The sequence below is a fragment of the Puniceicoccus vermicola genome (assembly GCF_014230055.1).
In the GTDB taxonomy this organism is placed as follows: domain Bacteria; phylum Verrucomicrobiota; class Verrucomicrobiia; order Opitutales; family Puniceicoccaceae; genus Puniceicoccus; species Puniceicoccus vermicola.
Map to the genome: position 1 here is coordinate 1 of NZ_JACHVA010000046.1, position 57,671 is coordinate 57,671.

Annotated in this window: 52 protein-coding genes and 1 pseudogene (1 of these 53 running past the window's edge); 41 read left to right on the top strand and 12 right to left on the bottom strand. The window is 51.6% G+C overall.

The features are described from left to right. The 12 genes from H5P30_RS04650 to H5P30_RS04705 form a co-directional block, all read right to left on the bottom strand. Positions 1-364, bottom strand: a 364-nt coding sequence (locus tag H5P30_RS04650; protein WP_185691791.1) for a transposase, incomplete at its 3' end; no start/stop codon positions are given. 83 nt (positions 365-447) lie between these two features. Further along, positions 448-789: a DUF3147 family protein gene (locus tag H5P30_RS04655; RefSeq protein WP_185691905.1), complete on the bottom strand. Its 342-nt coding sequence runs from the start codon at positions 787-789 to the stop codon at positions 448-450. Between the two features lie 87 nt (positions 790-876). Then, positions 877-2,691, bottom strand: a complete 1,815-nt coding sequence (locus H5P30_RS04660) for a BCCT family transporter (protein WP_185691792.1) — start codon at positions 2,689-2,691, stop codon at positions 877-879. 190 nt (positions 2,692-2,881) lie between these two features. Next, positions 2,882-3,880, bottom strand: a complete 999-nt coding sequence (locus H5P30_RS04665) for a class I SAM-dependent methyltransferase (RefSeq protein WP_185691793.1) — start codon at positions 3,878-3,880, stop codon at positions 2,882-2,884. A gap of 4 nt (positions 3,881-3,884) precedes the next feature. Further along, positions 3,885-5,087, bottom strand: a complete 1,203-nt coding sequence (locus tag H5P30_RS04670) for an N-acetyl sugar amidotransferase (protein ID WP_185691794.1) — start codon at positions 5,085-5,087, stop codon at positions 3,885-3,887. Positions 5,088-5,098: 11 nt separating this feature from the next. Further along, the gene (gene hisF, locus H5P30_RS04675; protein ID WP_185691795.1) at positions 5,099-5,896 is read right to left on the bottom strand and encodes an imidazole glycerol phosphate synthase subunit HisF; all 798 of its coding nucleotides are present in this window, start codon (positions 5,894-5,896) and stop codon (positions 5,099-5,101) included. 2 nt (positions 5,897-5,898) lie between these two features. Further along, entirely contained in the window at positions 5,899-6,528 is a 630-nt protein-coding gene (hisH, locus tag H5P30_RS04680) for an imidazole glycerol phosphate synthase subunit HisH (protein ID WP_185691796.1), read from the bottom strand. Between the two features lie 17 nt (positions 6,529-6,545). Further along, positions 6,546-7,622, bottom strand: coding sequence for a putative sugar O-methyltransferase (locus tag H5P30_RS04685; RefSeq protein ID WP_185691797.1), 1,077 nt, complete (start codon positions 7,620-7,622; stop codon positions 6,546-6,548). 121 nt (positions 7,623-7,743) lie between these two features. Next, a complete protein-coding gene (locus tag H5P30_RS04690) occupies positions 7,744-8,691 on the bottom strand; it encodes a hypothetical protein (protein WP_185691798.1) in 948 nt (315 codons plus the stop codon). A gap of 76 nt (positions 8,692-8,767) precedes the next feature. Continuing rightward, positions 8,768-9,775 (bottom strand): N-acetylneuraminate synthase family protein, encoded by a 1,008-nt coding sequence (locus tag H5P30_RS04695; RefSeq protein ID WP_185691799.1) that lies wholly within the window; start codon positions 9,773-9,775, stop codon positions 8,768-8,770. Positions 9,776-9,794: 19 nt separating this feature from the next. Then, positions 9,795-10,877 carry a polysaccharide pyruvyl transferase family protein gene (locus H5P30_RS04700; RefSeq protein WP_185691800.1) on the bottom strand — a complete coding sequence of 361 codons (1,083 nt, stop codon included), beginning with the start codon at positions 10,875-10,877 and terminating at the stop codon, positions 9,795-9,797. Between the two features lie 51 nt (positions 10,878-10,928). Then, complete coding sequence (locus tag H5P30_RS04705) at positions 10,929-11,636, bottom strand: cytidylyltransferase domain-containing protein (protein ID WP_281387995.1); 708 nt, start codon at positions 11,634-11,636, stop codon at positions 10,929-10,931. A 172-nt stretch (positions 11,637-11,808) separates the two neighbouring features. On the opposite strand from H5P30_RS04705, the gene H5P30_RS04710 reads away from it, so the two are divergent. The 41 genes and pseudogenes from H5P30_RS04710 to H5P30_RS04900 form a co-directional block, all read left to right on the top strand. After that, positions 11,809-12,315 (top strand): GbsR/MarR family transcriptional regulator, encoded by a 507-nt coding sequence (locus tag H5P30_RS04710; RefSeq protein WP_185691802.1) that lies wholly within the window; start codon positions 11,809-11,811, stop codon positions 12,313-12,315. Positions 12,316-12,464: 149 nt separating this feature from the next. Continuing rightward, positions 12,465-13,307 carry an ABC transporter permease gene (locus H5P30_RS04715; protein ID WP_185691803.1) on the top strand — a complete coding sequence of 281 codons (843 nt, stop codon included), beginning with the start codon at positions 12,465-12,467 and terminating at the stop codon, positions 13,305-13,307. 13 nt (positions 13,308-13,320) lie between these two features. Then, positions 13,321-13,869 (top strand): annotated as a pseudogene (locus H5P30_RS22415) (ABC transporter ATP-binding protein); the annotation flags it as partial. 108 nt (positions 13,870-13,977) lie between these two features. Further along, a complete protein-coding gene (locus tag H5P30_RS21975) occupies positions 13,978-14,601 on the top strand; it encodes a hypothetical protein (protein ID WP_246459355.1) in 624 nt (207 codons plus the stop codon). Beyond that, on the top strand, positions 14,594-16,435 hold the full coding sequence (locus tag H5P30_RS04725) for an FkbM family methyltransferase (RefSeq protein WP_185691805.1): 1,842 nt from the start codon (positions 14,594-14,596) through the stop codon (positions 16,433-16,435). Before H5P30_RS21975 ends, H5P30_RS04725 begins: the two co-directional genes overlap by 8 nt. Then, positions 16,432-17,682 carry a glycosyltransferase gene (locus H5P30_RS04730; protein WP_185691806.1) on the top strand — a complete coding sequence of 417 codons (1,251 nt, stop codon included), beginning with the start codon at positions 16,432-16,434 and terminating at the stop codon, positions 17,680-17,682. Before H5P30_RS04725 ends, H5P30_RS04730 begins: the two co-directional genes overlap by 4 nt. A gap of 200 nt (positions 17,683-17,882) precedes the next feature. After that, complete coding sequence (locus H5P30_RS04735) at positions 17,883-18,899, top strand: GDP-mannose 4,6-dehydratase (protein WP_185691807.1); 1,017 nt, start codon at positions 17,883-17,885, stop codon at positions 18,897-18,899. Positions 18,900-18,940: 41 nt separating this feature from the next. After that, positions 18,941-19,876, top strand: coding sequence for a glycosyltransferase (locus tag H5P30_RS04740; RefSeq protein ID WP_185691808.1), 936 nt, complete (start codon positions 18,941-18,943; stop codon positions 19,874-19,876). Between the two features lie 38 nt (positions 19,877-19,914). Next, entirely contained in the window at positions 19,915-21,123 is a 1,209-nt protein-coding gene (locus tag H5P30_RS04745; RefSeq protein WP_185691809.1) for a glycosyltransferase, read from the top strand. A gap of 47 nt (positions 21,124-21,170) precedes the next feature. After that, positions 21,171-21,944: a sulfotransferase domain-containing protein gene (locus H5P30_RS04750; protein ID WP_281388003.1), complete on the top strand. Its 774-nt coding sequence runs from the start codon at positions 21,171-21,173 to the stop codon at positions 21,942-21,944. Next, on the top strand, positions 21,941-22,771 hold the full coding sequence (locus H5P30_RS04755; RefSeq protein ID WP_185691811.1) for a glycosyltransferase: 831 nt from the start codon (positions 21,941-21,943) through the stop codon (positions 22,769-22,771). The genes H5P30_RS04750 and H5P30_RS04755 overlap by 4 nt, the downstream gene beginning before the upstream one ends. 134 nt (positions 22,772-22,905) lie before the next feature. After that, complete coding sequence (locus H5P30_RS21980; protein WP_185691812.1) at positions 22,906-23,625, top strand: methyltransferase domain-containing protein; 720 nt, start codon at positions 22,906-22,908, stop codon at positions 23,623-23,625. A 17-nt stretch (positions 23,626-23,642) separates the two neighbouring features. Next, positions 23,643-24,788, top strand: coding sequence for a glycosyltransferase family 4 protein (locus H5P30_RS04765; protein ID WP_185691813.1), 1,146 nt, complete (start codon positions 23,643-23,645; stop codon positions 24,786-24,788). Beyond that, on the top strand, positions 24,788-25,843 hold the full coding sequence (locus tag H5P30_RS04770; protein WP_185691814.1) for a hypothetical protein: 1,056 nt from the start codon (positions 24,788-24,790) through the stop codon (positions 25,841-25,843). The genes H5P30_RS04765 and H5P30_RS04770 overlap by 1 nt, the downstream gene beginning before the upstream one ends. Continuing rightward, entirely contained in the window at positions 25,843-27,147 is a 1,305-nt protein-coding gene (locus H5P30_RS04775; protein WP_185691815.1) for a hypothetical protein, read from the top strand. The genes H5P30_RS04770 and H5P30_RS04775 overlap by 1 nt, the downstream gene beginning before the upstream one ends. A gap of 7 nt (positions 27,148-27,154) precedes the next feature. Beyond that, positions 27,155-27,853, top strand: coding sequence for an acylneuraminate cytidylyltransferase family protein (locus H5P30_RS04780; RefSeq protein WP_185691816.1), 699 nt, complete (start codon positions 27,155-27,157; stop codon positions 27,851-27,853). After that, entirely contained in the window at positions 27,850-28,890 is a 1,041-nt protein-coding gene (locus H5P30_RS04785) for an N-acetylneuraminate synthase family protein (protein ID WP_185691817.1), read from the top strand. Before H5P30_RS04780 ends, H5P30_RS04785 begins: the two co-directional genes overlap by 4 nt. Before the next feature lie 33 nt (positions 28,891-28,923). After that, the gene (gene neuC / locus H5P30_RS04790) at positions 28,924-30,087 is read left to right on the top strand and encodes a UDP-N-acetylglucosamine 2-epimerase (RefSeq protein ID WP_185691818.1); all 1,164 of its coding nucleotides are present in this window, start codon (positions 28,924-28,926) and stop codon (positions 30,085-30,087) included. A gap of 44 nt (positions 30,088-30,131) precedes the next feature. Continuing rightward, positions 30,132-31,085, top strand: coding sequence for an NAD(P)-dependent oxidoreductase (locus H5P30_RS04795; RefSeq protein ID WP_185691819.1), 954 nt, complete (start codon positions 30,132-30,134; stop codon positions 31,083-31,085). Between the two features lie 321 nt (positions 31,086-31,406). Next, positions 31,407-32,303, top strand: coding sequence for a glycosyltransferase family 61 protein (locus H5P30_RS04800; RefSeq protein WP_185691820.1), 897 nt, complete (start codon positions 31,407-31,409; stop codon positions 32,301-32,303). A 44-nt stretch (positions 32,304-32,347) separates the two neighbouring features. After that, positions 32,348-33,643, top strand: coding sequence for a nucleotide sugar dehydrogenase (locus H5P30_RS04805; protein ID WP_185691821.1), 1,296 nt, complete (start codon positions 32,348-32,350; stop codon positions 33,641-33,643). A gap of 99 nt (positions 33,644-33,742) precedes the next feature. After that, on the top strand, positions 33,743-35,524 hold the full coding sequence (locus H5P30_RS22620; RefSeq protein WP_425504930.1) for an LIC_10190 family membrane protein: 1,782 nt from the start codon (positions 33,743-33,745) through the stop codon (positions 35,522-35,524). Between the two features lie 57 nt (positions 35,525-35,581). After that, positions 35,582-36,637, top strand: a complete 1,056-nt coding sequence (locus H5P30_RS04810; protein ID WP_185691822.1) for a GDP-mannose 4,6-dehydratase — start codon at positions 35,582-35,584, stop codon at positions 36,635-36,637. After that, complete coding sequence (locus H5P30_RS04815) at positions 36,613-37,170, top strand: four helix bundle protein (RefSeq protein WP_246459364.1); 558 nt, start codon at positions 36,613-36,615, stop codon at positions 37,168-37,170. The genes H5P30_RS04810 and H5P30_RS04815 overlap by 25 nt, the downstream gene beginning before the upstream one ends. Before the next feature lie 92 nt (positions 37,171-37,262). Further along, a complete protein-coding gene (locus tag H5P30_RS04820; RefSeq protein WP_185691823.1) occupies positions 37,263-38,225 on the top strand; it encodes a class I SAM-dependent methyltransferase in 963 nt (320 codons plus the stop codon). Between the two features lie 60 nt (positions 38,226-38,285). Beyond that, complete coding sequence (locus tag H5P30_RS04825; RefSeq protein ID WP_185691824.1) at positions 38,286-39,269, top strand: glycosyltransferase family 4 protein; 984 nt, start codon at positions 38,286-38,288, stop codon at positions 39,267-39,269. Between the two features lie 136 nt (positions 39,270-39,405). Then, positions 39,406-40,488, top strand: a complete 1,083-nt coding sequence (locus H5P30_RS04830) for a glycosyltransferase (RefSeq protein WP_185691825.1) — start codon at positions 39,406-39,408, stop codon at positions 40,486-40,488. A 57-nt stretch (positions 40,489-40,545) separates the two neighbouring features. After that, the gene (locus H5P30_RS04835) at positions 40,546-41,682 is read left to right on the top strand and encodes a glycosyltransferase family 4 protein (RefSeq protein ID WP_185691826.1); all 1,137 of its coding nucleotides are present in this window, start codon (positions 40,546-40,548) and stop codon (positions 41,680-41,682) included. A gap of 163 nt (positions 41,683-41,845) precedes the next feature. After that, complete coding sequence (locus H5P30_RS04840) at positions 41,846-42,859, top strand: glycosyltransferase family 2 protein (protein WP_185691827.1); 1,014 nt, start codon at positions 41,846-41,848, stop codon at positions 42,857-42,859. A 127-nt stretch (positions 42,860-42,986) separates the two neighbouring features. Further along, complete coding sequence (locus H5P30_RS04845) at positions 42,987-44,210, top strand: glycosyltransferase (RefSeq protein ID WP_185691828.1); 1,224 nt, start codon at positions 42,987-42,989, stop codon at positions 44,208-44,210. Positions 44,211-44,432: 222 nt separating this feature from the next. Beyond that, positions 44,433-45,683 carry a glycosyltransferase gene (locus tag H5P30_RS04850; RefSeq protein ID WP_185691829.1) on the top strand — a complete coding sequence of 417 codons (1,251 nt, stop codon included), beginning with the start codon at positions 44,433-44,435 and terminating at the stop codon, positions 45,681-45,683. 7 nt (positions 45,684-45,690) lie between these two features. Beyond that, a complete protein-coding gene (locus H5P30_RS04855; protein ID WP_185691830.1) occupies positions 45,691-46,761 on the top strand; it encodes a glycosyltransferase family 4 protein in 1,071 nt (356 codons plus the stop codon). Then, a complete protein-coding gene (locus H5P30_RS04860) occupies positions 46,758-48,149 on the top strand; it encodes a hypothetical protein (protein WP_185691831.1) in 1,392 nt (463 codons plus the stop codon). The genes H5P30_RS04855 and H5P30_RS04860 overlap by 4 nt, the downstream gene beginning before the upstream one ends. Before the next feature lie 9 nt (positions 48,150-48,158). Then, positions 48,159-49,316 (top strand): glycosyltransferase family 4 protein, encoded by a 1,158-nt coding sequence (locus H5P30_RS04865; RefSeq protein ID WP_185691832.1) that lies wholly within the window; start codon positions 48,159-48,161, stop codon positions 49,314-49,316. A gap of 4 nt (positions 49,317-49,320) precedes the next feature. Next, positions 49,321-50,691: an exopolysaccharide biosynthesis polyprenyl glycosylphosphotransferase gene (locus H5P30_RS04870; protein ID WP_185691833.1), complete on the top strand. Its 1,371-nt coding sequence runs from the start codon at positions 49,321-49,323 to the stop codon at positions 50,689-50,691. 60 nt (positions 50,692-50,751) lie between these two features. Then, positions 50,752-52,566 carry a hypothetical protein gene (locus tag H5P30_RS04875; RefSeq protein WP_185691834.1) on the top strand — a complete coding sequence of 605 codons (1,815 nt, stop codon included), beginning with the start codon at positions 50,752-50,754 and terminating at the stop codon, positions 52,564-52,566. Next, positions 52,563-53,390, top strand: coding sequence for an ABC transporter permease (locus H5P30_RS04880; RefSeq protein ID WP_185691835.1), 828 nt, complete (start codon positions 52,563-52,565; stop codon positions 53,388-53,390). The genes H5P30_RS04875 and H5P30_RS04880 overlap by 4 nt, the downstream gene beginning before the upstream one ends. Beyond that, positions 53,380-54,951, top strand: coding sequence for a glucosyltransferase domain-containing protein (locus tag H5P30_RS04885; protein WP_185691836.1), 1,572 nt, complete (start codon positions 53,380-53,382; stop codon positions 54,949-54,951). The genes H5P30_RS04880 and H5P30_RS04885 overlap by 11 nt, the downstream gene beginning before the upstream one ends. Before the next feature lie 6 nt (positions 54,952-54,957). Then, positions 54,958-55,911: a glycosyltransferase family 2 protein gene (locus H5P30_RS04890; RefSeq protein WP_185691837.1), complete on the top strand. Its 954-nt coding sequence runs from the start codon at positions 54,958-54,960 to the stop codon at positions 55,909-55,911. Between the two features lie 94 nt (positions 55,912-56,005). Beyond that, entirely contained in the window at positions 56,006-56,602 is a 597-nt protein-coding gene (locus tag H5P30_RS04895) for a hypothetical protein (protein ID WP_185691838.1), read from the top strand. A gap of 38 nt (positions 56,603-56,640) precedes the next feature. Then, positions 56,641-57,671, top strand: partial view of an ABC transporter ATP-binding protein gene (locus H5P30_RS04900; protein ID WP_185691839.1) — the 5' portion only. The gene runs 415 nt beyond the window's last position; only the first 1,031 of its 1,446 coding nucleotides appear in the window; it begins with the start codon at positions 56,641-56,643; the stop codon falls past the right edge of the window.

Sequence of the window (57,671 nt, forward strand, 5' to 3'; positions counted from 1 at the left end):
CCACCAGCGACTCTTCCACGCTGGACTCGCGGCGTTTGTAACGCTCGATGATCTGAGTCTCGAAGCTCGCTCCACGAAGCTTTGGGACCTTCAAGGTCACTTTGCCCGCTCCAGTCTCCAATCCCCGTTCATAATGTCCGCTGCGATGGGCCGAACGCTCTTCGCTGCGCTCATAGCGACCGGCATTGCACAGATGCTCCGCCTCGGCGTTCAAAAGGCCGTTCAAGGCATCCTCTACCGTTCCACGGACGAATCCGCTTAGGTCCTTCTTCAGATGATCGAAGTTGATGCGAACAACTTCACTTGCTTCGGCCTCCCGGCCTGTTACTGTCTCTTCAGGTGTCTTTTCGTTGGTCTCTTCCATGGCTGTTAGTTGTCGTTAACCAACTGCCTACCGGATAACCGGCGGAAAGGCACTCTTTTCAATTTTGCGAAACTTTTGGGACGTTACCGGCGGCCGATCATCCAGGTGGTCGCCCCGTAGCCTGCGGCGGTCACCAGACAGGAGATTAAAAGCGATACCCAGAAATGGACTCCGTTGCGGAGGAGAATGGGCAGAGCGATGAAGAACAGGAGGGAGGGGATGAGCAGCCAGAGGATGTCGGAGGTCAGGTTGGAGACTTTTGCAGTGTCTCCGGTATCGAGGTAGAGCCAAACGATTGCCAGCAGAGAGGTGAGTGGGAGGGGCGCAATGAGCGCTCCGAAGACACTCAATCTTTTGGCGATCTCGCTAACCGCAACGATGACGATTGCGGTTAGCAGGACTTTGACGGCTGCATAGAGCCTGATTCTCGCCCGCTAGCCTCCTCCCGGAAAGTCGCGTTGTCGACGCGATCCTTCCGGAGAGGGCTTGGCTCAATGGGCGGATGTTGGCGCTCAGGTATTCTTTGTTTCGGAATTGACCGTTTCAATGATCTCTTCCTGCGCAGTGGAGATAGCCTCATCGAGACGATGGTCGGCACGGACTTCGGTCAGCCTCTTCTGAACGGCTTCCTCGACATAGACCTCTTGGGAGAGGCCGATGTAGAGGGTATAGATGATACAGAGCAGGATCAGAGTGAACGGTAGGCCAGTCGTAATCGAGGCGGTTTGCAGGGTTTGTAAACCACCGCCGAGGAGAAGCACCGCGGCTAGGACACCTTCCATAATTGCCCAGAATACGCGTTGAGGAACGGGCGAATCAAGCTTCCCTCCCGAGGTGAGGTGGTCGACGACCAACGATCCGGAGTCAGACGAAGTGACGAAGAAGACGGTCACGAGGAAGATACCAATGATGGAGAGGATCGTCGTCATCGGGAAGGATTCCAGCATGGCGAAGAGTGCCGTGGAGACATCGTTGGAGACGGCACCGTAGATATCGGATACTCCCCCGGCTTGCAGCCAAATAGCCGATCCGCCAAAAACAGACATCCAGATGAAAGACAGCAAAGTCGGAACGAGAATTACACCGAGGATAAACTCGCGGACGGTTCGCCCTTTGGAAATGCGGGCGATGAACATGCCGACGAAAGGGGACCAGGAAATCCACCACGCCCAATAGAAGACGGTCCAGCCACCCTGCCAGTCACTACCGCGATAGGTCTCCGTCCACAGACTCAATTCCGGAAGGATGGTTAGGTAACTGCCGAGGTTCTGGGTGAACCCACTGAGAATGTAGATCGTCGGCCCGGCGATGAGGACGAAGATCATGAAGATCCCCGCGAGGCCCATATTGATTTCACTCAATCGCTTCACCCCGCCATCGAGTCCCGCGACCACCGACATGGTGGCCATTCCGGTGATGACGGCGATGAGCATGATCTGGATCGGAATGCTGATGCCGATTCCAAAAAGGTAATCCAGGCCGGCGTTAACCTGGGCGACGCCGAGTCCGAGGGAAGTGGCGAGGCCCGCCAGCGTGGCGAGAACAGAAAGGACATCGATGACGTTGCCCCAAAAACCGTAGATGCGATCACCGAGGATCGGGTGAAAGATGGAACGGATGGTGAGCGGCAATCCTCGATTGTAAGCGAAGAAGGCCAGACCGAGACCAACGATGGCATAAATCGCCCAAGGGTGAAGGCCCCAGTGGTAGAAGGTCGTGACCATGGCCGCTTCGGCGGCTTCCGGCGTGTTGCCCTCGACTCCAGAGAACATTGGCGAGGGTGAATCGTAGTGGTAAATGGGCTCGCCGACGCTCCAGAACATCAGGCCGATCCCCATGCCCGCACTGAGAAGCATAGCGTACCAAGCGGGGGTTGAAAACTCGGGCCGTGCTTTCTTGCCCCCTATCCTGACCCGCCCCAAGCGGCTAAAAGCGAAGTAGGCTGCGGCGGCGATGAAAATATTGGCGGCAAATACGAAGAACCATCCAAAGGTTGTCGCAATCCACTCCTTCATGTTGTCGGCCACTACATCGGCACGTTCATCGAAGAAGAGAATCGCGGCGATGAGGACGACCAAGACAATGACCGAAGCCCCAGTGACGTGAGGATGGATGTCAAAACCAAGTCCGCTCCAATTACGGTCTCCAGGCTCCCGGTTTTTTTTGTCCCCATCCAGAAGAGTGGCCGTCGGGCGAATCTGAAGCCCTCGGAATTTTTCTCTCTCGCGGATCGCTTTCTCGCGGGCGGTTTTTTCGGCTTTGCGCAGCTTTTCCGCCAGACTGCGTTTCTCGATGGATTCTTTACTCGGTCTTGGGTCAATACTCATGGGCTCGGAACTAATTTTTTAATGAGAAAGTTCCCTGCGCCTGAACAGCGGGACCCCGGGGCAGGTCCTGATCAGGTAGGGAGGGGGCAATAGGTTTGTTGGGCTAACTTATGACATGCCAGTCGCTTAAGTGCGAAAACTAAATTATCATTGAGGTCAATTGGCTGTGGAATTTTGAAGGAATGCGTCATTAAGAGGGCTTTCTTGCGACAAACCACATATGAGAGGATAGTTTTGCGGCTTTTATAAATTCTTGAAGTTTCTCAATCACGTCGTCGTCTGGATCGGGGAGTATTTGTTGGATGATAGGACAATCGATTTCGCTGGGATCATCGACTTGGTTGATGAGAAGATCGACATCGAGCTCGCCGGGAGTGGTGACTTCCAAAGGTTCAAGACCGCAATTTTTGAGCATAATCGCCATTGATTCCGGATTGAAGAGTGTGGTGTGCTCGTGGTCGAAACTGCTAAACTTCTCTTTGAGAAGTAGGCCTCCCAAGCTAATTCCATTAGGACATGAGCCGATGAAAATTCCGCCCGGTTTCAAGTATTCTGAGGTTTTCTTTACGAAAAGTGAGGGCTCAGAGAGGTGCTCGATCACTTCAAATGCGGCGATGACATCTGCTTGTCCTGTTGGATGGCTCAGCTCTTCAATGGTCTCTTCGTAAGTCTCAAATCCTTTCCGGCGGCAGGTTTCTGCGTGACCGGGAGTTGGCTCGACAGCGATGATATGATCGAAGAAATTCTGATCACGGATCGCTTCGCAGTAAATCCCGTAAGCGGCTCCTACCTCAAGCATTGTCCCACCCGATGATCCGTAGTGCTTACACAAAGCAACCGTTTGTTTTGCACGGGGAGTGAATATCTTATCTTTTCGGGTCTTCTCCGTTGCGGGGAAAATTACGGAGTTCCACACTTCGTAATTCTTGGACTGGCGATAAAACTGACCCAATAGTTCGGTCGAAGGACGTGGGTTTGTGAAATGAGTTTTGCAGTCAGCGCACTGGTGATAGATGAAGCCGTCTTTCCTTCCCCACTCCCCACTGTTGGAAGATCCGCATGCCGGGCAATTCGACTGAACAAATTGATCCAAGTGATCTAGGAGAAATTGTTTATCCGCTTCAACTGCCCATTTTTTCTGGGCCATCAGATCGGATGGTCGAATGTCTTCGGTTTTGAAGTTTGACATGGTTTTACTCCTTAAAATAGATCTCGGTTTCGCTCTCGGAAAGGTTCACCTGACCGTAAGATTTGACGTCTCCGCGTGGCGTTTGTTTGTGCCATTGATTGTCTTTGATCCACCAAACTTTGGGGCTTCTGAAGGTGTCCGCGATGTGATCAAACTCCTCTTCGGACATGCCAACATATTCGAGCCATCGATTGAGGTCTTTGCGTGGTTTGACGTGATCGTACTTTTCGACCATTTCTAGCGCCTTTTCCCGATCGAAGTAACCGGATCTGACATCTTTGCTACTGTGATCTGTGGCTCTCCCGTATCCGAATTTGATAAACTTCATGTAGTCATGGATCCCATTCTCATGCATGTCATCCAGGTTCGACATTCTTCGGTAGGTGCGTTCAAACGGTTGCTCTGATAGTTCAAAATCATACTTTTCGATCATTTCCTCCGTGTGCTTGTTGGGGTTCCAATCAAAGAAATTCCCAACGTAGAGGCCTATGGTTTTGCTATCTGCAAATTCATGATCGGAAGGCATTCTGAGCCAAGCGAGATCTTTTTCGTTCACGCCAGGTGTCTTCTCGACGATGTCTTTGATGGTGTAACCTCTCAGATCGTGTTCGTAAACGGTTCGTTTATTGTATTGAACGTAGTCGTTCATGTCGAACATGCCCGCAACGCTCCAAGTGATCTCTCCCCACAGGACCAGTGGAATCTTGAATCTAACGGCTACTTGCATGGGGAAAATCTTGATTCCGGCGTGGCAGTGCCAGTTCATATCTCCCATTAAACGGAAGCAGCTTTCGTTTAGCTTTTTTAGAACCTCTATGCTGGGTCCCATTACGATATGATCCGCTCCAAATTTGGATCTCATTCGGTCCAGATTTCTCTGGCCTTCTGGGAGGTAGTTGTTGCCGTGGTAGGTGACCAGTAGGGGTTTTAATCCGTATTCGATGGCTTTATCTACCTGAAAGTAGCTATCTTTGCCACCGCTGACGGGAACTACGCAATCATAGTTGGATTCGGATGTCGCTTTTGCTTGGGTTACGAGTTCTTTCCACTTGGCTTCGCGTTGTTCCCAGAAGGCGGGCGTGAGGCTATTCATCTCCTCTTGTAGTAGGCATGCACTACAGACTCCTTCGCGATTGAACGAGAGGTTGACTGAAACCGCTGGGTAGAGGCACCTCTTGCAATAGTGAATATTTGGTTTCTTGATCATCGTGAATAAGATTAAAGAATATGGTTGTCGTTGGAGAGAGCCTGGTGCCTCCTCACTGGATACTCTTTTTCGAAAAGGTATTTCCTGCATTCATGGACGCTGTTCTCTGAATGTTGGAAAATATTCGCGGCGGCTACAGCGCAGGCATCGGTTTCAGAGAGGACTGCGGCGAAATCTTCCCACTTTCCTGCTCCACCCAGCGCGATGACTGGGACGCTAACTGCATTTACGACACGATTGATCAAGTCAATGTCGAATCCAGACCCGGTTCCATCTCTCTGGATCGAGTTTATTAGGATCTCCCCGGCACCCAGTTTCTCAACCGCTCTGGCATGTTCGACCGGAGAGACTCCAGTGTGTGCGTGTCCACCTTTGAACACCTCATATTGCCCGTTCTCGGTCGGTTTTGCATCGATCGAGACGACCACACATTGGCTTCCGAACTCGGTGGCAATTTCACGGATGAGCTGCGGGTTGTCGAATGCTGCCGTGTTGAGAGTTATCTTGTCCGCACCGAGGCGAAGAAGTTCTCTTGCGCTTCGGAGATCTCTAATTCCACCTCCAAATGTTAGGGGGACGGAGCATTTTTCTGCGACTTTTTGAACGAGAACTTCAAGGTCTGCAGCCTCTGCAAAATCATCCTCTGGATCGGTAATATCGATGTAGATCAGCTCGTCGCTCATCCAGTTGCTGATTCGTTCGACTGCAGGAGTTGGGTTGCCTAAGATGTTGTACCTGGAAAATCTTCGGCTTTGAACAATCTTTCCGTCTCGAAGCAGTATGACTGGAATAATTCGTTTCTTCAGCATGATTAAACCTGCAGGAAGTTTCTTAGCAACTGTTGTCCGTTTCTCTGGCTTTTCTCGGGGTGAAACTGAACACCAAAGGTATTTTCTTTCTCAAAAGCGGCGATGAATTTTCTCCCGTATTCGCAGTGGCTGAAGGACGCATCCTTGTCCTCGCTTATGAACTGATAACTGTGGTCAAAGTAGAAATTTGACTCTTCCGGATCGATACCTTGGAAGAGAGTGGAATTTTTTTCGAAGAGAACATCATTCCATCCGATGTGAGGGAGTCTGAGGTTGAGTTGAGGTTCGACCGAGAGGAAATGATCGACACGACCTTTGACTTTTCCGAAACCTCTTGTTGGGGTGAATTCAGAGCCCTCTTCTGCAAGTATTTGCATGCCGACGCAAATGCCGAGGAATGGCTTTTTCCCTTCATCAATAGACTCTTTGATCGGATGAAAGAGTTCCAGTTCCTGAAGTCTTTTCATCGCTGAGCTAAATGCGCCGACTCCGGGGAGGATGAGGTGGGTGCAGTCGGTCGTTTGTTCAAACATCTGAACATGAACCATTGGGCAGTCTAGTTTTCGAACTGCGTTCCATACGGAGGAGAAATTTCCCGAACCGTAGTCAATGATTCCTACTTTAATACTCATGTTTGCTCGAGTGGGAGTTAACCTATCTTCTGGTAGAGGAATTCCCGATAATCACCATCGCGACCACTATGCTTTTGCTGGAATAAGTCGTAGTGCTTGTACAGGAGTTTGAATTGGTTTTCTGGTAGAGGGTATTGGGAGGCGGGAGTCCGCTCATGCCCCTCGTTGACGACGCCTTCTCGATCCATGTTGTTGTGGAGGAAGTAGTGGCGGCAGGATGTCGTGATTTTTTCGAGATATTTTTGAATGACGGGGAAGCTCATTTCGGAGAGACTGAAAGTGTTGAGAAAAACATCTACGCTGTTTGCGGGTAGATTATCAATGGACCAATTGGGGCAAAGAATAACGTCGTATTCTTCTATGGTTTTCTCCCAGTTGATTGACCCGCCTTCGTGGAGATAAATCTTTCGGTCCGGGAGAGTCTTGCTCAAATAATAGGCTCCAACGACAAGTGTTTCGGGGAGGTCAAAGTCGATGTAGGTGAACCGATCGGTACGCTTCATGAGGAAGTGAGCCATACCGCAGTAGCCTGCACCGATTTCGGCCACGACTGGCTTCTCGATATCGGCGGTCATTCCTTCAATTTGAGTGGCCAAGGCATGGTAGCGGAGGACTTTGGAGCCGATCAGTGTGCCGTTCCAGAGATAGCCCCACGGGTGCCCCACCTTCGGGATTTCTAGTTGCGAAAAATCGGATCCATACAGGTTGGACCAAATCATTAGGTCGTGGGCGAAGGTTTTTGCGTAGGAAATGCGCGCTTCTTTATTCTCAATGAGCTGTTTGTGTCCAGCGTACTGCTTGACTAGGACTCCTAGCTCGTTGCGCCAAAAATTGCCGAGGAGTTCCCCAAGTCGATCAGTGCCATCATCATAAAAAGCATCGTAGTGGGGCATCCGTTGATTGACGTGTTTCCTCCACTCGCCAGCGGGTTGGTAAATTTCCGGTTGGTTTTCCTGATGATCCTTGATGTTGCGATACATCCCTTTGATCCGTTGAAGAAGATCGGTATCTTCTTCGGCGCACTGGTTTTTTAGAGGTTTTAGTCCCTCCTCGAGTTGAGAAAGGTTGTAGAAGGGTTCTGATTCTTGGCTCATGGGAAAATTTTGAATTTGATGGTTATAGAAGTGCCCATTTGAAAGGTGGAGGGCAAGGTCTCAGTTTTTGACTGTTGTAGCGGCGCGGTTTTTTCTGAGCAGACAAACTTTTTGGGGCAAATCAGATGAGATCCAGTATCGTCTCGGCGATGGCTTTAGCGCCATTTTTCGGAATCACGTTTTGGGTCGATTTGTGCATTTCCAGCAACTTGACTCGGTTTGATCGTAGATCTCCCACGATATCGACCGCATCGCGTAGGCTTTTCTCGCCCGGAGGAAGCGTGATACAGGCGTTTAGTTCGGTAAGTTCTTCGAAAAGGTAGTTCCAGTTCTTTTTCTGGAGAATGTTGAGTGCGGGGATGCCGATATGAGCCGCTTCGTATGTGGTAAGACCTCCCGCGCACAAGACTATGGATGCGTTCTTGAGGACTCGCCACATGGATTCGTTTGACTTGATTAGGATGATCTCATGGCGGTTTTTAGCGGCGGTATCAATGAGGTCGGTATAGGAGTGCCGATAGGCGTTTCCGAGGGCGACCCAGATGACCAGCTTTTTCACGTTCTTTCCGAGAAGGTTGAGAAGCTGTAAGGTTCGGTTTGGTGCGTCTGAGCCTCCCATGCTGATCGCTACGGAGAGGTGATCCTCGTTTAGATGCTCTTCGTAGAGGCGGGTCGAGATAGGTTTTAGCCATTGTGGCAAAACCGAATACTTGAGCCCTTTGTGAATCGTCGGGAATTTTTTGAAATTTTTCCACGAGGGGGGTTCGACCGTGGTTCGATGGAATAGGTGATCCATCTGCTCAAGTTGATCGAAAATCGACGAGAGTGATACCTTCAGGGCACCTGTTGGTAGGCTCTCCAAGGCGGTTTCACTAATCGTCAGCATGTCGAAAACGATGAGTGAGGGGGAGCGCTTACGGATCATCGGAATTGCTGAGAACTCACTCTCAACCAGGTCCCATCGGACGTCTGAGTTTTCTAAGAGGTGAGTGCCGGAGGAGTCGCCGATGACGATCAGGCTGCTATCCGATGCGTGCTTGATATGATCAAGGACGAGTAGTGATCGCACGAGATGTCCAAGCCCGTCAGATTCGGACGCGCGGACCCAAAATAGGATGCGTGGAAGAACCTGCTTCTTCACGGGGCTATTTTGATTGCCAGAAGTGGTGTGGCTCGATCGGATCGTTGGCCTTCACTGCAGCGGAAATCGGTTTGCCGACAATTTGGTCGATGCTCTCTGCGGGCATTTGGTTCTGAGGTCTGACGATGAGAATGTCTTCGTCGGTGATGGTCTGGCCGGCGGGGATATCCCGGGCTGCATACAGTCCTCGTCTTGCTCGTTGACGGGTGTAATTCTCGGCTTCCCCAATTTTTGTGGGTTGATATTGAAGGCTTGCTTCGATCGCACGGATGGACGCGACATACTCTTTCATGACCTTGGGCTCTGCTGCGTGTTTGTGATCGAAACCGGAGAGGGTTCTATCCGTTGTGAAATGTTTTTCGATCCACGTTGCTCCAAGAGTTACTGCCGCACATGCCGCTTCGGAGGAGAGGGTGTGGTCCGAGAATCCCACGGCGGTGCCGAAAGCATGTTTCAAGGTGTTGATGAACGACAGGTTCGTGTCTTGTAGAAGGGAGGGGTATGCGGATACGCAGTGCAATAGCACGAGTTTTTCGCCCTCGATTCCCTCTTTGCTGAGGACATTGACGCTATTCTCAATGTCGGAAAGGGATGACATCCCAGTCGATACGACCATGGTCTTTCCGTATGCGGCGGCCTCCCGCAGGAAACGGACATTGTTTAGGTCGGAGGATGCGATTTTGAGATAGGGGCAGTTTAAGGTTTCGAGTAATTGAAGACCTTTCGAATCGAAAGCGGAAGCGGAGCAGGGGATGCCCTTTTGTTTGGCATCGGCAAAAATCTCGGTCCATTCCTCGTCGCTCAAGACGCCCTCTTGTCGAATCCGCAAGACCTCGGAAATATCATAGTGCCCATAGTGATATTTCGCCTGTCGGTATAGGCCTTCGGGATATATGATCTGGTATTTAACCGAATCGGCTCCGGAGTCGAAGGCTACTGTGTTGAGGTCTTTTGCCAGTTCGACAGAGCCGTTATAATTGCTGCCAGCTTCGGCGATGATATGAACTCCCATAATATTGTCTTCTCTAGGTTTAGGCGATGCTGGCGTACTCGCGCGCTTGTTGGGCGAAGTTTTTCATCGCAGCATCCTGCGTCTGTTTGATGCGGTCCCAGTGGGATTTCTCGGCGGCGGCTCTGCGCTCTGGAAGCTCGGTGAGTCTATCCAGCCGATCTTTCACGTCACTGAGGATGTTCTTTGATTTTACAATGTCTACATTCCAATCCTGGAAGCCGACGGTGTCCATTAGGCTGAGAGCTCTCTCATCGTAGCTCAGTTTGATAAAAGGCGTGTTGAGGGCCATGCAGGGGAGGGCTGAATGCACGCGATAGGTTATGTTCAGGCGGCAATTTTTCAGCATAGCCAAGTAGGCGTGAGGATCCGAGATGTAGACGTAGGGAACTTCATTGATGGAAGCTGCAAACGAAATGTCCCGATGGTCGTGACAGAGAAGGCGGATATCTTCGTGGCCCCGCTCCTTCAGCAGGGCGATGATGTTCGCAATATCTCCATGAACCTGGGTTTGCCGCTGGAGAGAAATATTCATCAGGGAAGGATGTCGGACACTGATTAGGGTGCAGTCTCGATCTCGATCTGCAACCGTGGGGAGTTTTGTCGTGATGCGCTCGAGGAAAATGGTCGGGCATCCTCCCAGCATTGTTTGCGAGAGTCCGATGGATTGAAGGTACTCGTGGGTTGCGATGTCACGGGCGAGAGAGAAATCTGCTCGTTCGCCCAGAGCTTTGAGAAGTTTATCCGACATCACGTCGGTTCGGTTCACCAAATTATCCTGACGGTTGTAGATTCTTCCACGGGAAAGGCTGAAAAGCATGAGAGGGGGTTCGAGGCTTTTGAGTGCGTCGATATTGATGTCCAGCTCTCCGTTCTCGTAGAGATTTCCTCCTCCCACGATGACTCCGTCGCCGTATTGGTTGATTTCGTGGATGGTTTTGCTGGTGAGACCACTGCGAACGCCGGACTCATATTTGGAGGTGGCGGGGACGGTGATTAGGTTTACGAAGCAGCCAAACGCTTCGTCAAGAGCGGCTTTTAGGCCGAGGTAAATCACGTCGTTGCCGACATTGAATCCAATCGGGCGGATGCAAAAGATGTTCATATTAGTTCTGTATCAATCTAGTGATTTTTATCGTAAGTATTTCCGCCGGAATCATTTGTTTTCATTGCTAGAGGGGCGAATGAGGTCGAGGGTTTGCGCGTCAATGACGCTCGTATTAGCTTCTGCTAAAAGGCCTTCGATCCTGTCCATGTCGGAGGCAATATCGATTGTCAACTGAGTTTCAGGACTGGGGTTTTGCAACGGTGGGAGGGTTGCTAATCTAATTTTCTCTATGTTCTTGTAGAGAAATGAGGTGACGTGCTCGCGTTCTGCAGAGGGGATTTGTGGCAGCAGATCTGCGAGTTTTTCCAGTCTAATCCATTCGACTGCGATGCCGTAAGGAAAGGTTCTTGGGATTAGGTTGGTCACCAAGTCGGCACGAGTTTCGTTGGCAACGTTCCATCCCTCATCGATCAGGGCTGCGTCGGGGAAGGGTGAGTCTCCGTTTATTCTCGCGGCGTAAGTGAGTTGGTAGCTGTTTCCGGCCGATAGAAATCGTTGTGTCACGTTTTCTACCTCTTCTGGGGAGCCTCGATAGACCTGGCCGCCGATATTCTCAAAATGTTGAACGAGAGGGCTGTCGCAATCGCGGGATGTGGTGGCCAGGACTATCTCGTCCAATGAACGGCATTTTCTCAGTCGCAAGTAAATGGCTTCGACGAGCGGGATCCCGTCTATGGGCTTAAGAACCTTCCCAGGAAGGCGAGAGGAGTCCATCCGGGCTAAAATGATGGCACCTCGTGTCTTAGATTTCTCCATGTAATTGTTCTCGAATTGAGGATTCGGGTAGCTTGGCTTGCAACGTTAATTTGCGATTGGTCCGGTCACCGAAGGGCTTCAACCTCATGGACCTTGGCGAGAAAAATCGGATTGTTCAATTCTATCCTTTACTTATTTCAGAAAAAAATGAAACAATTGAAAAGTGTCGGAAATGGACTCGAGTACTCAAGGGAAGCTGACCTTCAATCCACTGCAGGGGGAGATGGTGGACTTTATGGTGCGTTTGTTCCGATTGATGGGTTTGCCAAAGACAATTGGCTCAATCTACGGGCTTGTGTACGCGAGTCCGCGACCGGTTTCGATGGACGACCTGACCCAGGCTTTGGGGATCAGCCTTGGCTCGGCGAGTCAGGGTTTGCGTACTCTGAAGGTGTTTCGGGCTATTCGTCCGGTATACACTCAGGGAGAGCGTCGAGAGCACTACGAAGCGGAGACAGATTTTCAGCAGTTTGTGGGAGCTTTTCTGAAGGGAGAGCTTGAGCAATATATCGAAAATACCGAAAAACGGACTGAGCGGATGATCGGCCACCTGAGGGCGCTCCCTGAGGATTCGGATAAAGATTTTTATGAAGATCGTGTAGGACGATTGTCATCAATGAACGAGCGTGCTCGGCAGATTTTGCCACTGCTCCATGAGGTCTTCAACTCGGGCGAATAGGAATAGGGCTGCGGCGTTTTGGCCGCGTACGACTGGATTCATTCCCCGTGTGGGTTTGATCGTCCAGGGGCGGTAGCGTGGCTATTTGCAGCAAATTTATTGGGGGATTGAGGTTCTGCGCTTCGATCAGTTTGTAGGAATTTGAATAGATGAAACCTGTTATATACACGCCGGATTCGCCATTACGGCGTCCAGTCAACATGATTGCTGAATTCTTCCGTGAGATTGTCTCTTTGCGGGAGTTGATTTGGGCTTTGTTTGTTCGAGATATTAAGGCGCAATATCGTCAAAGTTTTTTCGGATATTTGTGGATTATCGCCCCGGCTGTTGCGACCTCGGCGGCTTGGTTTTTCTTGAACTCCCAAGGAATTGTTCGGGTGGAGGAAACCAAGATGCCCTATGCCATTTTTGTGTTGGTCGGGCAGGTTCTTTGGGGCGCTTTCAGCACTTCCCTTCTTATGCCTCTTAGTGCTTTCCAAGCCTGTCGTCCAGTTGTCATGAAACTGAAGGTCGCCCCCGAGGCATTTCTTATCGCCTCCCTGGGGAAGATCTTTTTCGACCTTTTCGTTCGAGTCCTCTTCCTCATTTTGATCCTTCTGATATTCGGTATAGGTTTTTCTTGGGGAAGTCTTATTTTTCTCCCTATTTTATTGGCTTTGTGCTGGCTGGGGATGGCAATTGGGTTGTTCTTCGTTCCCGTTGGATCTCTGTTTCAAGATATTGGACAGGCGTTGACGATGTTAGTCCCTTTCGCAATGTTCTTGACCCCCGTAGTCTACCCAGCCCCGGAAGAAGGGTTTGCTGGGGCTCTGATGACATGGAATCCGGTTGCTCCTTTTGTTGAGGCGGGTAGGGATTGGCTCATATTTGGTCAAGCCGGATACTCGGAGCTTATAATCGGACTATTTATTTCTTCGATCTTTCTCTCAATTGCGGGCTTTTTGGTTCTGCGTGTCGTGCGCCCCCGTCTAATTGAGCGGATGGGAATGTAGCAGTAATTTATTCATGTCGGAAGAATCCCTCATATCCTGTGAAAATGTCAGCAAGCGGTTCTGCCGTGATTTTCGACGATCCCTGGTTTACGGCTGTGCTGATTCGGTAAGAGACTTGGTCGGAATTGGCTCTGAGATAAAATCAGATTCATGTCTGCGAAAGGACGAATTTCTTTCGGTCAAAGATGCCTCGTTTGAGCTTAAGCGTGGAGAGTCGTTGGGACTCATTGGAAGAAACGGTGCGGGAAAGACGACATTGCTGAAGATTTTGAATGGCTTGATCAAGCCGGATGCTGGGAAAGTAACGGTGCGGGGTCGAGTGGGGGCGCTGATAGCTCTTGGCGCGGGCTTTAATCCGTTGCTGACCGCTCGCGAAAACATCATGGTCAACGGAGCGATATTGGGTCTTTCTCGTAAGAGAATTCGAGAGGTTTTTGATGATATCATTTCGTTTGCGGAAATCGAGGAATTTGTGGATTCACCCGTTCGAACACTTAGCTCGGGAATGACGGTCAGGCTCGGATTTGCGATAGCAGCACACATGGAACCCGATGTCCTCCTGATTGACGAGGTTCTTGCTGTGGGGGATTTATCGTTTAGGAGAAAGTGTCTTCGCTTTGTGGAGGGATTTCGGGAAAATGGGGGAGCATTTATTTTGGTTACCCACAATTTGAACCAAATTCTCTCCAGTTGTAAGAATGCGATTCTGCTGGAAAAAGGGAGTGTAGTGGCCAGTGGTCCGTCGGTCGAGGTGGTCAATCGTGCGATCGGTCTCCAGTTTTCGGAAAAATCGGCTTCGCCTGGACAGAGGCTCAAGACTGTTGAAACAGAGAATAAATCGGTGGCGATCATTTCAGCAGGTCTTTTTTCTGGGGATGGAGATGATCCGGTGTGTGGAAGAGAGGCCGTTGCTCAAATTCGAGTGAGGAGTCGCTTGGATGCGGACGACGTTACGTGGGCCCTTTACATTTGGTCTGATGATTTTTCGAGAAGACTACTCTCGTTGCAAAGCAGTGATTTTGAAAAAGTAGATACAATTCGTGCAGGTAGTTCATATGAGTTTCGCTGCAGGCTTCCGGTTTTCCCTCTGGCGCCGGGTCGATATGGCCTCCGGTTTTCCATTCACGCACATGGAGAATTGCAGGATTCCGTGGGTTATGAAGATGATTGGATTTGGACCCACATTCGTCCTGCCAGTGTTTCTACTCAGGAAGTTCGTCGCGCGGCAGTTGGGGATTTGGTTTGGGCGGATTGCCTGTGGGAAGAAGCAAAGGCTATGGAGTTAGATGAATAGTAATAGCCGCAATCAAAGTTTTGCTCACTCCATCGCCTTTCAAAATGGCCCTGAGTTCGCGTTGCCATCGATTGAGCGTGTCGAAATCCGCAATCAATCGGACTACTATGGTGCGTCGAGTCAGTTTTTGAGTCATGCTGGGCGGAGCGCGAAAAGCTGGAAACTTGATTGGCTGTGGCAGCATGGGTGGATACCGAGGTTTTCTTTGGTAGATCCACTGGTCATCACTTCGACCATTAAAGGATTGGAGCAAGACAAACCCTGGTTCGTTTCCGTTGCTGAGGAGAAGGAATTCTTTTTGAAAAATGGGTTTGAGAAAGTCGAATCCGTCGGGCTTCCGATTTTGTATGCGAACACTCCTGAGGTTCCGCGAATTGGTGGTTCTCTGCTAGTCATGCCGATCCACTCGTCGCCTTGGGCGGAGTTGCCTCAGAGATTTAGGGAATTCGTTGGAATGGTTCACGAATTGAAGCCGTATTATTCCAAAATTGTTTTCTGTCTCCATGAGAGCTGTCTTGATAACGGTCTTTGGGTCAACGAGCTTCGTGAATTTGATATTCCGTTTGTTTTGGGAGCTTCCGTTTCCGATAGGAACTCTTTGGTGAGATCTTCTCTACTTTTTAAACAATTTGAAACGGTATTGACGAATGGTTTTGGATCCCATTTGCCCTATGCGTCCGCCTTTGGAGCAAAACTTTCCATTTTTGGTGATTATCCGAAGATTGATCCGAATAGCCTTCAAAATGAGCCATTCTACAAAAAATTTCCTCATTTGCTGAAAACCTATCTTCCACTTTGTTCGGAAGAGAATATTCGAGAAAAGTTGAACTTTCTTTTTTGCGAACCCCGCGACGCCAAAATGCATGTTGAATGGGGAAGGCAGCAAATCGGGTGGCAGAATAAGCTGAGCAAAAAATCGGCAAGACAGCTATTAACGCGAAGGAGAGAATTTGTCTTCGATCCTGCAGAACTCAAAAGGAAAACAAAAAGCTACACTTGGAAGGGAATTCAACTCCTTCCAGAACCGGTTGAGAATAAGGTCTCATCTTTTCTTTCGAAGGCTTACCGGGACGAACGGAAGAACCATGAACAGATGGAGGCCTTGAAGACATCAGAGCGCTTTGTTCCGGGAACTGTGAAGATCGATGGTCGTTCTTGGAACTATGCCGATGCTCAGTCCTTTTATCATGCATATCAGGCGATATATCGGCAGCGCTGCTTTGATTTGCGTTTGGATTTAGTCGATCCACGAATTATCGATGCGGGAGCTCATGTAGGAATGGCATCCCGTTTCTGGAAGGAGGAGTTTCCGAATGCGGATATCGTTGCGATTGAAGCAGACGGAGATCTTATCCCGCTAATTGAGAAAAACTTGGATGGTTTGCCAGAGCCGAAGCCCGCAGTTCTTCATGCTGCTCTTTGGACTGATTCGAAGGGTGTAGAGTTTGAGGTTCAGGGTGCCGATGCGGGTCATATTCTCGCAGGCAAACCTGCAAAGGGATTTCATTTGAGAGTGCCCTCGATTGCTCTGATTGAGGTGGTCGGTGATAAGAAAGTTGATTTCCTCAAAATGGATATTGAGGGGGCAGAGGGAGAAGTCCTTCGAGCAGGAAAAAGTGGACTTCGATGGGTGGACCGTATCTTCGTAGAATATCATTCGTGGCCCGATCAGCCTCAGAGTCTGGCTGAAATTTTATCGATTCTCCGGGATGCCGGTTTTCGAGTGTGGATGAACAGTGAATATTCTCCACGTCGTCCATTTGTGAGCAGACCTACTTCACATGGAATGGATCTTCAGCTGAATATTTCGGGGATCAAAGAGGATTTGCTTTGAGAATCCTGCATGTCGCGAACCAGGATGTCGGCGGCGCGGCGCGAGCCATGCTGCGACTTCACGAAGGTCTGCTGAGCCAAGGAGAGGACTCCCACGTCTTAGTGGCGAAGAAAAAGATGGCCTTGCCCAAAGTCGAGGAGTGGAAGGGCTCTATGAATCCCGTATCCAGAGTGCAACGCCGATCCCGAAGATGGTGGCTGGACTGTTGTGCACAGATGCGTGAGCGAAATCAACCCGTCGGCTTCGAATTGTTTACGGATGACCGAACCCGTTTCGGGGATCACATTGTTGACGATTTAAACGAGTTTGACCTCGTGAATTTTCATTGGATCTCTCAATTCGTTGACCATGCCAAGGTTTTTCCCCGATTGAAGGTCCCTGTGGTTTGGACCCTTCACGATCAGAACCCATTTACTGGCGGCTGTCATTACGATTTCGGATGTGAGAGATGGCGCCAAGGGTGTGGGTCTTGTCCTCAGCTAGGTTCAGATTCCGAACGAGATTTTTCGGCCAAGGCCTGGCTCCGGAAAAAGGAGGTCTATCAACGAGTTGGAGAGGGGATGCATATCGTGACCCCGTCAGAATGGCTGGGGAAACTGGCGCAGGAAAGTCCTTTGTTGGGATCCCATCCAGTCCGGGTCATCCCCTATGGAGTTCCAACAGATATCTTTCACCCCGGAGGACGAAGTGGGTTGCGATCAGCTTTCAAAATTGGAGACATGGATCGGGTCATCTTGTTTGTTTCGGATAATTTGAACAATCGGCGAAAAGGTTTTCAGGTACTTCGAGACGCTTTGAGGGCGCTGAGGCCTCGCACGGGAAGTCGAGTGGTCGTCTTGTCGGTCGGGGTCGGTTCTGAGAATGACCTGGGGGAGTTTGAGCATCACCACCTCGGAACGCTCAGAAAAGAAGAGCTTGTCTCGGCGGCTTTTTCGGCAGCCGACATTTTTGTGGCTCCTGCCTTGCAGGACAATTTACCGAACACATTGCTTGAATCTCTTGCATGCGGAACTCCAATTGTTGGATCGCGAAGCGGCGGTATTCCCGATGCCGTAAGACCGGGAAAGACTGGATGGCTTTTTGATTCGGGAAGTTCTCATTCTCTTCATGACGTGCTCGCAGAGGCTCTGAGCAGCGAAGAATTGCTCGACATGAGAAAGGAGTGCCGAGAAATGGCCCTGCAGCGGTACTCCCTAGAGGTTCAAGCCAGAAAGTATATTTCTCTATATAACGAGATTCTCCCTTGAGGAAGGTAAGGAGTTGAAAAACGGGCAACGGGACCATCTAAAAGCCGGATTACGGTCTAGTGCGAGTTCTCTCTCAAGGAATTCAGTGCTTTGTCTCATTGCCTCTGATTGATATCGAGATAGGTTGTAAATTGAAATCCGAAGACGCTGTGAATTTTCGAAGTGCAGACAAATCGGGAGAATTGTCACATGCTTGACCAATGAAAACTGCCCTAATCACTGGTATCACTGGACAAGACGGATCCTATCTTGCGGAGTTCCTTCTCGGCAAAGGATACGAGGTGCACGGAATCGTTCGGAGGGCGAGCATGTTCAATCGTTCCCGCATTGAGCATCTGCGTGCTGATCCTGAAATTTACGGAAAGCGTCTGTTCCTGCATTACGCAGATCTTCAGGATGCCACTCCTCTGCGGCGGATTCTCCAGAAGAGCGCTCCAGATGAGATCTACCACTTGGCGGGGCAGAGTCATGTGGGGCTGAGTTTTGATATTCCGGAATCGACGGTTCACGAGGTAGCGACTGCTACCTTGTCGATCCTCGAAATCTGTCGCGACCTTCCGAAACTCCCACGGTTCTATCATGCATCGTCGAGTGAAGTATTTGGATCACCCGACGACTCTCCCCAGACGGAAAGAACGCCATACAGACCCGAGAATCCTTATGGATGTTCAAAGGCCTTTGCGACGCAGATGGTCCGGGTTTACCGGAAAGCTCACGGGCTCTTTGCCGTTTCCGGTATCGCTTACAACCACGAGTCGAGTCGCCGGGGGGAGAATTTTGTAACGAAGAAGATTGTTCGCTCGGCGGCCGAGATTGCGAAAGGAGGATCGCAACCTCTGGTGCTCGGTAATCTGGATTCCGAACGCGATTGGGGATTTGCCCCAGAGTATGTTGAGGCAATGTGGTTGATGTTGCAGCATGAGGTTCCACAAGACCTGGTTCTGGCGACGGGTTCGCCTTGTTCGGTTCGTTCATTTACCAAGGATGCCTTCGCTGCCGCAGGAATTCAGGTGGCCTTCGAAGGGGAGGGTGAATCGGAGATCGGCAGAAATGAATTGACGGGAGAGACAATCGTGCGGGTCAGTCCGGAGTTTTTCCGTAAGATCGATACGACACGATTGGTAGGGGATCCTCAAGCAGCTTTGAATGCGATTGGATGGAGGGCGCGCACCATCGGTGGGGATGTCGCTCGCAAGATGCTTCTGGCCGAGATGTAGGATCACTTGAGATAGCCTTCGAAAACATCTATTCCACTCTCGTGAAACCCAGTATCTCTATTGTCACACCGACGTACCAATCGGGAGAGTATTTGGAAGCGTGCATTCTTTCGATCAAAGCGCAGAAGTATCCAAATCTTGAGTATATTATCGTCGATGGAGGGAGCACTGACCAGACTGCAGAGATCGTTGGACGCCATCGGGACGTGGTGACTCATTTTATTTCGGAGCCGGACAAAGGAATGTATGATGCCATCAACAAAGGATTTGCTTTAGCAACCGGAGAGGTTCGGTGCTGGTTGAATTCCGATGATAGCTATTTCTCGGGGGCACTTTCAATGGTGGGAGAGATTTTTCAGACGTTTCCGGATGTTTATTGGATTACCGGGTTTCCCGCGATTTCCACGAGAGGGGTGGTTACGAGTGTAGGGGGAGGGGTGTTTCCGAGGGAGTGGATCCGAATGGGACTCTGCAATGGGAAGGCGCTCCCTCACATTACCCAGGAGACCGTTTTCTGGCGGCGGGAATGCTGGGATACTTTTGGTCCAATTCCCTCTGATCTCAAACTTGCGGGTGATTTTTGGCTTTGGCAGCGATTTTCCGAGAAGTGGGATCTTGTTTTCGTGAAAGTGTTATTCGCGAGTTTTTGCCGCCGCAGTGGGCAGCTCTCGGATCGCGGGCGAGAAGAATACGAACGGGAAATGAACCAGATTGTAGAAGAAAGAGTAGTGGGGGCTCTTGATCGTAGGAGAATGCGTCTTCGTCTAATTGGAAGACTCTGGTGGATTCTCAGATGGATTCCCAAGGCGAAAGGGCTGATCCTCCGGGCGCTTGGCTCCGGGGCTACGTCTATGCCGATGTTAACTTACTCGCTGGAAAATGGTTGGCGTAGGCGCCGGATTTATCTGGGCGAGGAGCGGACCTTGGTAGATAAGATTTTTTCCCGAATAAAGAATGTCGAACTGGGTAAGTCCTGAAATGGCGATGCAATCGAACCGAAGAATACTAACCGTCGATGCCATCGTTTAATGAACGTGGCCAATCGGGGCGTGATCTGGTTATTATTGATTGGGGATGTGGAGGGCATTCCCGAATGTATCTGGAGAAAATCGTATCTGCATTGGTTCCGGTGTGTGACCGAATTGTGGTTCTCTCGGAGTACGAGCAGGAACTGAAGTGCTTTATCGATTCGCGGTTGAGCGATGAAAAAACGGTCCAGGTCGGCAGCATCTCTTTTGCGAATTGGAAGACCCGTTTCCTTCCTCCCCGCCTATGCTCTCGTGTGGGGGCTTTCGTTAGTGGTTTGCAAACGCGGAGAAAGATTCGGAAACAATTTGGTTCTTCTCGAAATGCCCGGATATTCTTTCCCCGGATTGCTGAGTGGGAATCGATCTATCATCGTTGGTTTTGTGCGGGATTAGGGATTCCTTGGTCGGGCCTGATCATAAACTTCAAGGGGCTGCGTGTTGAAGGCGCGGACATGAGTATTCTTCGTAACTTCAACGAGCGGAAATGTCTTGGTGTTCTAACCTTGGATGAGAATCGCACAGAATGGCTATCAGAGAGAGTTTCGGGAAAAATTGTCGGATTCCTGGCGGATGTTTCGGAGACCGATTGGGACCCGGCGAGTGCCTTGGCTTCGGAAATTCGAGAACGGGCTCGAGGGCGCAAGGTTATCCTTTTGATCGGACTGTTGAGTCCGAAAAAGGGAGTGATCAACTTTGTTAAAATGGCTCTTGAGACTGAGGACGAAAATCTATTTTTCGTCCTCGCCGGAGAATTAAATGCGGACTCTTTCAATCAAGAAGAACAGCGACTTCTCTTCGAGAAATTTGTGCGAAGAGATCATTGTTTTCTCCACGGAGATGCACTTGTGTCGGAAAATGAGTATAACGCCGTCTTTCGATTGGCTTCAGTTGTCTGTATCGCTTATCGGAATTTTAGCGCTAGCTCGAATACATTGACCAAGGCAGCCTTCTTTGAGATTCCGGTGGTTGTGGGGCGAGGATTCCTATTGGAGGAAAGAGTCACAGAATATGGCCTTGGTGAAGTCGTCGATGAGCACGACCCGCTTGCGATTCTTGCGGCTGTCAGAAGACTTGCAGAGGGAGGTCTCGAGAAAAAAACATCGGACTGGGAAAGATTTCAGAAAGAGTTTTCCAATGACGCCTTTACGCATCAATTGAGGAGTTTCATTACGAGTGTTTTTTCAAAGAATCGATGAAGACCGTTAAGAACAAACGCTGGAAACAGGTGACAGCGCCTTTCCGAATGTTGCCTACTTTTTTCATCCCAGGGGAGGCGAAGTGTGGAACGACTTCTTTGTTTCGATATCTTTCAATGCATCCGGAGGTTTTCCCTTCCGATGTCAAAGAGCCGAATAATTTCTGGCAGTATGGATCGAGTCCTCTCTGGTGTCGTCAGCACTATCCGTTTAGGACGACATCATTTCTTCGGAAATTATCAGGGAAGCGAACGGTTACGGGGGAAGCGTCGCCGGAGTATCTGTCGAAAGTCTCAGTCCCTGCGTCGATCGCGGAACTCTGCCCCGAACCGTTTCTCATTTTTCTTTTCAGGGATCCGGTCGAGCGCGCTTTCTCCGATCACCATATGCTGGTTAAGGCTGGTGTCGAGACTGTGCCTTTTGAGGAGCGAGTGGAGCAATCCCTCGCTTGGATTCGTGACCCTGGAATGGCGGAAGTACTTGAGCGATTGAACGAGCTGGAGCACCATCCGGCACGGTACCTCCTCCGGGGAGCCTATCTTAAGAATCTTGGCCCGTGGCTCCGTCGTTTTTCGCGGGAGAGGATGTTATTTATCGAGAGCGAGAGTTTCTTCGCTGATCCGGGAGTAGAGGTAAACCGTACGCTTAAATTTCTGGGACTCTCCCCCTTGGAGAATCAGGAATGGCCTGTTTTCAAAAAAGGACGGGACAAACAGCCGATCGATCCCGAGATTCGGAAAAGACTCGATGAGTATTTTGCCCCTTTGAATCGTGAGCTTTATAACTTCTTGGGGGAAGACTGGTCCTGGCCCGCCTCATGACTCCGGCTACGCAGAAAAGGTTTCGAGTGATCGGGATCGTTCTCGCTCGGAACGAGGATATTTTTATTCGGACCGCGATAGAGAACATTGTTCCGGCGTGTGACGAGATTCTCGTATTCGATCATGGTTCCTCGGATGGAACCGTCGCGATTATCAAGGATCTCGCTGCCAGGGAGTCCAAGATCGAGTTCCTATCCATTCGGAGTCCGGAGGAGTCTCATCGCGCGATTGAAAAATTTGCCGGAAGTGCAACCTGGATTTTTGCCGTAGATGGAGACGAGATCTACGACCCAGGACGCACGAAAGAATTTTGTGATCGTCTGAGAATGGGTGAATTTGCGGAGTACTTCCAGTTGAGAGGAAATGTTTTGCATGTAGATGAGAGGTCAGAGGGCGAATACCGCGGGTTTCTGGCACCTCCGAGCCGCCCGATGACGAAGATGTTTAACTTCTCGCTTCTTGAGAGCTGGACGGACGGGTTTGAGCGTTTGCACGGAGGAAAGCAGGTATTTAAGGCTCCGGATCAACCGGTGCGACGGCTGGCGATTTCAGACCAGTATGATTTTGCGGAATCGCCGTTTCGCTGTCTGCACATGGTATTTCTCAAACGGAGTTCCCGGGAGAAATCCGATCAGGGACCACGGCTGAATATTGCGGACGATGTCAGCGCTCGTTTTGGCGAAAGGTGGAAGCGAAAAATAAAGAAGTTTTTAGGCTTACGGTTGAGTTCCCCCGGTAAGTTGAAGAATTACCGTCTTGGTGATAAGGTGACGGTAGTAGATCCGGCGTTTGAGCTAGGATCGCCAAGCCGGAAAAAAGAGAATTGATGGATATAAAGAAGAAGAGTCTTCCTCAAAGGATAATTAGAAAATTCGGTCTCTACCCAGAGTTCTGGATTAAGACGGTGCTGTATCGCTGTACTCCGGGAGGTTGGGGATATTATAGGAAATTAAACTCCCATGTGAAAGAGGCCGGTCGCCGTGCGGAGAATGCGAAGGAGGTGCGGGAAAAGCACACCGGAGATTCCGGCTGGAGCGAGAAAACGGATCCCTCGGGAAATTTCACCTATCGTGATTATGCGACTTACCAAGAGTACCTCGATCATCAAAAAGTTAAATTTGATGAGATGATCGAAGCGGGCAAGGGGTTCGATCCTAAGTCGGTTGGTGCGATGAGAACCCGTTTCTTTCGTCGGTTTCGGAGTCTTCCTTATCATTTTGAAAATGACGCCGTGATTCTCTGTGCCGGAGCCCGCCAAGGGACAGAGGTCGAGGTCCTGCAGGACATGGGATTTTCGAATGCCTATGGGACGGATTTGAATCCCGGCCCAGAGAACCGCTGGGTGAGGAAAGGGGATTTCATGAAAATGGACGAGGAAGATTCCTCGGTAGATCTGGTCTTCTGCAATGCGATCGACCATGTCCTGGACATCGATCTTTTTCTTGCTGAGCAAACCCGCGTTATCCGACCGGGCGGGTATGCGATGTACGAGTTTATCAAGAATACCAAGGGTGGCGCATTTGAAGCGGTGGAATGGGAATCCGACGGGGCTCTTTTGCGAAAGCTACTTGAGTATTTCGAGGACGTGATTATCGCGGAAAAGGAAGCGCACTGGCGCTGGATCTTGTTGAAGAGCCCGATCAAGCAAGATCGGGCTGCTGAGGTGAGGAAGGTTGTTTAACGATTCCTCGGTTTGGAATGAGTCGTCCTACTCCTGCGATATTTATCTATAAACGAACGACGATCCGGGATCGCGCGTTGCAGGGAAGTTCATCCGACAGCTACACGCTGTATGGGCTTCCAGAGTTGCAGAGCGAAGGCTATCCGGTGGAGGTGGGGCGGTTCCAAAAGCCCGGAAAGTTTCTTGGGTGGGTGGCGGCATGTCTGCGTCGAGTCTGTGTGAAAATGACTGGGTACTGCGGGGATTTCCGTCAGTCGATCGCAGGACTAGGGAAGATTCGGCGAGCTTCGGCTCTGGTCCTTACTAGCAATAATTCCGCGTTCCCTGTTTTATTCCTCCGATGGATCGGTTTTCCGCTGCCGCCTATCTTCGTCATCTCAGTCGGCTTGGAATGGAATCCTCCCAACGAATCGGCCCGACGGCTGAGAGCAATATCCCGCCTCTTCAACCGCGCGGACCGTGTTCTGGTTTATTCCGAAGCCGAGCGCGATTTTCTTCAATCGAGAATCGGGCTCGCTCCAGATCGGATCGTGGCTGTTCCTTTCGGGATACCGGAGAAGTATCTTCCACCAATTCCGAAGAAAAATGATGCCCTCTCTGACTTCGCCGATTCGTATCGTTGGGATTTTATATCTGTCGGCTCTGATGCACAGCGGGATCTCCCGATGCTGTTGGATTGGGTAAAAGGCAATCCGGAGGTCCGGGTGCATCTCGTCCTTGGCGAAGATCTCCTCCGCGAGCTCGGGGAGCTTCCGGATTCGGTGTCCGTTGAATCCAATCTCACGGTTGAGGAGGTATTTCTACGTTTGCGGGAATCAAGGGCCGCAGTCATCCCTGTTCGAGAGAATCGATATTCTGCGGGAACCACGTTCTTGATTCATTCTCTTGCCTGCGGGACTCCGACCTTGGTTTCCGAAACGAGTTGTCTTGGTCCTCAGTACAAGGCAGACAAATCCGGTTGTCTGACCTATCAGCCCGGGGATTTTCAGGGCTTCTCGCGGGGCATGGACGCTTTTCTAGCGATGTCGGAGGAGGAAAGAGGCGAACGACGTCGAAAAGGATTCGAGTGGGTGAGGACTGTCGCCAATGGCGATCCGGCTCTTTCGGAGATTAGAAACTTTTTCGAGTCTCACGGGATCGTGGCGGAGTCGAGTAAAGAGTGATGAGTCTGACTATTTACGATCCGAGACATCTCGCCGAGTCAGGATTCTTTCAGTTTCTGTTTCGTGCCCTGAAAAAGGAGGGGGCGAACGTTGTCGACGAAGTTCCTTTTCCGTCCCAATCCCGAACGGATCGTCATCACGAAGGAGCTTGGGCGCGGATCGATGGAGCCTTGGTCTTTTTCGACATGAGCGATCATGTCTTCGATTTCGACTTGTCGGCACTACAGCGGGCCGATCTCTACCTGAAAGCAAACCTGAATCGATCGATCGCGAAGAAAGTTTTTGTCAGTGAAGGTATTGAGGATGTGGGGGCAAAACTTCGCCCGTTTACTTTTCTCCCGCCTTCCCTCCGTCGCTGTCAGAAGATAGGGGCCATGCGACTGAGAAAATGGCTCCGCGGACCGACTCTCTTTCATGTTGTTGGCGTCTATGAAAATCCGCCAGCACGGGGTGAAGCGGATCCGTTCCTCTCTCCAGGGACTCGGATCGAGCCCCATGTCATGCATTTCTGGGTGCGGTGGCATTTTGCTCAGGCGGTTCGGGAAAGCCAGCTTTCCGGGATCTCTCGCCTGACAAGCCGCGGGAACCGAACGATTGAAGACGGGATCCATGTGAAGGCTAATCTGAACCATCAGCTTTACCTTTTGAGAATGGCCTCATCGGGCTGCACGGTCCTCAACACCTTCCCCCATGTAGTCTATCCGTGGAAAGTCCTCGAGTCGATCGCCCTTGGCCGCCCATTCATCGTCGAGCGAGAACCGTTAGTTGAGATTCCCGAAGCATTCCGCCCCGTGGTCGATACACACTTCCTTGAGGTCCTCCCTGGTTTTGGATCGTTTGATGCTAGTGCTTCTCTCGGGGAGCCGAAATCCTACAGAATCCTCGAGGTGCCTTCGTCACAAGCTATTCGCGAAGGTTTTGAAAGAGTGACGGCGGTTTTGAGGGACCGGGAGCGCATGGAAACCATGGCGGATGCCTGCCGGGAGTTTTCGCGGGACCGACTTAATCCGGAGTTCATCGTCAGCTGGTTACGGAAAGAGGTGGCTCGTTTGTAATGAAAATCCTGGTCCCCATTTTACGGTTCAATTGGTACCGGACTTTGGCTCCCGTTATCGATGAGTGTCTGCGCCGCGGGCATGAAGTTACGTGTTTACACAACGATTCGGAGCGCAATTTCGAGTCGAACCGACCAAACGACAGACTCTTCCCGCGGTTTCAACACGGAACTCCCCTCGTTGACGGATACCGTAATGACGATGAGTTGTATCGAAAGATACTCGGCGGTGATCATGAGTATCTTCTCAGTATTGATCTCCCGCTGCGTGAGTGGATCGAGGATCCCAAGTGGTCTGCTCGCAAGTTTCAGTATGTTTCTATAACGACCCCTGACACCCTGAAGCGGCTGCATGATCGGGAAACGGTTGCGGCTGTCGACTGCTTCGCCCTCCGAACCGAGTATGAGTTGGAAGCCACGATTCTCGATCGCACGACGGACTATCGTAGTCTCTATGAGGAGGCTTGTTCGCTGGAGAAAGATGGATTGCGCTACAAAGGATTTGTTGAGCCTCGCTTGGGGAAGGAATGGAATCCGGAGCTTGTGGATGAATTTAGGCGCAAATCGCGAATCTGCGGATACCCACTTCTCGACGCGTTGAACCTGGTTGATCGGGATGAATTTCGAAAGCAATTGGGGGTTGAATCGGGACGCCCAATCATCGGGTTTTGGGCGACTCCAACTGCGGGGCGGGGAGCTCATGCGAGTTGGGATTGGATTTTTGCCGAGCAGCGGATGCACTATTTTTACGCAAAAGCGATTCGCGCCTATGGGATTCGTGGTATCGCGATGCCCTATGTGAACGAGGCGCATTTAGTTCGGTCTGTTTATGATTTCGCTCAGAAGAATGGTGCCTTTCTTGTGACCAAATTGAGGCATTACCAAAAGCCGGGAGAGAGTGTTTATTCGACTTATACGGATCGGGTTCTTGGAGAGGATTGTTTTTATCCGCATTCGGCGATGTCCTTGGCGGCGGTAAGCGATTTGATGATCGGTTTCACGACGAGTGGGACTCCAGAGGCAGTTTGGTCAGGGAGTCCAGTCTTGGACATTGAAGTGCCTGGATCGAGGAGGGACTTACTGTGTAAAAGCCTCCATATCTGGGATGGAATGTTGAATCATCCGGGGGTTGTGCGTTCGATGACCTCACAGAAAGTGAAAACGGATCTGGCAGATAAAAACCTTGAGAGTTTTCGTTTCGATGCGAAAGCGAGAGAAGACTACATGAAGAAGTTTTGTGGTCCGGAGGGCGGCGGTTATTCCGCGAATGTACTCGACGCTGTTGAGAACCTGACTGGAAATTGAGGAGAGAATGAAATATTTGTGTATCATCCCAGCCCGTAAAGGATCCAAGGGAGTTCCAGGGAAGAATATGATCGAGGTTGCGGGAAGACCATTGATTTCTTATTCGCTGGAAACGGCGAAGGCGGCATTTGAGGGACGATCGGATGTCACAATATTTGTATCTACGGATTCTCAAGAGATCCGAGAATATGCCGAGAGTCAGGGGATCGAGGTGCCTTTCCTTCGTCCGGATAAGATATCGGGGGACAAGTCTCCTTCCATCGATTTTGTCATTCATGCCTTGGATGAGTTTTCGAAGAAGGGGACCCATTTCGAAGCAGTGATCATCTTGCAACCGACTTCTCCTCTTCGTCCGGTCGGGGCTGTTCGGGAAGCGATGACCATGATGGAAGAGAACCCTGGGAGCGATTCGTTGATCACGGCTTTTGAGGATCCCTCTTTGAATATCGATATTCTTTATCATCGCGCGGATTCCGGCTATGGGCTGGCGGTTTCGAAGACTCATAATGCTGGAGGGAGACGTCAGGATTTGCCTCCGGTTTATGTGCGGAATGGAGCGATTTATATCGTCCGAAGCGATTACTTGAAAAGAACCCGCCGCTTGATTGCCGATAGTCCTCTCATTTTGGTCATGGATGAAAAGGTCTCCGTGAATGTCGATGCGATGGAAGACTTGAAGAAGGTGAAAGATATCTTGGAGAAATGAATACGAATTGGTTCGAGGAACTTTCAGAGGGGAACCGTAAGCCTTTGGTAGTTGCAGAGGTGGCCCAAGCCCACGAAGGCTCCCTTGGCATCGCGCATAGTTTTATCGATGCTGTTGCAGCCACGGGGGCCGATGCGATAAAATTCCAGACTCATATGGCCGATCGGGAGAGCACGCTCCGAGAGCCGTGGAGAATCCCTTTCAGCTACGAAGACGGCACCCGTTTTGACTATTGGAAGCGAATGGAATTTACTCCAGAGCAGTGGAAAGGTCTTGCCGATCATTGTTCAGAGAAGGGGCTGATTTTTCTGAGTTCTCCTTTCAGTTTTGAAGCGGTTGCGCTTTTGGAATCTTTGAACATGTCAGCATTCAAAGTGGCCTCGGGAGAGATCGAAAACTTCCCTCTTCTGGACCGTATCGCGAAGTGTGGAAAGCCAGTCTTGCTTTCCTCGGGCCTGAGTGACTGGGCGATCTTTGATCGCGCTGTAGAGAGGGTACGGGGTCATGGTGCGAAAGTGGGAGTCTTTCAATGCACGACCGCGTATCCCACGCGTGCGGAGGAGGTCGGTTTAAATGTGATTTCGGAGATGAGTGAGAGATACGATTGCCCAGTCGGGCTTTCTGATCATTCCGGCACCGTTTATCCCTGTCTCGCGGCTGCTTCGATTGGAGCAAAGCTTCTGGAGGTGCACGTTACCTTTGATCGGCAGATGTTCGGCCCGGATGCTCCGGCTTCTTTGAACCTTGCGGAACTGAAGAATCTTGTTGAGGGCGTCGATTTCATCGACCGGATGCGAAAGAATCCCTTGGACAAGGATCGTCCTTCGATTGATCTGCCGGGTTTAAGTCGGACCTTTGGGAAAAGTGTAGTGGCCAGCAGTGATCTTCCCTTTGGAACCGTTCTCCAAGAGGGAGATCTCGCCTTGAAAAAGCCAGGAGACGGATGTCCTCCCTCCGACTTTTACGAGATGGTCGGAAAGAAGTTAAATAAACCTTTGAAGTCCGATGATCCAATCCGTTGGGATGATTTGGACTAGGCTCGGTTTTAATCGAAAGGGTTCCCTGTTGTCATGAAGCAAAAGAAGAGAAAAGTTTGTGTCGTCGTTACGGCACGTCCGAGTTATTCGCGAATTAAAACAGCAATGGTGGCTCTTCGGGATCGGGATGATGTGGAATTGCAAGTCGTTGTCGCTGCCTCGGCATTACTGGAGCGATATGGGCGTGCGATTGACGTGATTCGACAGGACGGCTTCGAGGTTTCTGCAAGTGTAGTGAATGTGCTGGAAGGCGAGGACCTTCGTAGCATGGCCAAAACGACTGGCTTGGGGATTATCGAAATGGCTTCGGTCTTGGATTCGCTCAAGCCGGACGTGGTTGTCTCGGTTGCGGATCGATACGAAACGTTGGCGACGGCCGTGGCGACTTCCTACATGAATATTCCGCTTTGCCACATTCAGGGCGGAGAGGTCACGGGTTCGATCGATGAAAAAGTGAGGCATGCGATTACAAAGCTTTCGGATCTTCATCTCGTCTCGAACGAGAAGGCCCGTGATCGAGTGATTCATATGGGAGAAGTTCCGGAAAAGGTGCACGTCACTGGTTGTCCTTCTATTGATATTGCTGCGGAGGTTCTGGCGGAACCTCTTCGTCCGCTTGGATTTCACCGTAAATATGGCGGAGTCGGCAAGGAACAAGATCTTTCCGATGGATATGTGGTCGTTCTTCAACACCCTGTAACGACCGAATACGAGGCGGCTCGTAGGCAGGTGATGGAGACTCTGGAGGCCATCTATGAGTTTAATCGGCCGACACTTTGGTTTTGGCCGAATGTGGATGCAGGTTCGGATGGGACATCGAAAGGAATCCGTTCCTTTCGGGAGAATCGGGGCGCAGAGAACATTCATTACTACAAGAACATGGAGCCGCGAGATTTCTTGCATTTGCTGAAAGGATCCATCGGGATCGTAGGAAACTCCAGTGTTGCGATTCGGGAATGTTCGTTCCTCGGTGTAAGAGCGATTGATATTGGAAGCCGACAATCAGGACGGGACCATGGGGCCAACGTGGTCAATGTGGATTACGATAGGAAACAGATTCTCCAAGCATTGAACGATTGGGAAGTTGGAGAGGCTGTGGAGCCGGACCTGCTTTATGGGGACGGCAAAGCAGGGGTCCGAATTGCCGATATCCTGGCAACTGCAGAGTTGAGCACGGAGAAGAAGCTGACTTACTGAGAACCCGAGCCTGATTCTTACTTCCTTGATTCTTGAGCCGGAAAATGAACATCCTCATAACCGAGCCGGAGCATTACTCTGAAAAGGCCCTAGGCCTCTACCGTTTCGCGGGAACGGTGAAATTGGGGGTGGATCGAGATCGTTCCTTGAAGGATCAAGTCGAGGGTGTGAACGTGTTGGTCATCCGGCTGCGTTTTCGTATCGACCGCGAAGTCTTAGACGCAGCTACCGATCTTCAGGTGATCGTCACACCAACAACGGGGTTGGATCATCTTGATTTGAAAGAGCTCGATCAGAAGGGCATCCGAATTCTTTCGCTCAAGGGAGAGACCGAATTTCTTCGATCCATCCCCGCGACCGCAGAATTAACTTGGGGGCTTCTCCTGGCGGTTCGAAGAGGAATTGTTCCGGCGGCATCTTCCGTGACGAATCGAATTTGGGAGCGGGACCTTTTTCGGGGAAGAGATCTGAAAGGAAAGGTTCTGGGCATTGTTGGATGCGGGCGGATCGGTTCGATTATGGTCGGATATGCGAAAGCCTTTGGAATGACCGTACTCGTTCACGATTTGCAGACGATTCAGATCGATGGAGTGGATCAGGTCCCGTTGCAGGAGCTCTATCGAAGATCGGACGTGGTGAGCATTCATCTCCCTTTGGAGGAGGAAACCCGCGGATTCGTGGACCGTGCCGCATTTACGGAAATGAAGGATGGAGCTGTGTTTCTGAACACAGCACGAAGCGGGATTGTTGATGAAAATGAAATGCTAGAGGCCTTGAAAAGCGGAAAGCTCGCGGGTGTCGGTGTGGATGTCATCAGCGGTGAGGACGCCTTCGCTGGAAAGGTTCCTGAGAAGCATCCTTTGCTCGAGTATGCGGACACCGCCGGGAATCTTGTCATCACCCCGCATATCGGTGGAGCCAGTTGGGATTCAATGCATGCGACTGAAGATTTTTGTGCGGAGCGATTCGTCGACCTGTGCCGCGATGCGGATCTCTAGGTGAATGGGAAAAACTGCGTCGGCATGAATAGAGTATTCTTAAGGGTGCGTAAGTGCCTCCGCCCCATTCTTAGACTAGTTCTTCGTGTTCTTGGACGCCGTGGTCCCGTAAGAGGGGTGTATCAGACCTCTCGTGACTATGCAGAGCGAAGCCGAGAACAACGTGAAAATGGGGTCCGATACGCTCCGATTTTTCCCGAGGAAATCACTGAACGCCCCTATCCTTTGAGCCTGGCAGGAGATCTACAGGGAGAGTTTTCCAAGCTTCGCCTCCACACAGCCCCCGAGTGCTTTGTCCTAGGAATTCCGAAGGGTAGAGTTTTGTCAAATCGAGGTACCGTGCTGACCCCGGGACACAAACTCTTGTTTGATGTCTCGAATCAGATGAGTGTGAGAAGGGATTTTGCGAAGGTGCAATTTCATCAAGCTTTTCAACGCAACATCTTTCCTCCAATTCGCCGGGTTCAGGGGCGTGTAGCGGTGTTGGTTACCGCGGCAGGGGGAAATTACTTCCACTGGCTCACGGAGGCGCTACCACGATTGCGATTGTTGGAAATCGCAGAAGGGGGAATTGATCGTATTGACTCTTTTGTCGTGAATCAGGGAGCTTCATTTATCGGTGAAAGTCTCGATTTATTGGGGGTTCCACTCAGTCGCCGTATTGATACCGATTGGAACACTCACTTGAAAGCCGATGAGCTCCTTGTGCCTTCGCTGCCGGGAGTTACTTTAAATCCTCCACGGTGGGCCTGTTCCTTCCTCCAAGAGAGGATGCTCCCTCATGGTGCCCCCTCGGGAAAAGGTCCTCGTATCTATATTCGGCGAGGCCAGACGAATCGGAGGTTTGTTCGTAACGAAGAAGAGATTCTCGCGGTTCTGGAGGATTTCGGTTTTGTATCAGTGGATCCGGGGGAGTTCGATTTGAAGGAGCAAATCGCCATTTTCCGAGACGCGGAAGTCATCGTGGGTTCTCACGGAGCAGCGCTGGCCAATTTGCTTTGGTGCGGGTCCGGAACTAAGGTCTTAGAATTGTTGCCACTTCACCGCCCAGGAAAATGGTTTTGGCCCTACTGTTATTGGGCTTTGTCGGCGTCTTGCGATTTGGATTACCATTGTTTGCAATCGCTAGAGACAGACGGGGACCATGATAAGGAACTGTATGCGGATCAATCGTTCTCCTCTACGGAGATTCGTCAATGGTTGGAGCATCACGTTTGAAGATGGAAATCAGGCGGTATGACCGCCAGAATTGAAAGAGTTTCATGAAAATTGCGATTATTGGTTTGGGTTATGTTGGACTTCCACTTGCGATTCGTTTCGCGTCGTCGGGATCGGAGGTGCTGGGTCTCGACACGGATCCCTCGAAGGTGGAGAGCCTTTCGCGGGGTGATAGTTATATTCGCCACATTCCATCTACAGAGGTGGCCTCTCTCGTGGAGAGAGGGGCTTTCGAAGCTTCCACGGATTTTTCCCGCGTAGCTGAGGTCGAAGCAATTTTGATTTGTGTGCCGACTCCACTCGATGTTCACCGGGAGCCGGATCTTTCCTATGTTCTTCAGTCTGGCGCCGGGATTGCCCCGTATTTGGATTCTGGATTGAAAACTGTGAAGGGCGAAATAAGGCCGAAGTTAGTGGTTTTGGAATCGACTACTTATCCGGGGACCACGGACACTGAGCTAAGGGAGGTTCTGGAGAAAGGATCCGGCCTGAAAGCTGGAGTTGGATTTCATCTGGCCTATTCGCCGGAACGGGAAGATCCCGGGCGGACCGATCACTCCGTCCGAACGATTCCGAAGGTGATGGGAGGATACACGGAAGCTTGCCTCAAGCGTTGCGAGGAACTTTATTCAATGGCCGTGGATCAGATCCATCCGGTATCGTCCTGCCGGATTGCCGAAGCGACCAAGTTGACGGAGAATATTTTCCGTTCGGTGAACATCGCTCTGATGAATGAGCTGAAAGTCGTCTTCCACGAGATGGGAATCGATGTTTGGGACGTTATTGACGCCGCCTCGACAAAACCGTTTGGCTATATGCCGTTCTACCCCGGTCCTGGACTGGGAGGGCACTGTATCCCAATCGATCCCTTCTATCTGACGTGGAAGGCCCGCGAATACGGAAAGCATACTCGGTTCATAGAGCTGGCGGGAGAGGTAAACACCGATATGCCGGACTATGTGATTGGACGTGTGGCAGAAGTCTTGAACGAAGAGGGTAAAGCGATTCGCGGGTCGAAGATCCTCTTGCTGGGAATCGCCTACAAACCAGATGTGGACGATGATAGGGAGTCTCCTTCGTATGCGCTCATGAGTCGTTTGGAACGGAGAGGAGCCGCAGTCTCCTACAACGATCCATACGTTCCCGAGATTCGTTCGCTGCGACACTATCCCGAGTTTGCCGGTAGAAAGTCAGTCGAGATAAGTGCGGAGTACGATCTGATTCTGCTGGCGACGCATCATTCCGAATATAGGGAGTATGATTTCTCCTATTTTGAAGTTCCCATTGTCGATACGAGAAGTTGTTTGAAGTATCCGGGGCTGCGCTATGTGAAAGCCTAGTCATCGCTGGGTTCCGACGGAGTAAGTGAAATAACTTAAAACCATCGTAGAACCGTAAATTTTTGATCAGTGAATTCTACGCATCTTACAGCATTAATAGTGACTCTCGTCTTTTACGGGATTCTTGGCCTAGCTTTTCTCGGGTGGGCGAAGGCGTTCCTGTTCGCTGCGAGAATTTCCAAGAAAGAATCCGATTCGATACCGCTTTCATTCCTCGTGTGGGCGGGTTGGGCCTGCGTTCTTTTTCTTTTGGGGGTTATTCATTTCTTTTTACCGATAACTGTGTATGCGATGGTGCCGATTCTACTCGTCGGCATCTGTCTTTCGGTTCTTCTTCTTGATTGGAGAAAAATCGCGGAGGCAGGTCAGTCTGTGTCTGAGGGAAAGTTATACAAGGTGGTGCTGGCTTTGTTGGTGTTCGGCCTTCTCTTATGGTCTTGTTGGATTGCCTCGCGAGGCATGATGGCTCCCCGTCAGTTTGACTCCGGCCTTTATCACTTAAACTCGATTCGCTGGTTGAATGAATACCCCCTGATCCCAGGATTGGGAAATCTTCACGGGCGTTTAGCTTTTAATTCCAGCTTTTTCACTTTTGTGGCGGCATTAAATATGTACCCGATTTTCGGGTATGGAAGATCTGTCGCCAATGGATTTCTTCTCATCCTTTCGGTAGTTACTTTCCTGGAGCTTTTACTTCCTCTCCTGAGACGGCCGAGTCAGGTTTTCCATTTGTCCCCGATTCTTTGGGCCATTCCATTGTTTTGTCTCCCGGTTCTCGCTTTCTGGAGTCTCTCTTCCTCCGGAATCAGCTCACCTTCGCCGGATCTAACTTCGAATCTCTTGCAGCTGGTGTTGTTTGTTCTCTTTGCCAGACTGGCCGTCAGGTTTTTCACCACGAGGGAGGTGGTTTCATCCGAGGCTTTGATTTTTTCTCTCCTGGGTGCAACCGCATTAACAGTGAAACTCAGCAGCGTTGCTTTCTGTGGGATTATGATGGGTCTCCTTTGGGTCGGGATTCTGTGTTCTCGGGGAAAACGACTTCGGCTTGCAGGTTGGTTTCTATTCGCAGCCTTTCTGGTCCTAGTACTGCAGGCAGGAAGAGGTGTTGTTTTGTCGGGTGCTCCATTGTACCCCTCGACTCTCGGGTATCTTGAACTTGATTGGTCTGTGCCGCTCGAGAGCATAGAGAACGAGCACCACTGGGTCTCTTCCTGGGCTCGTCAACCGGGTTCCCATTTTAAGGAAGTGCTAGGCTCTTGGTACTGGTTTGGACCGTGGCTCGACAGAATGAGCTCTGAGTTCACGGAAGTCGTTTTCCCGTTGATCCTTTTTTTGATTGTTGGATCTGCGTCAGTCGTTTTCTGGAAGATGAGTAGAATAAACGGAAAAGAGCATTGTCTGCGTGTGGGCGTTTTGCTTTTGCCGCTAATCGCGGCATTGGTTTTTTGGTTTTTTACCGCTCCAGATCTCCGATTTGCAAATGCGTTCTTCTTTCTCCTTCCCATCTTGGCGATAGCTGGAATCCTTTCGGGGATTCAGTCTACTGGTCGTAGGAATGTGATGGTGATGATGACATTGTTCTTTTTTATATTCGGAAATTCCAATCTGATCTATTGGGTTTATCAGAATCGGGACTCTGTCAGAATCATCTCCCGAGAGGGCTGGCGGCCGACAGAGAAAGTTACATTAGAAGCGAAATTGACGAAAAGTGGATTGTCGGTCTTTGTCCCTGTTTCGGGTCAGCTGACGTGGGATGCTCCTTTGCCTTCGACTCCTTTTCTCAACGAGAATCTTCGTTTGCGGAAGTCCGATAGCCTTGCTTCAGGATTTACTGTCCAGCCGCCGGACATAGTGGTGGATTCTAAAAGTAGGCTCCATTGAGAATCTTTTTTTTGTCGATCCTTTATAATCGAACGAGAATACCTAGAATCAAGTTATATGAAATTCTTAATCTCTGGAGTAGCCGGATTTATTGCGTCGAGGACCGCCCTTTTCCTTCTGGAGCAAGGACACGAGGTTGTCGGCATTGATAATCTGAATGACTATTACGATCAGCGGCTCAAGTTGCATCGGCTGACTACACTGGGACGGTTTGCCTCGGCTGATCCCGAGAGATTGTCTATTCTCGAGAGATCTGTGAGGGCGGATAAGGAGGTCGTTCCCCATATCGATATCGATACCCCGCGATTCTCATTTAGAAACCTCGATATCGAAAATAAGAGAGATGTTTTAACGCTGTTCGAAGAACATTCGTTCGATGCGGTTCTTAACCTAGCCGCGCGTGCCGGAGTCCGCTACAGCATGGAGAATCCGGACATCTACATGATGACGAATGCGATGGGGACTCTTCACATCTTGGATGGGATGAAGAATACTGGGGTGAAGAAGATGGTTCTCGCGTCGACCTCGTCCCTCTACGCCGGACAGGAGATGCCGTTTACCGAGGATCTCGCAGTCAATACTCCGATTTCGCCTTATGCCGCTTCGAAGAAGGCGGCTGAAGCGCTCTGCTATAGCTATCGGCATCTGTACGATTTGGACATTTCCGTATGCCGATACTTCACTGTCTTCGGTCCGATGGGGCGGCCTGATATGTCGCCATTCCGCTTCATTCGTTGGATTGCCGAGGGGGAACCTTTGGTACTATTTGGAGACGGCAGCCAATCCCGCGACTTTACGCATGTCGATGATATTGCCCGCGGAACCATCGCCGCTCTTCAGCCAGTTGGGTATGAGGTATTCAATCTGGGAGGAGGGAATAATCCGATTTCGCTCAAGCAATTCATTGCCTGGGTCGAGGAGATGCTCGGGAAAAAGGCGAAAATCGATCGCAAGCCGTTCCACAAGGCCGATGTGATGGAAACCTGGGCCGATATTTCCAAAGCCGAACGGATGCTGGGCTGGAAGCCCGAAGAAGGAATTCACGAGGGTGTGCAGCAATGCGTGGATTGGTATTTGGAGAACCGTGATTGGTTGTCGAAGGTGCGGGTGTAAAAGGCGAGAGATGGCGAACGTCGAACGCCGAACGTTTAACACTAAACATCGAACGAAGACCATTTAGCGTTGGATGTTTAACGTTCGATGTTGAATGTTCGCCATCTAAATTCGATCAAGATATTTTGTGTAAGTATTCAATAGATTCTAGCGAATCCCCAAAATGGATTCTCGAAGAAGGTTATGATCTCGAAGAGCGACTTCTCTTGTTTTCTGCGTCGATTATTACACTGACCGATGGAATGCTGAAGAGTCGGGCAGGGAATCATGTCGCGGCGCAGCTCCTCCGCTCGGGAACCTCTCCGTTTCCCAATCATGGAGAAGCTCAGGCGGCTGAGTCGTTGAAGGACTTCATTCGCAAATTGAAAGTATGCTTGAAGGAACTTCGAGAGACTTGGCGCTGGTTACGTTTGCTTGATAAAGTTCCGCTGGCAGAAGATGTGGTCGCCGTGAAAGAGCTTATTCGAGAATCCGACGAGTTGATCCGAATCTTTTCAGCAAGTATTAGGACGGCCGAGAAGAGAAAAGGGTGAAGATGGCGAACGTTAAACTTTCAACGTCCAACATTAAACATTGAACGAGAACTATTTAGCGTTCGAAGTTCAACGTTCGCTATCTTTAACGTATGACTAAACCTCAAAATAGCTTCCACGCTCCTCAGCTTCCCGGAGGAAATTCTTTCGACGATCTGCGGGTCGATATTGCCGAGGCGCATCGGATTGCCGATCAGATTTCTTGTGAAAAGCATTCCATTGCGGTTCCGGCTTGGAAAGGGAAGTTGCGGCTTTTGACCCACCGCATTCTTCGGAAGCTGAACCTGCACGAAGCTCTGGTTGTCAACGGGGTGATGTCCGGTTGGTTGCGTGATTTTCGGTCCTACTGGAGCGAGGTGCTTGGAGGCCGACCCATTTGGAAGGCTCTGGATTTCTTTTTACTCGCTCATGACTACCGTCGGAGTCAGCAACACGCGAAGCCCTTGGAGTGGGATGATGCGGGGCGTCACTTGGAAAATTGGCAGCAGCCCGGTCAAGTGTATCAGATTCTCCAGCAAGTGGAGCGGTTCGCGCTCAACCCTTACGTCCATCCACCGGTGTGGAAATTTCTGGAGCCCAAAATGAGGGTTTTGGAGTATGGATGCTCGTCCGCGCCGTATTATCACTGCTACCGGAAGTTCTTTTCCCATCGGGAGCAGTCATGGGTCTTGGCCGATATCCCCAATTTCCCCTTCCACTATGGAAAGTATCTTTATCGCAGTGACAAAGATCTGTCCTTTGCGACCATCGACGTCGAGAACTATGACGACCCGCTGAAGAGCGAAGCGAAGTTTGATGCCATCATTCTGACAACAGTTCTTGAGCACCTTGAGAATCCGAAAGAGATCGTGGCCTATCTTTTGGACCGCCTCAGGTCCGGCGGAGTCTTTCTCTTTGATTATATTCGGTCAGAAGGAACGGGACTCGATCACCCCGGCTCGTTGGAGCAGAGGGAAGAGTGTTTGCGGATCATTCGAGAGCAAACAACCGTCGAGGATGGGCAAATCGGAGATTCTTCGGAGACGGTCGATCTCTGCGTCGTTCGGAAAAAGTAGAGACTTCGGTCCCTTCCCGGTGTCATTCATCGGTCTCAGAATCCATTCTATCGATTTCCAATGCTTAGCCGCCTGAAAGAACGCCTTCGTCTGGAGGCAAGGGTCTGGTCTGGTCGCAAAGAGGCAAAGTCCTCAAACGCCCGGATTGCTCTCTTTCACGATTTTGCACCGCCTCCAACCGGGGGAGGGCATCAGTTCCTGCGCGCCTTGATGGCGGAGTGGGAACGCATGGGAATTGAGGTAGCTGTCAATTGCCTGCCGGACTCGGCTGAAGCCGTGCTGATCAATAGCTTCAACTTTACCTCGGATCTGTTGAGACGGTTGTGGGATCGTGATGTTCGAATGGTGCACCGGGTCGACGGCCCTCTTCAGGTGTACCGGGGATTTGACGATGGCACCGATTTGGAGATTGCTCGTCTAAATCGTGAGTTCTCTTCGGCCTCGATCTTTCAGTCGGAGTTCAGCCGCAGTGAGAACGACCGGCTCGGATTTGGACTGTTGCCGGGCCCTGTCATCTGCAACGCGGCGGATCGGACGATCTTTCAGCCTCGGCAGGGGAAATTTCCTTCTGGTAACAAGCCCATCCGGGTGATCGCGGCCAGTTGGTCAGACAATCCCAATAAAGGTCTCGATGTGTTCCAATGGCTGGAGAAGAATTTGGATTCCTCGCGGTTCCAGTTTACTTTTGTCGGGCGGGCTCAGATGGAATTTGAAAATCTTCGGCACATTCCGGCCGTTCCCAGTGATGAGCTCGCCACACTGTTGAGGGAAAATGACATTTTCCTCACGGCGAGCCTGAACGATCCTTGTTCGAATTCGGTAATCGAAGCCCTGACGGTAGGATTGCCCTGCGTCTATCGTCGCAGTGGGGGACACCCGGAATTGGTCGGGAAGGCTGGAGCCGGATTTGATTCGCCGGAAGAGATTCCGGATCTTTTGGATGAAGTTGGGCAAAATTGGGCCAAGTATGCGGGCGAGATTCGGGTTCCCGAAATCACCTCTGTGGCGAAGGAATACTTGCGGGTGTTGGAGGTGACTCCGTAGCCATGCACTTTTCAGCGGAGAAGAGCGTCATTCAATTGGAGGGCGGAATGAATTCCGCGCTCCGAAAAGAACCGTTCGGCGTGGTTATGTTGTTGGGGCTTGAAATCATAAACACTTCAGTTCTGCCGAGAATTAAATGAAGATGATAAAAAAGATGGCGGGCTTGGGACTGCAGATGCGCACTCGCCTGTGGCGTGAGTATTCGCGGCTTGTCTTGGTTCGTGATAACGCGGGCTGGGCGATTGATGTGGAAATGAAGGCGGTCGGCGAAATCTCCCGCCGGATCGGCTTGAACGTGAAGGAAAAGGACTTCTGGCAACGGTACTCAAAGCGACAGTCTATTTTTTGGGGAAGCCAGTTCAGTCTATTAAAAGATGACTGGTTGAAGAACGAACATCGGAATGCGACCGCAATGTTTCACGGTTTGCCGGGAACGGGCCATCCCGAGTTTGATGAGTTGTTTTCCCGAATCGAAAAGCACAAGGACCAATTGCAGCGGGTGCAGGTGACCCACCGGGAGATGGAGGAAGCATTGGTCTCGGTCGGGATTCGCAAAGAGATTCTCCATCGCATACCGATCGGGATCGACGGTCGCGTTTTCCAGCCGTTCAGTCACACCGATCGGGAAAGAACGCGGGCGACCTTGGGAGTGCCGGGAAATGCCTTTGTGGTTGGCTCTTTTCAGAAGGATGGAAACGGATGGGGCGAAGGGCTCGAACCGAAATTGATCAAAGGGCCGGATCTCTTCGTGGAAGCCTGCGCTCTTCTCGCCGCGGCTCATCCGAACGTTTTCGTTCTTCTCAGCGGTCCAGCCCGTGGGTACGTAAAGGAGGGGTTGAAGGAAAAGGGAGTACCCTTCGTTCATCGACAGTTTGAGAATCCAGAAGAAGTCGGGACTCTATATCCCGCGTTGGATGCTTACTTGGTTTCCTCGCGTCAAGAGGGTGGCCCCAATGCGATCCTCGAATCCATGGCGACCGGGGTGCCCCTAGTTTCGACTCCTGTCGGTCAGGCAACGGACTTGATTCATGATGGAGAGAACGCTTTGTTGGTCCCCAAAGAAGACAGCCAGGCGATGGGGGAGGCCCTTTTACAGATCGCTCGGGGAGAGGTGGACCGGGATTCCTTACGGAGTCACGGATTTGTTACCGCGCAGGAAAATGATTATCGGTCGCAGGATCCTCTCTGGAAGAAGTTTTTTGAGGGATTTGTTGAGTGAGGAATCAGAATGGTTGCATCCATTCGCCTATGCCGATGGTAGGAGGTTGAGAGGGTCATGAATCATCGTTTTCAGCGATACGTTGTTCGTCCATTTGAGATTCTCCTCAAATGCCCGCTCCGTTTCGCCCTCGGTCGCCTATTTCCGTCGAAGTCTCCACGGGTCTTCTACGGCTACGAGCGTATTCCTTCGCGGAATGAGCCCGCATCTGGCGGTATCGTGAAATTGCAGGATCTTTCGGAGGTCTATCCGAACTGTCGTTGGCGGGCGAATACTCTCTATCTGATCAGTAGTTGCTATCCTTGGACGGTCCGTTGGCAGGTGAGGGTCGCTCGCTTTTTCGGGGCAAAGATTATTCTGAATCAGAATGGAGTCGCCTATCCCGCTTGGAAGCCGGAGGGATGGGAGATCGAGAACGAGCGTGCCGCTTGGGTTCACCGACGAGCCGATGCCGTAGTTTACCAAGCAGGGTTTTGCCGTCGTTGCGCTCTCGAATGGTTGAAGGTGGAGGAGCCGGAATATTCGCGGGTGCTTCTCAACCCGGTGGACGTTCATGCCTTTGGCCCATCTGCAGAAGGTCGTAGTGCCGAAGGGACGTATGATGGATCTGGACGGATTCCGTTTCGCATTCTTCTCGCGGGATCTCACCAGTTTGCCTACCGCGTGCGTACGGCTTTGGAAGCGCTCGCGAAGCTCGATGAGGAGTATCGGATGATCGTTGCCGGGGCTTACAATTGGGGAGAATCTCAGGAGGATGCGCTGGCCGAGGCTCGGGGTTGGGCTGTAGACCTAGGAGTATCGGATCGAGTCGATTTTCAGGGTCGCTACTTGCAAAGTGAGGCGCCCGCTCTGTTTGCGCAGGCAGAGGTTCTTTTGCATACCAAAGTGATGGATCCCTGCCCGCGGCTGGTCGCCGAAGGGTTGGCCTCCGGGCTGCCGGTTGTCTATGCGGGCAGCGGAGGATTACCGGAGATGGTCTCTTCTGAGGCTGGAGTCGCGGTCGAGTCTGTCGAAGATTTTGAACGAGAGCGTCCCGCGGACCCGAAACAATTTGCCGAGGCGATTCGAAAGGTTAGAGCGGAATACACCTTGTTCCGCGAAGGTGCTCGGCGCTGTGCAGAGGAGCGTTTCAACCGGGATGAATGGTTGAAGGCTCATGGCGAATTAATCCGAACCGTTCGTGCCCAATTGTAGGAGGGTTGCTTAAGCGCCCTCCGCTGCCTCTCCGTTACTCCCATTGGAGCCCAATTATGATTTCGAAAATCATCCTCAGAAAATCTTTGCTTATAGCTGTTCGTTAGAGGTTTGATTCGTCTTCTCCTCCTAGGTGGGAGCTAAAGCAACCCACCCACATTCAATGACGCCAAGAATTTCCATCCTCCTCCCCGTCTACAACGGGGAGAAGTATCTCCGGGCTGCGATTGAGAGCATCGTCGCTCAGTCGTATCCGCATTGGGAGCTCCTCGTTTTGGATGATGGCTCGACCGACGGATCGTTGGAAATCGCTCGATCCTTCACGGATGAGCGTGTCCGGGCTCTGCCCAACGACGAGAATCTGGGTGTGGCCAAAACTTTGAACCGTGCCATAGACAAAGCCCGAGGGGAGCTAATCGCTCGAATGGACGCGGATGATGGAGCGTTGCCGGAGCGGTTGGCTAAACAGGTAGAGTTTTTGGAAAAGAACCCGAATGTTGATTTGCTTGGCACGAATGCCATTTCAGCGGAAACCGGCGAGTCTACCTTTGCCGTTCCCACCGAGCACGAAGACATTCGATGCAACCTCCTCTTTAACTGTAGTTTTCTTCATCCGACAGTCATGTGGAGGGCAGAGGCCTTTCGCGAAAAGGGATTGGTCTATGAAGAGACTCCCACCGCGGAAGATTATGATCTCTGGGAGAGGGCTTGTTCCCAGATCCGCTCTGCGAATCTTTCCGAGCCTCTCCTGCGGTATCGTAATGATCCCGAGGTCAAGGTCACGGCCTACGTGCGGCAGCAAAAAGAAGGAGGTCGTCGTATTCGCGAACGAGCCCTTCGTCGGTTGGGCATGAAGCCTTCTCGCGAAGAGATGGAGGTTCACCACGCGGTGAGCTATGACAATCTGCCGCAGCCTGCGGTGGAGTTGTCTCGAGTGGATGAGTGGATGGGGGAGATTCTGCGGGCGAATCGTTCATCGGGGGTCTTGGACGAATCGGCACTGCGGACCCGTTTGCATCTCCAAAGGTATTATCACTTGGGCCGCAATCGTCCGGCGACGACCGTGCGCCGACTCTTGTGGGCCGGAAACGGGCTTGCTCGGGTTCCGACCGGGTTGGCCATTCGATCTCTGACGAAATTGGTTTGTTGCCGTAGCAACCCTTCGCGAGAGGGATGAGCATTGAGATGAAAACGCAGATCGCGAACGTTAAACGCTCAACTTTAAACACTAAACGTTAAACGGGTTCATTCGATGTTGGACGTTGAAAGTTTGACGTTCGATGTTCGCCATCTTTGCATTCCCCATGAAAGTTCTTCACCTCAGCACCTTTGATCGAATCAATGGCGCCTCGATTGCGGCCTACCGCTTACATCGGTCCTTGATCGAGAGCGGCGTCAATTCGGCGATGTGGGTGCAGAACAAAGTGACCTCGGATCCGACTGTCTTCGGTCCAAGGAAAGGCGCTGGAAAATACTGGTCACTAGCGCGACCGTGGCTGGATCGCATGGCACTGCTTCCGGCGAAAGCCTTTCGGGATTCGTATTCATCACCTTCATGGCTTCCGCGATGGGACCTCGGCCCAATGAAAGAGTGGAAGCCGGATGTAATTCATTTGCATTGGGTGCAGGGAGGTTTTGTGCCGATTGGACTATTGCCAAAGTTGGCCACCCATATGGGGCGGTCGATTCCGGTTTGCTGGACCTTTCATGACGAATGGGCGTTCTCCGGTCTGCGGCATTACCCGCCGTTTCCGAGAGAAGAGAATTTATCCAGCCTTTATCAGCGTTGGGAAGAAAAGATCCGGGCCCGGAAAACGAAAAGCTATGAGGGGCTAAACCTGACGGCGGTGGCCCCAAGCCGTTGGATGGCCGAAAGAGCCCAAGCGAGTTCTGTTTGGTCCGGACATCAAACGGAGGTTTTACCGAATCCAATCGATACGTCGGTTTTTCATCCCGTGGACCGACAAGTGGCCCGGAGGTTGCTCAAGCTTCCGCAGGATCAGCGGTTGGTTCTCTTTGGTTCCGAAGCCGGTGCCGGCGATCCTCGTAAAGGGTTCGACCTGTTGCGACAAGCCTGCCGAACCTTGGCGGATTCCGGCAATCGGTTTGGGTTGGTTTGTTTCGGGAATGGTTCGCCTGGCGATCTCGGGGATATTCCCTGTCACTCGCTCGGATGGTTGCACGACGATGCTTCCCTCGCGCTTGCCTATTCCGCTGCCGATATTGTCGTTCTGCCTTCGCGACAGGATAATCTGCCCAATACCGGAGTCGAGGCATTGGCGTGTGGTCGTCCGGTCGTCACCTTCGCCATTGGGGGAATTCCTGATATCGTGGATGATGGCGAGAGCGGGTTTCTTTGCCCAGAGGAAGACGCTGTGGCGTTGGAGGGCGCAATTCGGAAGCTTCTGGAGGACTACGATTTGCGGATCCGGATGGGGAAGACGGCCCGGGAAAGTGCGGAAAGGCGGTTTTCAACGGAGGTGGTTGTGCCGAGTTTCATTGAGCTGTACAAAGGTTTGATTGGGTGAGAATGAGGAAATCTTTTACCGTAGGAGGGTTGCTTTAGCGCCCTCCACTGCTCTCGGCTCGTCTGGCTCCCTCCGCTGCCTCTCTGCAAGAGTCAAAGCGGTGGAGGCATTCCCCGCTTTGTTTATCGCTGTTCGGCATCCACCTATGCGGAAACGAAATAATTGGGCAGTCGCTCAGGTGGGCGCTGAAGCAACCCACCCACAGTGAACAGATCAGATTCCATGACTCGTTGGTTATTCATCGGAAGCGTCTACCCTCCGTCATGGGAGGAGCGTTTTGGTGTGGGGTCGTCCCCGACCATTGATGTGCAACGTTCTCTGCTCGCGGGAATGAGTCGCAAGGGGTGGAAGCCGGACGCCATTTTAACGACTCCTCCGGTCCGTCTCTTCCCACGAGACCGATTTCAGTGGTTTCCCCGAGAACTGGGTGGGACGATCGAGGGGTATCCAGAAACACCATTGGTTTCTTTGGGGATAAACAACCTCGAGCCATTTAAAACGGTGGGGATCGCCGGGCAACTCAAGCGATACCTTTCGAGCTGGTGTCGGATGGTGCGTGGTGAGGGAGCCACCCCGAAGGTGTTCGTTTATAATTTGGGCCCCACGCATGAGCAGGGTGGTTTCTTGGCTGGGATATGTCGCTCTCTGCAGTTGCCGATGTATCCATTTATCACCGATTTGGATTTCTTGGACCGGGGAAGTTTTTCGCCCTCCACCTGGCGGTTTCGATGGCAGGTTCGGCTCCTGAAAGCGGCGGACAAGATTGCGGCCCTCAATCCAAATGTTCTTACGGAGTTTGGTTCCGGCAAGCCGACCCTGCATGTCCCGGGAATTGCGCCGGACGGGCCCTTTTTTCGTGAATTGCTTGATTGTCCGTTGCCGGATGCCTCTAGCGAGCTACCGACATTCCTCTATTCGGGATCTCTGAATCGTCCGCGGGGAATCATCCGATTACTGAATGCCTATGAGCAGGTAGGACCAGAAAGGTTCCGGTTGCGAATTACGGGCCGAGGACCGGAAGAAGAGCGCGTTCGAGAGGCCTCTGCGCGTCATAAGAACATTGAGTATCTTGGTTTTCTGAAGACTGAAAGAGAGCGACTCGAGGCAATGGCGAGTGCGGATGTTCTCTTGAACCCTCACGAAATCGATACGCCGGAAGCACGCTATCTTTTCCCGTCAAAGCTGGCTGAATACATGGCTTCTGGACGTCTGGTGGTGAGCTCGCTCCTTCCGGGAATGGCGGCTTTTCCTCTCGAAGAAATGATACTCGCCAAGGAAGACTCCGATGAGGCGTTTGCGGCGGCGATGGCCCGTGCATTGGAGATGACTGTGGAAGAAAGAAATCAAAAGGCTTTGCGAACACGGGAATGGGCCCGCAATCATTTTGATTGGGATCAGATCGCGGGTAATTTGGTCGATTTTCTGGAAAGAGATGTGCCGATTCAGGGTGCGCCCGGAAAAATTTCCGATTAGGGTGAAAATGAAAGTTGTTCATATTATTAATCGTCTAATCGGAGGGGGGGCGGAAGTGATGATTCCGCAAATTCATCGGCAACACTTGGCGGATGGAATTGATTCCTGGATCTTGAGCATGGAATCGGGGGATGATCGGGGAACGGAAAAGGTCGTTTCGTTTGGAAAGCGATATCCTCGATGGCAGGAACCATTTCGTTTGAGAAAGGTCCTCCGGCAAATGGAAGAGTCCGGATCGATCGATGTAGTTCACACGCATCTGACGCAGAGTCAGCTTTTTGGGAAATATGCGATTCGAGGACTGAAAAAAAAGCCGTTTTTGGTGACGACTGAGCATGATACGAGCAATCGAAGAAGGCATATTCCCGGCGGTCGAGTTTTCGACAGATTCCTCTATGAGGGTTACGACCGAATCATTTGTATCAGCGAAGGGGTTCGGGATTCGATGGAGGAGTGGTTGCCCAAGACTCGTTCTCTCTTGCGGGTGGCTTCCAATGGGGTCGATGTGGATGCTTTCATGCGGGGCGAGGTGGAACGGAGGGATGGTCCGCTGAGGTTTCTTTCGGTCGGGCGATTGACGGAGAAGAAGAATTTTACGACAGCGATTCGAGCGTTGGCCGCGGTCGAGCCTGCGGATTGGACCTACACTTTGGTGGGCGATGGAGAACAGAGGCCGGAATTGGAGAGCCTGGTCGATCGTCTCGGCGTCCGGGAGAATGTTCATTTTGCCGGATACGTCTCCGATGTGAGTTCCTTCTACGCGAAGAGTGACGTGTTTTTGTTCCCTTCTCTATGGGAAGGATTTGGTTTAGTGGCCGTTGAGGCGATGGCGGCGGGGTTGCCGGTCCTAGCCAGTGACGTTCCGGGATTGAGCGAAGTGATTGCGCGGGATGGCGTATCCGGGATTCTTCTGCCTTCGACGGAAGTGGATCAATGGGCCGGGGCAATTCGTAAGTGTCTCTCGGATCGAGACCTCACCCTGAGAATGGGGAAGGGGGCCCGCGAAAGGTCCCGCAATTACTCGATCCAGAAGACTGCAGATCGATATCGGGAAGTTTACGCGGAAATGTGCCGATGAACCAAAATCGAAGCAGTTTGCGGTCAGAGGCCAAGTTGCTGGCCCTGGTTTTTATTCTCGTCTACGGCTATGTCCTTGTCGCGGGTGTCCTTGTGCAAGAAGTCATTGCACCAGCTGTCACCGATGGGATGACTCCGGCGGGGTTCATTCCCGAACTGGATTCAGGACCTTTTCACGTGATGGCGGTGCAGATGTCGGAAGATATTCGCGCTCACGGCTGGGAGCGGTGGGAGCTGAATCCGGGGTGGTCCGCGAATCAGCCGGTCGGGATTATGGCAGCTGTTTACGCGATCACCGGGCCTTCGCCATTATACCTTCTCCCGCTGAATGCCGGGATTCATGGGCTTTCCGTCGTTTTGCTTTTCTTGATTCTCCGGGTCTGCGGCTTCCAATGGAAGGAAAGCTTGGTGGGATCGCTGCCGTTTGCGTTTTTCCCATCGACGCTTGTCTGGGTCGCTCAGTTTCACAAAGACGGTATCTATTGTCTGGGGCTTTTTGGTCTTTTTTTAGGGAGTCTGCTGATACTGGGTCAGGGAAAGTGGAGGCTTAAAATATTGGGAGTCTTGCTGATCCTTGCCGGAGCTGGGGCGATATCAGTGGTGCGAGATTATTCGCTTGTGGTTTTCGCCGTTGCGGCCGGTTCGGCGGGACTTCTATCTCAGCTAATCTTTGCAGGACGGACCGGTGGTCAGTGGAAGGATTCGGCCATCTCACTGTTGGTCTTCTTCGGGACGTTGATGCTGATCATCCCCCTGGCGGGTGAAAAAGGTGGAGAAGGGAAGGGAGAGACTCTTCCCGAGGACACTGAAGTGGAAGAAATTGTGGTCGAAAAGGAGACCGAGAACCTCAACCTAACGGAGAGACTCAGGCGTGGGCCTCCGTCGACTCCTTGGATTCGTACCTCATGGATTCCAAGCCGAGTCGATGATCAAATTCATCAACTGATCCACAATCGGACGATTTTCTTTTGGCTCTTTCCGGATGCGACCAGCTACGTCGATCAAGAGGTCCAATTTCGCAGTGCTTCCGATGTCATTTTCTACATTCCCCGAGGCATTGTCGTAGGACTACTCGCCCCGTTCCCCCATCAATGGTACGACGTCCGGACTACTTTGACTGGAAACCTGCAGAGGATGGTCTCTGGGGCTGAGATGATCGTTTCCTACCTATTGCTGGGCGCTGGGCTCTTCCATCTGGTCCTTCGGCCCTCCAAGCCACTTTTCTTTCTCGTTATCGGTGCGGGTTTGATGATTCTTGCCTTGGTCTATCCTCTTCCTGCTGTTGGCTCTCTCTACCGAATCCGCTTCGGACCTTATTCGATTCTGCTGGCCATTGGCGCGGCTTCATTGATTAGGTTCTGGTTTTTTCGCCGAGCCCAGCGAAGTTAAACGATATTCATGACGAAACTTAAGACGATTGGCTATCTGGCGAACACCAGTTGGTTCCTTTATCATTTTCGCCTCGCGGATATGAAGGCGGCGCAAAAGTGCGGGCTGCGAGTCATCGCTATTGCTCCAGAGGACGAGTATTCTTCCAGGTTTCAGGAGGAAGGCGTGGAGTTTTTCCCTATCTCCATGAAGCGTCGGGATATATCGCCTTTGAGAAAGTGGAAAACCGTTCGGCAGATTCGTGAGATTCACCGCCGGGAGTCGATCGATTTGATGCACCATTTTACCCTCGAAGCGATCTTATTGGGAACGCTTGCGGCAGGGGCCTCGGGACCCAAGGTCGTCCACTCGGTAGCGGGTATGGGATTTGCGTTTTCCGGGAACGAGTTGTCCAAACGGTTTTTGCGGGCGTTTTTGCGCCCTCTCCTTCGTTGGTGTTTGCCCCGAGGACCGGTCATCGTGGAAAATCGGGGCGATCGTGCCAAGGTGATGCAAATCATGGGTAAGAAACGCCGCTATCCCGTTGAGCAGCTTCCCGGTGGAGGGATTGATGTTGATTTGTATTCTTCAGAGGGAGGATTGGCGATCGAGAAGAGTCCGGAAACCGTTCGATTTCTTTCGGCGGGACGTCTTTTGAGAGGGAAAGGTGCGGGCCTCTTCGCGAAAGCTGCGAAGGAGTATCAGGGACCAAGCGCCGAGTTTTTTCTGGCGGGGATGCCGGACGAAGGGAGCCCGGGATCCTATACTGTGAAGGAGATTCAAGAATGGACCCGCATCCCCGGGTTCAAGTGGCTCGGGAATGTCGAGGATGTGCCGTCGCTCCTGCGCTCAGTTGATCTGCTGGTGCATCCGACCTTCTATGGGGAGGGGCTGCCGCGAATTATCATGGAAGCGCAATCCTGCGGCCTGCCTATCATTACCACGAATATTCCTGCGTGTGCGGAGGCCGTCGAAGATGGGACCCACGGATGGGTGCTGGATCGTAAGGATCCTAAGCTCTTGGCCGAACTCATGGCTCAGGCTGCATCCGATGCGGGGAAAAGAGCCGAAATGGGCGAACGGAATCGAGCCTTGGCAGTCGAAAAATTCGACGAGGAAAAGGTCATCCGGAGGACGTTGGAGGTCTACCGGAATCACTTCCCGGACTGGAATCCGGAGATTAACTAATTTGATGAAAACAGGGGAGAAGAGCGCTCGGGTGCAGAGCCGTACAGACTGGTATTTTGGAGGACGAAGTTGGCTCGTCGTCGACTTTTTTGCCGGGGTCTTCGCCATTCTTTTGGCATACTTTCTCAATCCGGATTTGACGATCGGCTGGCAACCCTCCTTTGCCGGGCAACCAGCTGGTTATCCGGCGGCGATTGGGTTTGGGGTATTGCTGGCCTTGGTCGCGGATATTGCGGGATTGCACGATCCGCTGCGCCAGCAGAGGTTTTGGCCAGTCACCATCCGGATTATATTCTCTTTGGTCATTACCTTTCTTCTGGCCGTGGTCATCCTTTACGGTCTGGCGCTGCAGCAACTGGGGCGAACCGTTTCGATCCAGTCGATGATTGCCGCTGGATTGATGATGTCGGGATTTCGGGGAATGCTTTTTCGGATCCAGGGACGGACCCGGCGACGGATTCTTCTCCTCCTCAATCGCGGTCAGAGGGAGGATCTACGGGATCGAATCGAGAAGAGCGGGCTACCGTTCCGCGTCGCAGATCTCCCGGATTCTTACGATACGACGATTGAAAATACCCGACTGATGGAGGTTTGCCACAAGCTCAAGATCGACGAAGTCGTCGTTCCCGAGGAGTCCGGATCCCCCGAAAGCCCTCCCGTTTGGATGGATTGCCTTGAGTCCGGAATTCAAGTGACTCATGCTAGAGCCTTCGTAGAGCGCTATTTTTATCGGGTCGATTGCTCAGACGTGCGGCCGAACTGGTTCCTCGAGTTGGATCTGAGGCTCACTCATCCGGTATACCATCGCTGGAAACGGTTTTCCGATATTCTTCTCGCGAGCATTGGCCTCCTCGTGGCGGCTCCCTTCCTTCTGTTTTTCCTCGGAGTCATTTGGGCGGAGAGCGGACGTCCGCTCTTTTTCAAGCAACAGCGGGTGGGGCTTCGGAGCAAGCCGTTCACCATCTTAAAACTGCGGACCATGTCGGTCTTGCGAGAGGAAGAGACCCGGGATGCAGACCGCCTCAACGACAGCCGTGTGACGCGGATCGGATACATTCTCCGACGCACGCGCCTCGATGAAGTCCCTCAGTTCTGGAATATTATTCGCGGGGATATGTCCTTCATTGGTCCCCGCCCAGAGTGGATTGATATCGCCGAAGATTTAGGGGAACGGATCCCGTATTATCCGTACCGGACGCTGGTCAAGCCGGGGCTGACTGGATGGGCGCAAATCAATTTCGGTTACGCGGCGAATGACGAAGAGGTACGCGAGAAGCTGGGATTCGATTTCTACTACCTGAAGAACGCCTCGGTGATGCTCGACTTGCAGATATTGATTCGCACCGTCGGCTCGATCATGCGGGGGAGCCGTTAAAGCAGAGATGAAGGGTTTTGGGGCGTCAGCCAACCTGGCTGGTGACGGGATCGAAAGATCATGAGTATCGTTCGTAGACTGGCCTATTCCATTCTCCTGGCCAATTTGGTTTTGATCCTCGGGGCTGGAATCGGATTTTTCTTCGGTGCTGCTTTTGGTCTTTGGTGGTGGGGACTCTATGGGATTGGAGGGCTTATCGGGGCCAGCGCTTTCGGGGAGGGGGTTGGATTTCAGAAGTCCGCCTTTCGATCAAATGGGGTTAGGATTTCGGCGGTTCTGATTCTTCATGCCGTATTCCTTCTAGCCGCTTCCGGGCTTGCTTCTCGTTTTCTCGACGTGGGATGGGATAGCTTGGAAACTCATCAACGGGCGGTTCATCTCATCCGGGAAGGATGGAATATCATCGATCCGCAGCCGGGGTGGCTCGCGGCGCAACCGGAAGACGGTCTTCTGCGCAAGGCCCCTTCGGTGTTCACGGCTTATCTCGATTTTAACGGGATGTACGTGGTCTCTTCGCTGATGGGGGATCTTCCTTTTGGTATTGAAGGGGCAAAGGGATATCGAATCCTTTTGTTGTTCATGGTCGCAGTTGTGGTGGGAGACCTCCTGCGCCGTGCAGGTCTTGGCAGATGGGCGGCTGGGGCGGTAGGGCTCTTCGTCGCGCTCAATCCAGTATGCCTGTATCAACTATGGGTTTTGTTCATGGATTTCGACGTGGCGGTTTATTCAGCTCTGAGCATCGTCGCACTATACGCACTTTCCGTGCGGGGAGATCTTCGGGCCATCGCTGTCTCGGTAGTCGCCTTATTATTGCTCTTGGTTTCGAAACGAAGTGGTTTGGCATTTTCTCTCCCTCTCGGAGGTTTTTTAGCTCTCGGGATTCTCGGTGTGAAACTGGGATGGTGGAAGAAAGGAGACGATTCTTTAGAGACGCAGAAGGCGTTGCGGTGGCCTCGGTTTCTTCGAAGTGGGAAGGTCCGGGTTATTAGCGCGATCATTTTGGTGTCCGTATTCGGTGGCCTGCTCTGGGTTATCGGGTCCGCCGGAGGTAGTGGGCAATCGCGCCAAGGAGCATACTATTCACGGGGATTCGTGTACCGAGCGATTTTCGAGCCCGATCAATTTGATAAGAGTTTGGATCTCGTGGTTCCCGAATCACACCAAGGGCTTTCGCGACCAATACAGTTTTTGCGCTCCCTCGTAGAGGAGACGGATATTTATCGAGGGGCTTCCGTGAAGGTTCCTTTGACCTGGAAGCCAAAAGAGTGGGACACCTTCCGAAATATTCAATGGCCGGGGCATGGGGCCGGAGGGTTCGGGCCTCTCTTTTCCGGGGTTTTGCTGTTTTCGGTCCTGGCCGCGTTGGTCTCCTGGAGGCCGTTTCCACCGAAGGTTTCCTTCGGCAGCTTTTTTCGAATAGGTCTATTTCTAGTCCTGATCGGGTTTTGTTTCGTTCTCCCGAGTTGGTGGGCCCGATGGGTTCCGTTTGTGTGGGTCTTTCCGCTGTTCTTTTTGCTGCCTCCGCTCTTTTTTAGGAACCAAAATCCATCCTCTTCACGGCTCCTACTGGCAACCCGAAACCACTGGGTTCCGGCTCTCTGCGCTGGGTTCGCCTTGGTTTTGGGAGTGGTCAACTCAGTCGCCATCCTCTGCATCAGTAGTGGTGAGACCTTGCGGGTGACCCGGTCCATCGAAGAGGGCCTTGAAAGCGTTTCTGGTCAGGAGGTTATTTTCGATCCCGGTCGCAACCTGATGACCAAAGCCTGGCTCATTGACCGTGGAATCGATTATCGTCTCTCCGAAGATAAGGGCGACCTGATTTTTGAGATGGAGCCCTCGACGGCTCGTCTCTATCAACCTGCAGTTTCTCAATGATAAAGAACATTCTCAGACTTCCGCTTGATATCGTATCGACCCTCGGGACGAATCGCTTACTCCTCTGGCAGTTTACGGTTCGCAATATCCGCGCCCGGCACAAGGGGAGCTACCTCGGCGTGGTCTGGATGGTGTTGAATCCTCTTCTGATGATGTCCCTTTACTCCTTTGTCTTTGGGGTCATCTTCAATGGTCGGTATGATGCCGCTTCGGACGAAACGGCCCTCGATTATGCGTTGGGCATCTTCCTGAGCCTCACCATCTTTCAGTTGATCGCGGAGGTGATGGGGGTCTCGACGACCATTATCCTGGGAAACTCCAACATTGTGAAGAGGGTGGTGTTTCCGCTGGAGATCCTCCCCGTGGCCCAAGTGGGATCTTCGATCTATCACTTTCTGATTAGTATTTGCCTTGTTTTTGTCGGGATTTTTGTCTTCGGCCGACATCTGTCTTGGACGGCCGCGGCTCTGCCTCTCTTGGTCTTCCCGGTCATTCTTTTTTCCCTCGGGCTTGGTTGGCTGTTTTCGGCGATCGGGGTATTTGTCCGCGACATTGGGCAGTTGATGCAGTTCCTCACCTTGGCTTTGATGTACTGTAGTGCGATTTTCTATCCGATTGATCGGGTGATCGTTGCTGGGTTCTACCCCGTTCTGAAATTCAACCCGCTGGCGCACATTGTCGAGCAGGCCCGGAGGACGGTTTTATGGCATGAGCCGCTCCAACTTCAGCCGGTGTTGTATATTTATCTTACGGCTTTTGCCGTATTCATGTTTGGATTTTTCGTGTTCAACCGGCTCAAAAAAGGCTTTGCGGATGTCCTCTGAGGAGATCTCGTATCCGGTTGGCGCCACTCGGGGCCCGGGTGGTTCCTGGAAGAGGTTTTGTTGTGGGGAGTTTTCGGCCGTCCACTTTTCCCTTCTGGCTTTTCTCGCCTTTGCGACTTACGGCTTTCAGTTCCTCGTCCCCGCCTATCGTGCCGATGATATTATCCAGATGCAGCCGGCTTCCGGGGATTCCATGATGTTTCTGATCTTGGGGCGTTGGGGGTATTATTGGATCTTTGAGCATATTCTGGATACGAGTTCCGGGGGCTTTGTCGCTGGATTTGCCGGGCTTCTGATTCAGATCATTGCGTCCTATCTAGTGGCACGAGTGATCGGGCTGCGACGTGGAGGATCGATCTTTTTCTTCTGCGCCCTGACGACGATATCTGTCCTATATGCCTATCTCTTCAGCTTCGATAGCACTCGATTGGCTTATCCGATTGGAAATTTCCTAGCCGCAGCGGGGCTGTTTCTTTGTTTTCGGAAGCATCCGGTCCTCGGGATCCTCTGTTTTGCGGCCTCCCCCGGCTTTTACCAAGCGTCGATTCAGATTGCTATTGCTGGTGCGGTGGGGGCTTCTCTGAAGCAAACTTTGGATGGGAAGAGGGGATTTGATCTGATCAATCTCGCCAAATATGCGCTCCTGATCCTGGCAGGTTTAGTTCTTTATCTGGTGGGGACGAAGGTGATTTATTCCGCGCTCGGGATACACTTAGCACGTTCGGATATGGATTTGGCTACGCTTTTGTCGATGGAGAATGTTGAGCGCTTTCTTCGTTTATTTTCGAGCTGGTCGATTCCGTTTTTCTCCGGTTTTCGAGTCGAGTATTTCTCAAATTGGGTGGTTGTCCCCAGCGGAGTGGCCGTTCTCATTTTTATATACTTTGTCTGCCTAAAAACCTTTTCTAAGCGCCTGATCTGTCGAGGAGTTTACGCGTTGGCCTTGCTTTTGGTCCTTCTGGTGAGCCCCTTTCTCCTCTCGCTTGCGGCTCCCCTGAGAGAGGTTTTTCCTCCGAGAACGCTTTTTGTCTTTGGACTGGTTTATGGGGTCATTGTCGCTTTGCCTCTGGAGGATCTCATCGGTCGTTGGTTCCGAGCCACTGGTCCGGTGATTGATCGATGGCTGAAGCGCGCCTCTTGCGGGATGGCAGTCGCTGCCGGATTCCTTTTGTTTGGGCATATGCTTTTGGCGAATGAGTATGCGGTTGATGATCATTTGGCATCTCAGGCCGACCTCATGGCCGTGAACCGAATTATTTCTCGGATCGAGACCGTCGGCGCCGCCGAAGGGCTTGATTTTTCGAAGCCGATACCGATCTACGTTTATGCTAAAACGCCGTGGCGTAAGGCGGGACCAAGAGGCGATATTCGCAGTGCAAGGCACCCTGAGCACGCACGGTCATGGATCTTTTCTTTTCTCGATGAACGCTTCGAACCGCTTTTCGGTTGGAGCTCCCGAGTCGAACAATCCAAGTTGAAGCCTCTGGCGGAAGAGCGGCCCGCTTGGCCGGATGAGGAATCCGTCTTTATTCACGAGGGTGCCGTCGTGGTGGTTTTTTAGGTTTTCATGCACGAACAAACGAAAATCTCCTTGGTTATTCCCTGTTTCAACGAAGCTGGGAACATTCCGGGTCTACTCAAGGAGCTAAAAGCTCAGCAGGCTGCGGAATCTTATCGGTGGGAGTTCATCTTCGTCGACGACGGGAGTGCCGATCAAACGGTCCAAGTCTTGGAAGATGCACAAAAAGAGCTAACCGGAAAGGTGCTCATCGTTGAGTTTTCCCGGAACTTCGGTAAGGAAGCCGCGATTCTCGCCGGACTGGAGCATTCTACCGGAGAAGTCGTCGTCGTCATGGATGCGGATTTGCAAGATCCCCCGTCTCTGATTGGAGACATGGTGCGCGCGATTCTCGATGATGGATTCGACATGGCGGCTACCCACCGGGTCGACCGTTCTCATGAGCCTCCCGTTCGATCCTTTTTTTCCAGAATGTTCTACCGAGTTTGGAATTGGCTGGCGACTACCCGTTTGACTCCCGGTGCGAGAGACTTCCGGGCTATGTCCCGCGCGGTTGTCGATTGCATTGTTTCATTGCGAGAGTCCAATCGATTCTCGAAGGGGATCTTTGAGTGGGTCGGTTTTCGGACGAAGTATTTCTCGTACGAGAACCGTGCGCGAGCGGAAGGAGAGTCAGGGTGGTCGCTACCAGGTCTGGTATCGTATGCGCTTGATGGATTATTTTCCTTCTCGATTCTTCCTCTTCGATTTGCCTCGCTCTGTGGTGTCACGATTTCGATTTGCGCTTTTCTTTGGATGGCGTGGGTGATTGTGAAAACGCTGATGTTTGGCGATGAGGTTGCTGGCTATCCTTCGCTAGTGACGATCCTTCTTTTTGTCTCGGGGATTCAACTTCTTTGTCTTGGATTGATTGGAGAATATCTGGGACGAACCTATCAGGAATCCAAAGCTCGCCCTCACTATTTGGTTCGCCGGGTTCATCAAAACGGGGAGGATGTATGAACTCCTCAAAGGTGCATCTGAGCTATGCCCGAAATGAACCATGGTGGAAGGTATGTATCTGTGGTTTTGACTCAAAATACGAGGTGACTATCTCATGAAGCCGTATCCTGTTTTCTTCACGCTTTTGATTACTCTTCTCGGGTACAATCTCGCCTTTCAGTTCACCCGCTATACGGAGTGGACGGTGGATCTTGAGGTTCAAACGGGAGGGATCCTGAAATGGTATGTCGATTCCGGAAATGGTTTTTCGGAAGAGGAGGGGAACTATGGTTCGGTTCCCGAGAAGGAAAAGACTCAGGTTCAAGTGCTGCTCTCGACGGGGGCGCCTCGGAAGATTCGTCTCGATCCTGTCAATACGGAGTCCGAGATCATTCTCGGAAAGGTCCGGTGGGACGAGCCTTGGCCGGGAGGTTCGGGGCAGATGGATCTCGAGAAGATTGACTGGGAGAACGTCTCGGTCGCGGAGAAAGATGGGTCGGGGAAATGGAGACTCGAGCCATTGCCGGAATCGACCGATGTGTATGGTGTTTGGCGTGAGGTGCCCACGCACTCTCTTCTTTGGTGGAGACTGGTCCGACTCTCGGTGGCCTTGGTTCTCGGAATCTGTGCATTCGTGGGGGGCACGATCTGGAATCGAAAGATTCTAAGGGAGGCCAAAGGCGAAGAAGGGGCTCCTCCTCTCGTCGTCTAATCATTTTCACGAACCTAAATTTATATTTGTAAGAAGTAATGTCCGATAAAGATGTAGTCGTTTCCGTTCGAAATCTGAGTAAGGCCTATCGAGTCTGGAGGAGTCCGCTCGATCGGTTGAAGTCGCCTTTTTTAGGGGCGGTCGGACGCCGGTTCCCTCGAAATAGCTATTTCAGCCGAGAACTGCAACGTCGGGCCTCCCGGGCGTATGATGATTTTTATGCGCTTCAACAGGTCTCTTTCGATATTGAGCGGGGAACCAGTTTCGGAATTCTCGGAAGAAACGGTTCCGGGAAAAGCACGCTCCTTCAGATCATCGCAGGGACTTTGACTCCTTCGGGCGGCGAGGTCGTGACCAATGGTCGAGTCGCTGCTCTTCTTGAGCTGGGGTCGGGCTTCAACCCAGAATTCTCAGGGCGGGAGAATGTTTACATGAACGCATCGATTCTGGGGATTTCCAAGAAGACGATCGATGAGCGTTTTGACGAGATTGCATCCTTCGCCGATATCGGTGATTTCATGGAGCAGCCGGTCAAAACCTATTCGAGTGGGATGTATGTCCGCCTGGCGTTTTCGGTGATCGTCCATGTCGATGCCGACGTCCTGATTATTGATGAGGCATTGGCGGTCGGGGATGTCTTTTTCGTGCAAAAGTGCATGCGCTTCCTCAAGAAATTCCGGGAGCGGGGAGTCCTTCTTTTTGTCAGTCACGACCTTCCCTCGATCAATCGTCTGTGCGATCAGGCGCTCTGGCTCGATAAGGGTGTGGTTCGTCAGCGGGGGATTCCCAAAGATGTCACCGAGTCCTATTTCTCGGAATATTATTCGGGTGGTGACAGTGAAAAGTCTGATTCCGAAGCGTTGAAGGAAGCCATTGGCTCCGGAGAGGAAGAGAAGCCGGTCAGCCAGAGGAAGGCTCCTACGGAGTCGATGCAGATCCTTGGGGAGGAAATTCACGACCAGAGGCTTCAGTATTTGAATTTTAGTGATCATCGGAACGATATCGAAGTTTTTGCTTTTCGGCCTGACGGAGATTCGTTTGGCGCAAAGCGGGTTGAGGTCGTCGATGC

Coding starts and splice junctions, on each gene's coding strand:
- H5P30_RS04865 (WP_185691832.1), top strand. CDS start 48,159: ATGACGAAACTTAAGACGATTGGCTATCTGGCGAACACCAGTTGGTTC.
- H5P30_RS04755 (WP_185691811.1), top strand. CDS start 21,941: ATGACTCCGGCTACGCAGAAAAGGTTTCGAGTGATCGGGATCGTTCTC.
- H5P30_RS04875 (WP_185691834.1), top strand. CDS start 50,752: ATGAGTATCGTTCGTAGACTGGCCTATTCCATTCTCCTGGCCAATTTG.
- H5P30_RS04725 (WP_185691805.1), top strand. CDS start 14,594: ATGAATAGTAATAGCCGCAATCAAAGTTTTGCTCACTCCATCGCCTTT.
- H5P30_RS04780 (WP_185691816.1), top strand. CDS start 27,155: ATGAAATATTTGTGTATCATCCCAGCCCGTAAAGGATCCAAGGGAGTT.
- H5P30_RS04770 (WP_185691814.1), top strand. CDS start 24,788: ATGAGTCTGACTATTTACGATCCGAGACATCTCGCCGAGTCAGGATTC.
- hisF (WP_185691795.1), bottom strand. CDS start 5,896: ATGCTGAAGAAACGAATTATTCCAGTCATACTGCTTCGAGACGGAAAG.
- H5P30_RS04890 (WP_185691837.1), top strand. CDS start 54,958: ATGCACGAACAAACGAAAATCTCCTTGGTTATTCCCTGTTTCAACGAA.
- H5P30_RS04775 (WP_185691815.1), top strand. CDS start 25,843: ATGAAAATCCTGGTCCCCATTTTACGGTTCAATTGGTACCGGACTTTG.
- H5P30_RS04860 (WP_185691831.1), top strand. CDS start 46,758: ATGAACCAAAATCGAAGCAGTTTGCGGTCAGAGGCCAAGTTGCTGGCC.
- H5P30_RS04870 (WP_185691833.1), top strand. CDS start 49,321: ATGAAAACAGGGGAGAAGAGCGCTCGGGTGCAGAGCCGTACAGACTGG.
- H5P30_RS04895 (WP_185691838.1), top strand. CDS start 56,006: ATGAAGCCGTATCCTGTTTTCTTCACGCTTTTGATTACTCTTCTCGGG.
- H5P30_RS04710 (WP_185691802.1), top strand. CDS start 11,809: ATGGACTCGAGTACTCAAGGGAAGCTGACCTTCAATCCACTGCAGGGG.
- H5P30_RS04825 (WP_185691824.1), top strand. CDS start 38,286: ATGCTTAGCCGCCTGAAAGAACGCCTTCGTCTGGAGGCAAGGGTCTGG.
- H5P30_RS04850 (WP_185691829.1), top strand. CDS start 44,433: ATGACTCGTTGGTTATTCATCGGAAGCGTCTACCCTCCGTCATGGGAG.
- H5P30_RS04805 (WP_185691821.1), top strand. CDS start 32,348: ATGAAAATTGCGATTATTGGTTTGGGTTATGTTGGACTTCCACTTGCG.
- H5P30_RS04880 (WP_185691835.1), top strand. CDS start 52,563: ATGATAAAGAACATTCTCAGACTTCCGCTTGATATCGTATCGACCCTC.
- H5P30_RS04665 (WP_185691793.1), bottom strand. CDS start 3,880: ATGTCAAACTTCAAAACCGAAGACATTCGACCATCCGATCTGATGGCC.
- H5P30_RS04715 (WP_185691803.1), top strand. CDS start 12,465: ATGAAACCTGTTATATACACGCCGGATTCGCCATTACGGCGTCCAGTC.
- H5P30_RS04765 (WP_185691813.1), top strand. CDS start 23,643: ATGAGTCGTCCTACTCCTGCGATATTTATCTATAAACGAACGACGATC.
- H5P30_RS04810 (WP_185691822.1), top strand. CDS start 35,582: ATGAAATTCTTAATCTCTGGAGTAGCCGGATTTATTGCGTCGAGGACC.
- H5P30_RS04735 (WP_185691807.1), top strand. CDS start 17,883: ATGAAAACTGCCCTAATCACTGGTATCACTGGACAAGACGGATCCTAT.
- hisH (WP_185691796.1), bottom strand. CDS start 6,528: ATGAGTATTAAAGTAGGAATCATTGACTACGGTTCGGGAAATTTCTCC.
- H5P30_RS04745 (WP_185691809.1), top strand. CDS start 19,915: ATGCCATCGTTTAATGAACGTGGCCAATCGGGGCGTGATCTGGTTATT.
- H5P30_RS04820 (WP_185691823.1), top strand. CDS start 37,263: ATGACTAAACCTCAAAATAGCTTCCACGCTCCTCAGCTTCCCGGAGGA.
- H5P30_RS04685 (WP_185691797.1), bottom strand. CDS start 7,622: ATGAGCCAAGAATCAGAACCCTTCTACAACCTTTCTCAACTCGAGGAG.
- H5P30_RS04855 (WP_185691830.1), top strand. CDS start 45,691: ATGAAAGTTGTTCATATTATTAATCGTCTAATCGGAGGGGGGGCGGAA.
- H5P30_RS04785 (WP_185691817.1), top strand. CDS start 27,850: ATGAATACGAATTGGTTCGAGGAACTTTCAGAGGGGAACCGTAAGCCT.
- H5P30_RS04795 (WP_185691819.1), top strand. CDS start 30,132: ATGAACATCCTCATAACCGAGCCGGAGCATTACTCTGAAAAGGCCCTA.
- H5P30_RS04830 (WP_185691825.1), top strand. CDS start 39,406: ATGAAGATGATAAAAAAGATGGCGGGCTTGGGACTGCAGATGCGCACT.
- H5P30_RS04835 (WP_185691826.1), top strand. CDS start 40,546: ATGAATCATCGTTTTCAGCGATACGTTGTTCGTCCATTTGAGATTCTC.
- H5P30_RS04885 (WP_185691836.1), top strand. CDS start 53,380: ATGTCCTCTGAGGAGATCTCGTATCCGGTTGGCGCCACTCGGGGCCCG.
- H5P30_RS04670 (WP_185691794.1), bottom strand. CDS start 5,087: ATGATCAAGAAACCAAATATTCACTATTGCAAGAGGTGCCTCTACCCA.
- H5P30_RS04840 (WP_185691827.1), top strand. CDS start 41,846: ATGACGCCAAGAATTTCCATCCTCCTCCCCGTCTACAACGGGGAGAAG.
- neuC (WP_185691818.1), top strand. CDS start 28,924: ATGAAGCAAAAGAAGAGAAAAGTTTGTGTCGTCGTTACGGCACGTCCG.
- H5P30_RS04845 (WP_185691828.1), top strand. CDS start 42,987: ATGAAAGTTCTTCACCTCAGCACCTTTGATCGAATCAATGGCGCCTCG.
- H5P30_RS04700 (WP_185691800.1), bottom strand. CDS start 10,877: ATGAACATCTTTTGCATCCGCCCGATTGGATTCAATGTCGGCAACGAC.
- H5P30_RS04705 (WP_281387995.1), bottom strand. CDS start 11,636: ATGGAGAAATCTAAGACACGAGGTGCCATCATTTTAGCCCGGATGGAC.
- H5P30_RS04750 (WP_281388003.1), top strand. CDS start 21,171: ATGTTGCCTACTTTTTTCATCCCAGGGGAGGCGAAGTGTGGAACGACT.
- H5P30_RS04695 (WP_185691799.1), bottom strand. CDS start 9,775: ATGGGAGTTCATATCATCGCCGAAGCTGGCAGCAATTATAACGGCTCT.
- H5P30_RS04660 (WP_185691792.1), bottom strand. CDS start 2,691: ATGAGTATTGACCCAAGACCGAGTAAAGAATCCATCGAGAAACGCAGT.